The organism is Mesorhizobium sp. M0048 (assembly GCF_040323405.1).
GTDB lineage: Bacteria > Pseudomonadota > Alphaproteobacteria > Rhizobiales > Rhizobiaceae > Mesorhizobium.
The window spans coordinates 1-52610 of the sequence record NZ_JAMYUV010000040.1; the positions used below are offsets into that span (position 1 = coordinate 1).

Annotated in this window: 46 protein-coding genes and 4 pseudogenes; 25 read left to right on the top strand and 25 right to left on the bottom strand. The window is 62.5% G+C overall.

Translation table 11 applies throughout. The features are described from left to right. Positions 1–99: 99 nt before the first annotated feature. From NKJ84_RS24955 to NKJ84_RS24980, 6 genes and pseudogenes are all read left to right on the top strand, one after another. Positions 100–846 (top strand): annotated as a pseudogene (locus NKJ84_RS24955) (SDR family oxidoreductase); the annotation flags it as partial. Positions 847–878: 32 nt separating this feature from the next. Next, positions 879–1862, top strand: coding sequence for a substrate-binding domain-containing protein (locus NKJ84_RS24960; RefSeq protein ID WP_352508672.1), 984 nt, complete (start codon positions 879–881; stop codon positions 1860–1862). A gap of 106 nt (positions 1863–1968) precedes the next feature. After that, positions 1969–3489, top strand: a complete 1521-nt coding sequence (locus NKJ84_RS24965; protein WP_352508673.1) for a sugar ABC transporter ATP-binding protein — start codon at positions 1969–1971, stop codon at positions 3487–3489. A 116-nt stretch (positions 3490–3605) separates the two neighbouring features. After that, positions 3606–4487 carry an ABC transporter permease gene (locus NKJ84_RS24970; RefSeq protein WP_352508674.1) on the top strand — a complete coding sequence of 294 codons (882 nt, stop codon included), beginning with the start codon at positions 3606–3608 and terminating at the stop codon, positions 4485–4487. Between the two features lie 2 nt (positions 4488–4489). Further along, positions 4490–5290 carry a FadR/GntR family transcriptional regulator gene (locus NKJ84_RS24975; protein ID WP_352508675.1) on the top strand — a complete coding sequence of 267 codons (801 nt, stop codon included), beginning with the start codon at positions 4490–4492 and terminating at the stop codon, positions 5288–5290. Between the two features lie 5 nt (positions 5291–5295). After that, positions 5296–6171, top strand: coding sequence for an aldose 1-epimerase (locus NKJ84_RS24980; protein ID WP_352508676.1), 876 nt, complete (start codon positions 5296–5298; stop codon positions 6169–6171). 44 nt (positions 6172–6215) lie between these two features. Here the strand turns inward: NKJ84_RS24980 and NKJ84_RS24985 are convergent, their stop codons facing one another. From NKJ84_RS24985 to NKJ84_RS25010, 6 genes are all read right to left on the bottom strand, one after another. Further along, positions 6216–6719 (bottom strand): sarcosine oxidase subunit gamma family protein, encoded by a 504-nt coding sequence (locus NKJ84_RS24985; protein ID WP_352508677.1) that lies wholly within the window; start codon positions 6717–6719, stop codon positions 6216–6218. Beyond that, complete coding sequence (locus NKJ84_RS24990; RefSeq protein ID WP_352508678.1) at positions 6712–9666, bottom strand: sarcosine oxidase subunit alpha family protein; 2955 nt, start codon at positions 9664–9666, stop codon at positions 6712–6714. Before NKJ84_RS24990 ends, NKJ84_RS24985 begins: the two co-directional genes overlap by 8 nt. Further along, entirely contained in the window at positions 9663–9959 is a 297-nt protein-coding gene (locus NKJ84_RS24995) for a sarcosine oxidase subunit delta (RefSeq protein ID WP_502900920.1), read from the bottom strand. Before NKJ84_RS24995 ends, NKJ84_RS24990 begins: the two co-directional genes overlap by 4 nt. 13 nt (positions 9960–9972) lie before the next feature. Next, entirely contained in the window at positions 9973–11229 is a 1257-nt protein-coding gene (locus NKJ84_RS25000) for a sarcosine oxidase subunit beta family protein (protein WP_352508679.1), read from the bottom strand. A 10-nt stretch (positions 11230–11239) separates the two neighbouring features. Further along, on the bottom strand, positions 11240–12388 hold the full coding sequence (locus tag NKJ84_RS25005; RefSeq protein ID WP_352508680.1) for a M24 family metallopeptidase: 1149 nt from the start codon (positions 12386–12388) through the stop codon (positions 11240–11242). A gap of 75 nt (positions 12389–12463) precedes the next feature. Beyond that, positions 12464–13660, bottom strand: a complete 1197-nt coding sequence (locus tag NKJ84_RS25010; RefSeq protein ID WP_502899794.1) for a M24 family metallopeptidase — start codon at positions 13658–13660, stop codon at positions 12464–12466. 235 nt (positions 13661–13895) lie between these two features. On the opposite strand from NKJ84_RS25010, the gene ehuB reads away from it, so the two are divergent. The 5 genes from ehuB to NKJ84_RS25035 are packed head-to-tail and all read left to right on the top strand — an operon-like array spanning position 13896 to position 17706. Further along, complete coding sequence (gene ehuB / locus NKJ84_RS25015; RefSeq protein WP_352476741.1) at positions 13896–14765, top strand: ectoine/hydroxyectoine ABC transporter substrate-binding protein EhuB; 870 nt, start codon at positions 13896–13898, stop codon at positions 14763–14765. 55 nt (positions 14766–14820) lie between these two features. Further along, the gene (gene ehuC / locus NKJ84_RS25020) at positions 14821–15549 is read left to right on the top strand and encodes an ectoine/hydroxyectoine ABC transporter permease subunit EhuC (RefSeq protein ID WP_352476742.1); all 729 of its coding nucleotides are present in this window, start codon (positions 14821–14823) and stop codon (positions 15547–15549) included. Continuing rightward, entirely contained in the window at positions 15546–16205 is a 660-nt protein-coding gene (gene ehuD, locus NKJ84_RS25025) for an ectoine/hydroxyectoine ABC transporter permease subunit EhuD (protein ID WP_352508682.1), read from the top strand. The genes ehuC and ehuD overlap by 4 nt, the downstream gene beginning before the upstream one ends. After that, a complete protein-coding gene (gene ehuA, locus NKJ84_RS25030) occupies positions 16202–16981 on the top strand; it encodes an ectoine/hydroxyectoine ABC transporter ATP-binding protein EhuA (protein WP_302895675.1) in 780 nt (259 codons plus the stop codon). Before ehuD ends, ehuA begins: the two co-directional genes overlap by 4 nt. Then, positions 16978–17706 (top strand): GntR family transcriptional regulator, encoded by a 729-nt coding sequence (locus NKJ84_RS25035; RefSeq protein ID WP_352508683.1) that lies wholly within the window; start codon positions 16978–16980, stop codon positions 17704–17706. Before ehuA ends, NKJ84_RS25035 begins: the two co-directional genes overlap by 4 nt. Positions 17707–17813: 107 nt before the next feature. Here NKJ84_RS25035 and NKJ84_RS25040 read toward each other — a convergent pair whose 3' ends face one another. Then, positions 17814–18584, bottom strand: coding sequence for a helix-turn-helix domain-containing protein (locus NKJ84_RS25040; protein ID WP_352508684.1), 771 nt, complete (start codon positions 18582–18584; stop codon positions 17814–17816). Positions 18585–18856: 272 nt separating this feature from the next. Between NKJ84_RS25040 and NKJ84_RS25045 the strand changes: the two genes are divergently transcribed. Further along, entirely contained in the window at positions 18857–19219 is a 363-nt protein-coding gene (locus NKJ84_RS25045) for a VOC family protein (RefSeq protein WP_352508685.1), read from the top strand. A 414-nt stretch (positions 19220–19633) separates the two neighbouring features. On the opposite strand, the gene NKJ84_RS25050 is transcribed toward NKJ84_RS25045, so the two are convergent. Next, the gene (locus NKJ84_RS25050; protein WP_352476747.1) at positions 19634–19876 is read right to left on the bottom strand and encodes a DUF1127 domain-containing protein; all 243 of its coding nucleotides are present in this window, start codon (positions 19874–19876) and stop codon (positions 19634–19636) included. A 155-nt stretch (positions 19877–20031) separates the two neighbouring features. Here NKJ84_RS25050 and NKJ84_RS25055 point away from each other — a divergent pair, with 155 nt between their 5' ends. After that, positions 20032–21540 (top strand): winged helix-turn-helix domain-containing tetratricopeptide repeat protein, encoded by a 1509-nt coding sequence (locus NKJ84_RS25055; RefSeq protein WP_352508704.1) that lies wholly within the window; start codon positions 20032–20034, stop codon positions 21538–21540. 31 nt (positions 21541–21571) lie between these two features. Here the strand turns inward: NKJ84_RS25055 and NKJ84_RS25060 are convergent, their stop codons facing one another. After that, positions 21572–21964, bottom strand: a complete 393-nt coding sequence (locus NKJ84_RS25060; protein WP_352508686.1) for a GFA family protein — start codon at positions 21962–21964, stop codon at positions 21572–21574. Between the two features lie 165 nt (positions 21965–22129). After that, positions 22130–22978 carry a beta-keto acid cleavage family enzyme gene (locus tag NKJ84_RS25065; RefSeq protein ID WP_352508687.1) on the bottom strand — a complete coding sequence of 283 codons (849 nt, stop codon included), beginning with the start codon at positions 22976–22978 and terminating at the stop codon, positions 22130–22132. A gap of 96 nt (positions 22979–23074) precedes the next feature. Here NKJ84_RS25065 and NKJ84_RS25070 point away from each other — a divergent pair, with 96 nt between their 5' ends. The 11 genes and pseudogenes from NKJ84_RS25070 (at position 23075) to NKJ84_RS25120 (ending at position 35114) form a co-directional block, all read left to right on the top strand. Continuing rightward, a complete protein-coding gene (locus NKJ84_RS25070) occupies positions 23075–23980 on the top strand; it encodes a MurR/RpiR family transcriptional regulator (protein ID WP_352508688.1) in 906 nt (301 codons plus the stop codon). Further along, a complete protein-coding gene (locus NKJ84_RS25075; protein ID WP_352508689.1) occupies positions 23977–25308 on the top strand; it encodes an aspartate aminotransferase family protein in 1332 nt (443 codons plus the stop codon). The genes NKJ84_RS25070 and NKJ84_RS25075 overlap by 4 nt, the downstream gene beginning before the upstream one ends. Before the next feature lie 93 nt (positions 25309–25401). Continuing rightward, a pseudogene (locus NKJ84_RS25080) lies at positions 25402–26354 on the top strand (TAXI family TRAP transporter solute-binding subunit). Between the two features lie 56 nt (positions 26355–26410). After that, positions 26411–29011 carry a TRAP transporter permease gene (locus tag NKJ84_RS25085; protein WP_352508690.1) on the top strand — a complete coding sequence of 867 codons (2601 nt, stop codon included), beginning with the start codon at positions 26411–26413 and terminating at the stop codon, positions 29009–29011. Positions 29012–29098: 87 nt separating this feature from the next. Then, positions 29099–29521, top strand: a complete 423-nt coding sequence (locus NKJ84_RS25090; RefSeq protein ID WP_352508691.1) for a DMT family transporter — start codon at positions 29099–29101, stop codon at positions 29519–29521. Continuing rightward, entirely contained in the window at positions 29440–30003 is a 564-nt protein-coding gene (locus tag NKJ84_RS25095; protein WP_352508692.1) for a DMT family transporter, read from the top strand. Before NKJ84_RS25090 ends, NKJ84_RS25095 begins: the two co-directional genes overlap by 82 nt. 193 nt (positions 30004–30196) lie before the next feature. Continuing rightward, a complete protein-coding gene (locus NKJ84_RS25100; RefSeq protein WP_254818542.1) occupies positions 30197–30916 on the top strand; it encodes a FadR/GntR family transcriptional regulator in 720 nt (239 codons plus the stop codon). A gap of 51 nt (positions 30917–30967) precedes the next feature. Continuing rightward, a complete protein-coding gene (locus NKJ84_RS25105) occupies positions 30968–31942 on the top strand; it encodes a sialic acid TRAP transporter substrate-binding protein SiaP (RefSeq protein ID WP_502904042.1) in 975 nt (324 codons plus the stop codon). A gap of 143 nt (positions 31943–32085) precedes the next feature. Then, complete coding sequence (locus NKJ84_RS25110) at positions 32086–32658, top strand: TRAP transporter small permease (RefSeq protein WP_352508693.1); 573 nt, start codon at positions 32086–32088, stop codon at positions 32656–32658. A gap of 3 nt (positions 32659–32661) precedes the next feature. After that, positions 32662–34068, top strand: coding sequence for a TRAP transporter large permease (locus NKJ84_RS25115; protein ID WP_254818544.1), 1407 nt, complete (start codon positions 32662–32664; stop codon positions 34066–34068). Further along, positions 34065–35114 carry an L-idonate 5-dehydrogenase gene (locus tag NKJ84_RS25120; RefSeq protein ID WP_352508694.1) on the top strand — a complete coding sequence of 350 codons (1050 nt, stop codon included), beginning with the start codon at positions 34065–34067 and terminating at the stop codon, positions 35112–35114. Before NKJ84_RS25115 ends, NKJ84_RS25120 begins: the two co-directional genes overlap by 4 nt. Before the next feature lie 128 nt (positions 35115–35242). Here NKJ84_RS25120 and NKJ84_RS25125 read toward each other — a convergent pair whose 3' ends face one another. The 9 genes from NKJ84_RS25125 to NKJ84_RS25165 form a co-directional block, all read right to left on the bottom strand. Continuing rightward, entirely contained in the window at positions 35243–36985 is a 1743-nt protein-coding gene (locus NKJ84_RS25125; RefSeq protein ID WP_352508695.1) for a relaxase/mobilization nuclease domain-containing protein, read from the bottom strand. 244 nt (positions 36986–37229) lie between these two features. Further along, positions 37230–38018, bottom strand: a complete 789-nt coding sequence (locus NKJ84_RS25130) for a lytic transglycosylase domain-containing protein (protein ID WP_352508696.1) — start codon at positions 38016–38018, stop codon at positions 37230–37232. Between the two features lie 262 nt (positions 38019–38280). Next, the gene (locus NKJ84_RS25135) at positions 38281–38607 is read right to left on the bottom strand and encodes a DUF736 domain-containing protein (protein ID WP_352476759.1); all 327 of its coding nucleotides are present in this window, start codon (positions 38605–38607) and stop codon (positions 38281–38283) included. Between the two features lie 45 nt (positions 38608–38652). Continuing rightward, positions 38653–39213 carry a S26 family signal peptidase gene (locus tag NKJ84_RS25140; protein ID WP_352508697.1) on the bottom strand — a complete coding sequence of 187 codons (561 nt, stop codon included), beginning with the start codon at positions 39211–39213 and terminating at the stop codon, positions 38653–38655. Then, positions 39210–39641: a replication initiator protein A gene (locus NKJ84_RS25145; RefSeq protein WP_352508698.1), complete on the bottom strand. Its 432-nt coding sequence runs from the start codon at positions 39639–39641 to the stop codon at positions 39210–39212. The genes NKJ84_RS25140 and NKJ84_RS25145 overlap by 4 nt, the downstream gene beginning before the upstream one ends. A gap of 16 nt (positions 39642–39657) precedes the next feature. Then, entirely contained in the window at positions 39658–39948 is a 291-nt protein-coding gene (locus tag NKJ84_RS25150; RefSeq protein ID WP_023717048.1) for a helix-turn-helix transcriptional regulator, read from the bottom strand. A gap of 114 nt (positions 39949–40062) precedes the next feature. Beyond that, positions 40063–40587: a DUF2285 domain-containing protein gene (locus NKJ84_RS25155; RefSeq protein WP_352508699.1), complete on the bottom strand. Its 525-nt coding sequence runs from the start codon at positions 40585–40587 to the stop codon at positions 40063–40065. 46 nt (positions 40588–40633) lie between these two features. Further along, on the bottom strand, positions 40634–40819 hold the full coding sequence (locus NKJ84_RS25160) for a transcriptional regulator domain-containing protein (RefSeq protein WP_352508706.1): 186 nt from the start codon (positions 40817–40819) through the stop codon (positions 40634–40636). A gap of 167 nt (positions 40820–40986) precedes the next feature. After that, positions 40987–41265 carry a DNA -binding domain-containing protein gene (locus NKJ84_RS25165; protein WP_023717050.1) on the bottom strand — a complete coding sequence of 93 codons (279 nt, stop codon included), beginning with the start codon at positions 41263–41265 and terminating at the stop codon, positions 40987–40989. Positions 41266–41390: 125 nt separating this feature from the next. On the opposite strand from NKJ84_RS25165, the gene NKJ84_RS25170 reads away from it, so the two are divergent. After that, positions 41391–41606 (top strand): helix-turn-helix domain-containing protein, encoded by a 216-nt coding sequence (locus tag NKJ84_RS25170; RefSeq protein WP_023674290.1) that lies wholly within the window; start codon positions 41391–41393, stop codon positions 41604–41606. Positions 41607–41800: 194 nt separating this feature from the next. On the opposite strand, the gene NKJ84_RS25175 is transcribed toward NKJ84_RS25170, so the two are convergent. The 6 genes and pseudogenes from NKJ84_RS25175 to NKJ84_RS25200 form a co-directional block, all read right to left on the bottom strand. Continuing rightward, positions 41801–42130, bottom strand: a complete 330-nt coding sequence (locus NKJ84_RS25175) for a DUF736 domain-containing protein (RefSeq protein ID WP_023717052.1) — start codon at positions 42128–42130, stop codon at positions 41801–41803. Positions 42131–42915: 785 nt separating this feature from the next. Further along, positions 42916–43850: pseudogene (locus NKJ84_RS25180) on the bottom strand (DUF2493 domain-containing protein). Between the two features lie 312 nt (positions 43851–44162). Further along, on the bottom strand, positions 44163–45209 hold the full coding sequence (locus NKJ84_RS25185; RefSeq protein WP_352508700.1) for a DUF7146 domain-containing protein: 1047 nt from the start codon (positions 45207–45209) through the stop codon (positions 44163–44165). Further along, positions 45209–49570, bottom strand: coding sequence for a strawberry notch-like NTP hydrolase domain-containing protein (locus NKJ84_RS25190; RefSeq protein WP_352508701.1), 4362 nt, complete (start codon positions 49568–49570; stop codon positions 45209–45211). Before NKJ84_RS25190 ends, NKJ84_RS25185 begins: the two co-directional genes overlap by 1 nt. Before the next feature lie 363 nt (positions 49571–49933). Further along, the gene (locus NKJ84_RS25195; protein ID WP_352508702.1) at positions 49934–52054 is read right to left on the bottom strand and encodes a ParB/RepB/Spo0J family partition protein; all 2121 of its coding nucleotides are present in this window, start codon (positions 52052–52054) and stop codon (positions 49934–49936) included. 237 nt (positions 52055–52291) lie between these two features. Beyond that, a pseudogene (locus NKJ84_RS25200) lies at positions 52292–52504 on the bottom strand (zincin-like metallopeptidase domain-containing protein); the annotation flags it as partial. Positions 52505–52610 lie beyond the last annotated feature (106 nt).

Here is a 52610-nt window from a genome sequence, read left to right on the forward strand (position 1 = left end):
CGTCATGTGTCCGCCGCTCCGCTAAACACGGGGGCTGCGCGGCGGACACGCCGACGTCAACGCAATGCCACGCCATTTTGCAGAACTTGACGCACACAACTCGTCACGGGAGCGGGCCAGGGCATTGGTGCCGCCACCGCCCGCGCCTTTGCGATGCATGGGGCAAAGACCGTTATTGCCGAACTGAATGCGGCAAGCGGGAAAGCGATCGCCGACGAACTGCTGGCACAAGGCGCGGACGCTCTGTTCGTCGAGACTGACGTCACCGACGCATCCGCAGTCTCGGACATGGTCGCGCGGACGATCACGGCCTATGGCGGCGTCGACATTCTGGTCAACAATGCCGGTGCCAACGTCTTCTACGAACCATTGATGATGCCGGATGGGGAATGGGAGCGCTGCCTTAAGCTCGACCTCCAGGCCGCGTGGTTCTGCGCCAAGGCGGTTTTGCCGACGATGCTGGCGAAGGGCTCGGGGTCCATCGTCAACATAGCGAGCTGTCACGCCTTCCAGATCATTCCCCATACGTTCCCGTACCCGGTCGCCAAGCATGCACTTTTGGGCCTGACCCGTTCGCTGGCCATCGAATACGCCGCACGCGGTATCCGCGTGAACGCGATCGCCCCCGGCTATATCGAGACGCCGATCGCGGAAGCCTACTGGAACACATTCCCGAACCCCGCCGAGGAGAAGCGGCGAGCCTACGACCTCCATCCGCCCAAGCGTATTGGCCGGCCGGACGAGGTTGCAATGACGGCGGTTTTCCTCGCTTCGGACGAAGCGCCGTTCATAAATGCCGAGACGATCACCATCGATGGTGGGCGCTCGGTTCTCTACCACGACTAGCAACCACCAAAGAGCTCTCAGGGAGGATCTTCATGAAAACCACAACAAAGGCTTTGGCGACATTTGCGGTACTGGCTGCCGGACTGATGGGTGGCGCAGCAAGCGCAGACGAAATCAAGATCGGCTACATCAACAAGATGGGTGACCATCCATGGTTTGTCGCCGAGGTTGGCGGCGCCAGGAAAGCGGCTGAGGCGGCAGGGGCCGCATTCGTGTCGCAGGACGTTCAGTTCGACGCCAATTTGACGATCACGACCTTCGATACGATGGTCGGCGATGGTGTGAAAGGCATCGCCATCGTCGTCCCCGACAAGGCGCTGGGACCGGTCATCGCGGAGAAAGCAAAGGCCGCAAAAATTCCCTTGGTGGCGGTCGACGACGATATCTACTACCAGGATGGCACCCAGGTCCCCTATGTCGGCATGAATGCCTACAACATCGGTGCGCGGGTGGGCGAAGAGCTCGCCAAGCTCTACAAGGCCGACGGCTGGGCGGGCAAAGAGGTGCGCATCGCCTCGATCGAGGACCGCAAGGCCGACACCTGCATGCAGCGCAACAAGGGCGCGGAGGAAGCGTTCCTGAAGGCGGTGCCCGATTTCAAGCCCGGGAATATCGTGCGCGTCCCCTACGACAACACGATGGTCAACGCCATCGACGTGATGACCACCACATTGACGGCCAATCCCAGCGTCACGAACTGGATATTCTACTCATGCAACGATGATGGCGTGCTGGGTGGTGCGCGAGCACTGGAGAATGCCGGCTATACCGCAGACCAGGGCATGGGGATAGGCATCGACGGGAGCCGCGCCTGCGACGCCTTCGGATCAGGAAAGCCATCGGCATTCCGTGGCACGATGTGGCTCAACTCGGAAAATCACGGCGCGCTTGCGGTGAAGATTCTCTTGGCCTCGATCAAGGATGGAACGAAGCTGCCGGTTCAATCCTTCACCGACCCGGAATACATCACCGCCGACAATTTTGCGTCGGACTACAAAGCCAAGCTCTGCCACTGAACCGGCTACGCGTCATGCGCCGCAGGGCGCATGACGCTTTTTGGGCCGGCAGTTGTCAGCGCGCACACGCCACCGACACGGGATCGATCCTCGGGAGTGAGCTTTGATGCAATCGGATTTCTTCTCGCTCGATAGGATATCGAAACGCTTCGGCGTCGTGCAGGCGCTTGACAACGTCTCGATTGCCTTTCGGCCGGGAGAGGTGCTCGCCCTGATTGGCGAGAATGGGGCCGGCAAATCGACGATGATGCGAATTCTCGAGGGCGTGTTCGGGCCTGACAGCGGCACTGTGCGGCACGGTTCCACGCCGATCGTTTTCGGCGAACCGCGCGACAGCCATAGAGCGGGAATACGCGTCATCCATCAGGAGCCGGAGATCGTTCCGAACCTGACCGTGGCCGAGAACATTTTCGTTGGGGAACTGCCGCGGCTGGCGGGCGTCCTGCTCGACTGGCACAGGCTGGAGGAGCAGACCGATAAGGTGCTTGCGACCTTCGGCATGCAACAGGATATGCGGCCGCGGCAACTCTGCAGCACGCTCGGTCCGGCGCAGCGTCAGATGATCGAAATCATGCGCGCAATACGTGCCGGCGGCCAGTTGATCGCATTCGACGAGCCGACCTCGTCACTGACCGACGACGAAGCGCGCCGTCTGTTTTCAGTAATCCGCCGGCTGCGCGAAGAGGGCACTTCGATCGTCTACATCTCTCACCGGCTGAACGAGATCATCGACCTAGCAGACCGCATTGTCGTTTTACGGGACGGCCGGCTGGTCGATGATTCCCCCGCTGCCGGTGCCAGCGAGCAGACCATAGCCAAGCTCATGGTGGGCCGCGACATCGCCGATCTGTTTACGCGCGAGACGTGGCAATCGGGAAAACCGTTGCTGGACGTGGCGGGCCTGACCACCGACCGCGTCACCGATGTGAGCCTCAAGGTCCGCCGCGGTGAGGTGCTCGGCATCGCCGGCCTTATGGGGGCGGGCAGATCCGAACTGGCGAAGGCGATCGTCGGCTATGATCGGCGCCTCGGCGGAACCATAACGATGAATGGCGTGCCCGTTGGCTCTAACAGCCCGCATGCAGCGATCGTGGCGGGCATCGGCTTCGCCCCGGAAGACCGCAAGCACGAAGCCCTGCTGCTGTTCCGCAGCATTCTTGACAACGCTTCGCTTTGCGTGCCCGACAGGACATCGACCTTCGGCTTCTTCAACCGGCGCAAGGCGCTGGAGATTGTCTCACCGCTCGCAGCAAAGATGTCGATCAAGGCGCCTAACCTCGACGAACAGGTTTCGAAACTGTCGGGCGGCAATCAACAGAAGGTCGTTCTCGCGCGCTGGCTTGCGCGGCAGCCGATGCTTCTCCTCCTCGACGAACCGACCCGCGGCATCGACATCGGCGCCAAGGCGGAAATCTATCGCCTGGTCGATGAACTCGCCGCCAGCGGCATCGGCATAATCCTGATTTCCTCGGAAATGCCGGAACTGATCGGGCTCGCCGACAGGGTGCTCGTCATGGCTGGAGGCCGGATCACCGCCGAACTTTCCCGCCCCGACATCGACGAGGCCACGATCCTGAAACACGCAATGCCGCAATCTGTGCCATCGCTCGGAGGACAAATTCAGTGAATAGCCTTGAACTCAGGACAGCAACAGCACAAACCGACAAAAGGCGCGCGTCCTTACGCATCGCGGAGCGCATCGGCATTCACAACATAAGCCTTCTGGTTGCTCTCGCCATCCTCGTGCTCATCTTCGGCATCCTGAGAGGCGATGTGTTCTTCTCCAGCCGAAACCTGCTGAACATCGGCCTCGGCATCACCATCCTGGGCGTTCTGGCGATGAGCCAGACGGTGGTCATTGTCGCGGGCGGACTTGATATCGCCGTTGGCGCAATTGTTGGTCTGACCACAGTATCGACCGCAATGGCCATCCAGTCGACGGGCTCGCCTGCGGTGGGCATTGTTGCCGGCCTGGTCCTGGGCGGTCTTGCCGGTCTTGTGAACGGCATCATCATCACCTATGGGCGGGTCAACGCAGTCATCGCGACTCTCGGTACGATGGCGATCTTCCGCGGCGTCGCATTCATCATGTCCGATGGGCAATCGATCGCGATCTTCAGCGACACGTTCCGCTTCATCGGGATCGGGCGAATCCTCGGCCTGCCTCTGCTGATCTGGATTCTTTTGCTGACCGCGATCGTGTTCCATCTCTTCCTTGCCCGCTCGATCGTTGGCCGTAACATCTATGCCTTGGGCGGCAATCCCGTTGTCGCGCGCTTCTCCGGCATCAACATCAACCGCTACCGCGTCGGCATCTACATCATGAGTGGCGTGGCGGCCGGATTGGCCGGGATTCTGTTGGCTGCCCGTACCGGCTCGGGGCAGCCCGTATCCGGTTCCCAAGGTCTGGAACTCGAGGCCATCACAGCGGCCGTGCTGGGTGGCTGCGCTTTGCAGGGCGGGAAGGGTACGATCATCGGCGCGCTGCTGGGCGTCGCCATCATTGGCGTCCTCAACAACGGGATGATACTGACGTCCGTGCCAACCTTCTATCAGTTGCTTGCCAAGGGCTCGCTGCTGATACTTGCTGTGGTAATTGCCGAGTACCACTTGAACAGGACATGACGATGGACGCGGCGATCGCTTCGACTGGCCAGGGCAAGCAGGACATTCCTGCCGCAGATGGCACCACGTCATCGCTCAAGGATCGCATCGCACGCGATCTAGGACAGCGCATCCTCGCCGGTTCCTACGCGCAGCATTCCGTGCTGCCAACGGAAGCCGAACTTTGCGTCATCTACGGGGCGAGCCGCACTGCACTTCGCGATGCTCTTCTGACGCTTTCGGCGAAAGGATTGATCGAGGCACGCAAGCGGGCCGGGACGCGTGTGCGCGCGTCGAGCGAATGGAACAGGCTGGATGCACAGGTTCTGGAATGGATGCGCGATATCGAGCCCGATCTCGATTTCGTCCGCGGATTGATCGAGGCGCGACTGGTCATTGAACCCGCTGCCGCCCAACTTGCGGCCAAGATGGCGACGTCAGGCGATCTCGCAGTCATCGAAGCCGCCTATGAGGCCATGCGCATTGCTCCACAGGATGACCTTGCTGCGTGTCTCGATGCCGACGTCAGATTTCATACCGCCATCCTTCGTGCCAGCCGCAACCCGGTGTTCGCCAATCTCGGCAATATGCTTGCGGCCGCTCTCAGCTTCTCCTTCCGCTTGACCACATCGGCCACCGCCAATTACCAGCAGACGCTCAGCGCGCATGGCGACGTGCTGGAGGCAATTAGGATGCGCAGGGCCGACGACGCTCACGATCAGATGAAGGCGCTCATCGGGATCGCGTCGAACGACCTTCTTGCAGTGGCTCGCAAAGGCCGCCGTCAACAGCCGATCGCAGCTGCCAAGGCCGATATCCTCTGAAGCGGATGGTCGGGACGATCAAGATCAGAAGCGGAGACCTGTCTGCTGAAATCGCCCCATCGCTTGGGGCAGGTCTTGCGCGACTGGACTATGGGCGCGTGCCGCTCTTCAGGCCATGGCCGGATGGCGGGAGCAGCAAACCGTTCGACCTTGCCTGCAACCTGCTTTTGCCATGGTCAAATCGCATCTCAGGCGGCGGGTTCACATTCGACTCCAAATTCCACGAACTGCCTGCCAATGTTGCAGGCGAGCCATTTCCCATCCACGGCAACGGATTTTCCAGCGAGTGGGACGTCGACAGCGTAGCGCAGGACAACGCGAAACTGTCCCTCATCAGCAACGGGCCCGGCCCATACCGATATCGCGCCGAGGTGAGCTACGCGCTGGCCGGACAGGGGCTCGAGTTGAAGCTTCGCATCGTCAATCAGGCATCGATCAGATTGCCGTTCGGGCTTGGCATCCATCCATGGTTCCCGAGAACGGCACGAACCGCGCTTCATGCGCCGGCCTCGCAGGTTTGTCTCGAACTGCCCAACCATCTCCCCGAACGATTTGTGGATGTCAAAACCCATCCCGATTGGGATTTCGGCGCCCCAGTCGTATTGCCGAGTGGATGGATAAACAATCTGTTTGCCGGTTGGAGCGGCGTCGCCACCATATCGTGGCCGGAGCACAGTTGCAGCCTGCGGATTGAAGCTTCATCGCCCTTGAATTTCTACCTGGTCTATTCGCCATCGGACGAGAGCGACTTCTTCTGTTTTGAACCGGTCAGTCATGCTGTCGATGCTCACAATCGTGGTTCGATCGACAAATGGAATGGACTGTCGGTGCTTGCGTCTGGCGAGGGCCTAGTAGCCCGTTGCAGCTTTGCCGTCAGTTAGGCGGACCTCAGCTGCGCCCTCGAATTGGCGGATCTCGGCCAGGGCTAGCCGTCGGCGATCCAATCCGCGAGGCTGCGGGCAAAACTTCGCGGCACGATAAGTTCGCACGCGGTCTCGCCGGTGCGCAGGAAGAGCACGGACACGTGATGGAAGGATGTCAGCACGGCGCGGCCCGGAGCGGCGGCCGGCGCGTGCCAGTCGACGGCAATGCAGCCGGACAGAAGACTTGCGATACCAGGGCCGGCCATTTTCAAACGAACACGACCTTCCGCGAGGGGAACGGAACAGCCGAGATCGGGGTCGACGGCAAGCGCAGGCGCTTGCGTGCCTTCGTCGAGAGCCAGCCAGAGGCGGCGAGGTGCAACGCGGATAATTAGAAGCCCCTTGTGGCGAACCGTCTCTCCGACCGAAGCGGGAAGTTTCTTGCCCAGCGGCGCCGAGACGCTCTTTTCGAATTGCGTCAATGTCGCGTCCCAGCCCTCGATCTGGATGAGCGGACAATCTGCCACGGACAGGCTGAAATCCCGAGAAGAGGTCAAGCTAGTCATGCAGCCGTTCTCCTTGTGGATCGACGAATACCGGCGAGACAACGCGGGCGCGAACCGTTTCGGCCTTCATCGGATAAACCGCTACGACCTCGCTTCCTTCTGCCGCGACATCACCGGCAAGCAGGGCCAGCCCGACATAATGGCCGCGTTCGGGGCTGAAAGTGACGGAGGTGACGCGACCGCGCCCATGGCCATGGGGTTTCTCATCCGGCAGGAACAGGATGGCGCCGCCGCGCAGGCGTTTTCCATCCTCAATGCATTCCAGTCCGACCAGGCGCTGTCGGTTGGGGGCCTGGAGGGCAGGGCGCCGTCGCAGGACGTCGCCGACGAAGCCGCTGCGCTTGCCGGCCATGCGGCCGAGGCCGAGATCGTCGAGCGTCGTGCGCCCGTCGATCTCAGGTCCGGCGACATGGCCCTTTTCGACCCGCAGCGCGCCAAGCGCCTCCACGCCGTAGGGCTTCAGCTCGAGCAGTCTGCCGGCTTCGAGCAGACAGCTCCAGAGCTGTTCACCGGCAGTGGCGCCGACATAGATTTCGTAAGCGCGCTCGCCGGAATAACTGAGACGCAAGATGCGGAGCCCACGGCCCTCCCACTCGCTTTCGAGTAGTCCCATGTGCGGAAGTGCCTCATCGGAAACGTCAAGGGCAGGAAAAGCGGCACCGAGGATTGCGCGGCTGTTAGGCCCGGCAACCGACATTGCCGCCCATTCATCGCTGACCGAGGTGACGGCCACACGCAAATCCGGCCAGGCCGTGTCGAGCAGGAATTCGAGACGCGACAGCACATCCGCGGCCTTGGCGGTCGAGGTCGTCATGAAGAACCGGTTTTCCGCCAGCCGCGTCGTGGTGCCGTCGTCGAAGACGATACCGTCGTCGCGCAGCATGATGCCGTAGCGGGCGCGGCCTACCGCCAGTTTGGCAAAGCCGTTGGCGTAGATGCGATCGAGGAAGATTGCCGCATCCGGGCCCCGGACATCGATCTTGCCGAGCGTGGAGATGTCCATCAGCCCCGCGGCCTGGCGCACATTCCGCATTTCGGCGACATACGCGTCGTTCACGTCACGTCCCGACTGCCGGTAGAAATAGGGCCGCATCCAGAGCCCGACCTCGAGCATCTCGGCGCCGTTCGCCATGTGCCAGTCATGCATCGGCGTGCGGCGGATCGGCTTGAAATGATGGCCGATGGCGCGCCCGGCAAGCGCGCCGATGGCAACCGGCGTATAGGGCGGGCGGAAGGTCGTGGTGCCGGTCTCAGGAATCGTTGCGTTGCGCAGCGCTGCCATCGCGGCAAGTGCGGGAAAATTGCTGGTCTTGCCTTGGTCGGTGCCCATACCGAGCGTAGTGTAGCGCTTCAGGTGCTCGACCGATTCATAGCCCTCGCGATGGGCGAGCTCGATATCCCCGGTTGTCACGTCCATCTGGAAATCGACGAAGGCCTTTGCACGTCCAGCGGGCAGGGCTTCGCGAAGGACGCTCGAGCCGGTCTCACCGAGATCGAGTTTCGATGGAGCGGACACTGGTGCCGACTTGCCGCAGGAGGCTGCCGCTTCGATGCCGGCGCGATGGCCGTCCTCGATGGCAGCGACTGTCGCATAGGCTCCTATCATTGCACCGGCGCCGAACTGGCTGGCTGAAAAGATGCCCGGCACGAAGCCGTCAATGTCGTCGCGATACACAGGTTTGACACCGAGGTGTGAGGTGAGATGCACGGTTGGCGACCAGCCGCCGGAGATGCAGACCAAGTCGCAGGCGGCCGAAGATTGTCCCTCCGGACCATTGAGCGTTACGCGCCTGACGGCATGGCCGCCATGCAGGTCGACGATGCGCGTTGCGGCCCGCACCACCACGCCGAGCCGTGCGGCTTCTGCGGCAAGTGCTGCGGGCGGGACGGGGCGCAGATCGGCAATCGTCACCTCCGCGCCGGCTGCGGCATAGTCGAAGGCGGTGCGCCAGGCACCGTCATTGGTGGTAGCGACGACGATTTTCTTGCCCGGCAGGACGGCGAAACGGTTGAGATAGGTCCGGGCGGCCGAGGCAAGCATGACGCCGGGCCGGTCGTTGTTCGAGAACACCATCGGCCGCTCGATGGCGCCGGTGGCGAAAACGATCGAGCGGATGCGCAACATAGTGACCGTTTGCCGTGTCTCGCCATTCGGCTGCGGATTGGTTGGATCGCGCTGTTCGACCAGTCCAAGGACATTGCCGTCATAGCTGCCGAAAGCGGTCGTCCGCTTCATAAGCGTGATGGTTTCGAAGCCCTCCAACTCGGCCTCGGCCTGCCTCAGCCATGCGGCCGCTGCGCTGTCGGACGGTTCCGCCAGAAGCTGGCCGCCAAGCAGGAAATCCTGCTCGATCAGCGCGACCCGCGCGCCGGCCGCGGCGGCCGCCCGCGCCGCCGACAATCCCGCCGGGCCGCCGCCGACGATGGCGACATCGGCGAAGGCATGACGAACCTCGTAGTGGTCGGGATCCACGCCGGTGCCGGCTCTGCCCAGACCGGCAGCCTTGCGGATAAAGTGCTCGTAGAACATCCAGGCGCGGCGCGTCGGGCCCATGAAGGTCTTGTAGTAGAAGCCGGCGGACAGAAACGGTGCCAACAGCCCGTTGACGCTTTGCATGTCGAAGGCAAGCGATGGCCAGCGGTTCTGACTCTCCACGACCATACCGTCGGCGAGTTCCAGTGTGGTCGCCGGCAGGTTCGGCTCGCGCCTCCCGGCGGTCCCGAGCGTAACCAGCGCATTCGGCTCTTCGGGTCCGGCGGAAAAAATGCCGCGCGGGCGATGATATTTGAAGCTGCGCCCGACCAGCGTGACGCCATTGGCGAGCAGCGCGGAGGCAAGTGTGTCGCCGCGATATCCAGCCAGCTTGCGGCCGTCGAAGGTAAACTCGACCGGCTGCTCGCGAATGATGCGGGCACCCACCGACAGCCGTTTGCGGTTTGAACTCATGCCGGTGACTTCCTGAGAGTTGATTTCCTGGCCCGCAATTTTCTAGCGAAGTCGACGGCTGCGATGGCATGGTTGCGGGTGTCGCGTTCGACCACCAGCCATTGGCGGCAACCGGTCACGTGCTGCCAGAATTCACGGTGCGGGCCGGCCGGGTTTGTCCTGATATAGACGTAGCGGTACCAGGCCTCCGGATCGGGATCGTCATGGGCCGGACGCTTGACCGAGGCATCGCCGCCATAGCGGAACTCGTCATGATCGCGCGGGCCGCAGCAGGGGCATTCGATGCGCAGCATTTTGTCCTGCCTCCTATTGCAGCCAGGCGGAAGGGCCGGCGCCGGCCTCATCGAGCGTGTGGCCGGTGCGGAAACGATCGAGCCCGTAGGCCGCGATCAAGGGATGCGGCTTGCCGGTGGCAATCGTGTGGGCGAAGCACCAGCCGGAAGCCGGCGTCGCCTTGAAGCCGCCATAGCACCAGCCGCCGTTGAGATAGAGACCCTCGATCGGCGTCGGGCAGATGATCGGGCTGGCATCGGGGGTCATGTCCATGAGGCCGCCCCAATGGCGAAGCAGACGGACGCGCGAAATGCACGGCATCAATGCGATCGCGGCCTCCGCCACTTCGCGCACGACGCCGAGATTGCCGCGCTGGGCATAGGAATTATAGCCGTCGAGATTGCCGCCGAAGACCAACCCCCCCTTGTCCGACTGGCTGACGTAGAAATGGTCGGCGCCATAGGCGACGACGTGATCTACCAGCGGCTTCAGCGGCTCGGTTACGAAAGCTTGCAGCACATGGCTTTCGATCGGCAATTCAAGCCCAGTCTTGGCGCCGAGCACGGACGTGTGGCCAGCAACCGCGAGGCCGACCTTGCCGGCGCCGATCCGGCCTTTCGTCGTTTCGACGCCGACGATCCTGTCGCCGTCACGGACAAAGCCTGTCACATCGCAGTTCTGGATGATGTCGACGCCATGGCTGTCGGCGGCACGCGCATAGCCCCAGGCGACGGCGTCGTGGCGTGCCGTGCCCGCGCGGCCCTGAAAGATGGCGCCATGGATCGGGAAGCGGGCGGTGTCGGAAAAATCGAGATAGGGCACCAGCCGGCGCACGTCTTCGCGGCCGACGATGTCGGCGTCGATGCCGTTCAGCCGCATGACGTTGGCGCGGTGGCTGAAACCGTCGAGCTGATCGGCCGAATGCGCCGTGACGAGTTGACCGCGCTGGGAGAACATCACGTTGAAATTCAGCGCCTGAGACATGTCCTCCCAAAGCTTCATCGAGAATTCGTAGAACTGGGTGTTGCCGTCGAGCAGGTAGTTGGAGCGGATGACGGTGGTGTTGCGGCCGACATTGCCGCCGCCGACATAACCCTTTTCGAGCACCGCGACGTCACGGATGCCGTGGTTCTCGGCGAGGTAGAAGGCGGTGGCGAGGCCGTGTCCGCCGCCGCCAATAACGATCACGTCATAGGACGATTTTGGCTCCGCGGCCCGCCAGGCTCGCTGCCAGTTCTTCTGGCCTGACAGCGCGTTGCGGAAAACCGAAAATGCCGAGTAGCGCGCCATGTGTGCAGGCCTATCGAATGATCGGGCCGGCCGGCGTGCGGGTAAGCACTTCGGCGCCCGCATCGGTCAACAGCACCGTGTTGGAGACGAAGTCATTGCCGCGACCAGTGCCCATCAGCCACGACAGGATGTGGAAGCTCATCCCGGTTTGGATCTCGAGGTCGGAATCGTGTCGCAAGCCGGTCACCGAATTGCCGCCGGTCCATGACGGCGGCTGGCCGGCGCCGACCAGGTAACCGCAGTGATGGCGGCGATAGTGGGAAAGACCGGCCTCGTCGGCGACGGCCTGCCAGGCGGCGTAGACATCGCGCGCCTTGGCGCCCGGCCGTAGCGCCTCGACGACCGCGTTGAACGCCTTGGCGGTCACCTCCGCCATTGTGGCGTCTTCATCGCTGATGTGGCCTATGCGAACGAGCCGGCCGAGCGGGGCGTGGTAGCGCGAGATGCACCCGGACAGTTCGACAAAGACGGGCTCGCCCTTGCGGTAGATCCCGTCGCCCCAGGTTGTGTGCTCTTCACCCAGGCGCGCGGCCGGGCGGATGAACGGTCCGAAGCCCGGCGCATGACCGCCGGCGCGGATCATTGCCGCAACACATTGGGCGGCGACCTCCTGTTCGGAAGCGCCATCGGAGATCGCCGCGATCGCGGCACCGGCGGCGGCGTCCGTCACTTGTGCCGCCCGCCGCATCAGCGCCTGTTCTTCGGCGCTTTTCACCCGCCGCATTTTGTCGATCAGACCGGAGACATCGCTCCACTTTGCATCGGCTTGCATCTGGAGTGCCACGGCAAGTCCATGGCTAAGGCCGGCTGTCCAGTATTCGAGGCCGATCCGCTTGCCGGATAGGCCGAGCTCTGCCAGCACCCGCGCGGCAAGGTCGGCCGCCGTTTCGCTGTCGGAATGGCCACGGAATTCCGCTGCCTTCACCTGCTTCTCGATTGTCACCTTCTCCATCGAGCGGGTGACCAGAACAGGTTTTTCCCGGAGCGGGACAATCAGCAGGTGAGGGGCAAAATACCCCCAGTGATCAAGCCCGGTGAGATAGAAGACGTTCTCCGGCGAGGCAAACACCGCCGCGTCGAGCTCGCGCTCAACCAGTGCAGTACGGACCTTTGCCAGCCGGCCTGCGATTTCGGCTTCGGAAAAAGGATTGCGGTCCATCGGGCGTCCTCGTGCTTGTTGCCGGCTTGCTGGCGGGCATGGTCTTTTTCGGCAGGCGGTTTCCCGGCCCCCATGTCAGTCGATGACGATGAGTTCGCGCGCCACATCGCAGAGGCGTTCGCCGCCGCGTTCCGTGACGACGAACGATTCCGAGATGGCGATGCCGAAATCGTCGAGCCAGACGCCGGCCATGAAATGGAAGCACATCCCAGGCTGCATCTCGGTAGTATCGCCCGGACGAAGGCTTGCGGTGCGTTCACCCCAATCGGGCGGATATGCGAGCCCGACCGGATAGCCGACGCGGCTGTCTTTCTTCAGCCCGTTCCGTCGCAGGACTGCCTGCCAGGCGGCTTCCACCTGTTCGGCGGTGTTGCCGGGGCGCGCGTTCTCGAGGCCAGCGTCGACGCCCTCGACGATCGCCTTGGCCATGTCGAGCATGGCTTGCGGCGGCTTGCCGAAATGTACCGTCCGGGTCAGCGCCGCATGGTAGCGGCGGCGCACGCCGGCGATCTCCAGAATGGCGAGGCCGCTGTCCGGCAGCGGCGCGTCGGACCACGTCAGGTGCGGCGTGCTAGTGCCCTCGCCAACGGGCATCAGCGGACAGATCGCGGCATAGTCGCCGCCTGATCCGGGCACGCCCATGATCTGCGCGTGATAGATTTCCGCAATGGCGTGGTTCTGAGGCACACCGGGCCGCATTTTCTCGATGGCACGGTTCATGGCATGCGTGCAGATCGCACCCGCCTCGCGGATCAGCACCAGCTCGGCTTCGGATTTGATCAGCCGCGCCCAGTTGACGAGATCGTGGTTGTTGGCGAAGTGCGCGTCGGGCAGTCCCTCGACAAGGTGGGCGTGGCAGCGCGCAGTGTAATAATGCGCGTCCATCTCGACGCCGATACTGGCCTTTTCCCAGCCGCGCGACCGGATCAGTCGGGCGAGTTCGTCATAGGGGTGTTCGACGGGCTGCTGCACCAGCCGCTCCGAGAACGGCACGATGTTTGTCTCCGGCAGGCCGGTTGTCAGGCGCGCGCTCTTGGCATCCTGCGCCCTGCCGAACCAGATCGGCCGATCCTCCTCCAGATGGACGAGGACGCACTGCGGAACATAGAACGACCATCCATCATAGCCGGTCAGCCAGCACATGTTGGCTGGATCCTGACAGACGATGAGATCGAAGCCGGCTTTTTGCATGCGTGTCTTCACGCCGGCGAGACGCTGCCCATACTCCGCTTGCGTGAATGTCCCGAACCCGTTCGCGGTCGCCACCGAAATCCTGCCTTCCAGGTACGCCGCTTGCCCTTTGATCAACATGGGCAAATAGGCCAAATTGTGCACAACTCGACGTCAATTTGTTGGCTAACTACGAATTACCGCCGAATTTTCATGGTTTCTATATCTCAGCTTGCGAAATGTCTAGGGCAGTTGTATACGTCTTATCAAGCAGGCGTCGACCTCGAAGAAGGCCGCGCCCTGGGAACCATCCACAGTTGTCCAATGGGAGAAAAGCATGCTCAATTCATCAATATCGCGCCGCATGGTCGTGAAAGCGGCTGCCTGCATCGCGCTCGCCGCGACGTCATTGACGTCGCTATCCGCTCACGCGGAAACCACCCTCGAACGGGCCAAGAAGGACGGCTACATCCGCGTCGGTTTCGCCAACGAGGCGCCGTTCGGTTACGCCACGCCTGACGGCAAGCTGACCGGCGAGGCGCCGGAAGTCGCCAAGGCGGTGCTCGCCAAGATGGGCATACCGCAGGTCGACGGTGTTTTGACCGAATTCGGCTCGCTCATTCCAGGTCTCAAGGCCGGCCGCTTCGACATCATCGCCGCCGGCATGTTCATCACTCCGAAGCGCTGCGCCGAGATCAACTACTCCGAGCCGTCCTACGGCATCGGCGAGGCTATGCTGGTGGCAAAAGGCAATCCGAAAGGCATCAAGGATTTTTCCAGCATCAAGGATAATCCGGATCTCAAGCTTGCCGTGATGGCCGGCGCCGTCGAAGGCGGCTTCGCCAAGGAAGCGGGCGTTGCCAGTGGGCAGATTGTCTCCTTGCCCGACCAGTCCAGCCTGGTCGCGGCCGTCCAGTCGGGCCGCGCCGACGCTGCTGCGCTGACCGCTCTTTCGATCGCCGATATGGCCAAGAAAGCCGACGGCGTCGAATCGACCAAGCCCTTCGGCGAGGTTGCCGGCAAATCGGTGAAAGGTCATGGCGGCTTCGGCTTCCGCAAGGAAGACACCGACCTGCAGCAGGCGTTCAACGCCGAGCTGAAGAAGTTCATCGGTTCGCCGGAGCATATTGCGCTGGTCGAGCCGCTCGGCTTCGGCAAGGACTACCTCCCCAACAAGACCACCGCGGAGCTTTGCGCGGGCAAGTAGGTTCCCAACTGCTGGCGGCGCGAAAGCGCCGCCCTTTTTTCTCCGGGGGAATCGCATGGGTATCCGTACGCTCGTTGCCATGCTGGTCATCGCGCTCGTCGTGATCGGCGCCTTGGCAACACAGGAAAGCTATCGAGTGTTCATGCCGGGGCTGCTGCAAGGCGCGGTCCTGACAATCGAGATCGCCGTCCTCGGCAGCCTGCTCGCAATCGTCATGGGCGTGCTTGCAGCACTTGCACGGATGTATGGCCCGACGCCGCTCAGATGGCTGGCCACGGTCTATGTCGAGATCTTCCGCGGAACGTCGGCATTGGTACAATTGTTCTGGCTGTTTTTCGTGCTGCCGCAATTCGGCGTCACGATCAACGCTTTCGTGGTGGCAGTCCTGGCACTCGGCCTGAACGTCGGTGCCTACGGGTCGGAGGTCGTGCGTGGTGCGATCCTTTCGGTCGCTCGCGGCCAGTGGGAGGCATGTACGGCATTGAACATGAGCCGGCCACAGATGTTGCGCCGGATCATCCTGCCGCAGGCCTTTGTGGCGATGATCCCGCCCTGGGGCAACCTGTTCATCGAGCTTCTGAAATCGACAGCGCTTGTGTCGCTGATCACGCTTTCCGACCTCGCCTTCAAGGCGCAGCAAATGAACCAGAATACGTTCAAGACCATTCCGATCTTCACACTTGTCCTTTTGATGTACCTGGCAATGTCGCTGGTTCTGACCATCGGCATGCGGCTTCTCGAAAGGCGGGCATCGATCGGACTGGCGCGAGGGAAGGCAGCATGATTTGGGACTGGGCATTTGCTTTTGAAATCCTGCCGGTGCTCGCCCGCGCGGCCATCGTCTCCATCGAGGCGACGCTGGTCGGCTTTGCACTTGCCGCCTCGCTTGGCCTGGTGCTGGCCGTCGTCCGTATCGCCGTGCCGTGGACCGGCTGGACAATTTCGGTGCTGGTCGAACTGATCCGTTCGACCCCGCTGCTTATCCAGATATTCTTTCTCTATTTCGTCTTTCCGAAATTCGGTGTCGTGCTCGACGCCTTCACCGCCGGGGTGCTGGCCATCGGCATCCACTATGCCGCCTATTGCTCCGAGGTCTATCGCGCCGGTTTCGACAACATCCCTCGCGGCCAGTGGGAAGCCTCGATCGCACTTAATCTTTCGGCCTGGACAACGTTCCGCGACATCATCATTCCGCAGGCGATTCCGCCGATCGTTCCGGCGCTCGGCAACTATCTGGTTGCCTTGTTCAAGGAGACGCCATTGCTGTCCGCAATCGCCGTGCTGGAGCTGATGCAGACGGCCAAGATCATTGGCTCCGAAACCTTCCGCTACACCGAGCCGATGACGCTGGTCGGTCTGTTCTTCCTTGCCATGAGCCTGGTTTCTGCTGCGCTCATTCGCTCCCTCGAAGGCCTGCTCAACCGGAGGACCATGCGATGACGGAACAACCGATGGTTCGCTTCGACAATGTATCGAAACGCTACGGCACGTTAACCGTTCTCGACGGGCTTAATCTGGAAATAGCACGCGGCGAAAAGGTCTCCATCATCGGCCCGTCCGGCTCCGGCAAGACGACGGTGCTGCGCATGCTGATGACGCTGGAGACGATCAATGACGGTGTCATCTGGGTTGAAGGCGAGCCGCTGACCCATATGGAGAGGAACGGCAAACTTGTTCCCGCCGATCTCGCCCACATCCGCAAGATCCGCGCCAAGATCGGCATGGTGTTCCAGTCGTTCAACCTGTTCCCGCACATGACGGCGATGCAGAACTGCATCGAGGCACCGATAACCGTGCTAGGCATGAAGCGGGCCGATGCGGAGGCGCGTGCCGCCGAACTGCTCGACATGGTCGGCTTATCGGATAAGAAGGACCACTATCCCTCGCAGCTCTCGGGTGGTCAGCAGCAGCGTGTCGCCATCGCACGCGCTTGCGCCATGCGGCCCAAGATCATGCTGTTCGACGAGGTGACCTCGGCCCTGGACCCCGAACTCGTTGGCGAAGTGCTTGAAGTCATCCGAAAACTTGGTAGGGAGCATGACCTCACCATGCTGATGGTCACCCACCAGATGGGATTTGCCAAGGAATTCTCCGATCGCGTCTGCTTTTTCCACGCGGGCAAGATCTGCGAGCAAGGGCCGCCAGGCGAGTTGTTCGGCACCCCCAAGAACGAGCGGACACGGCAGTTCCTGCACGCTGTCCTGGAGGCTGGATGACGCTTGAGACAGATGCCACGCCCACAGCCGTGACCGCCGCGCCGCCACGTCCGCTCTCGGCCCGGGAGCGATTTGAACGCATTTACCGGATACTGCGCGACCGCATCTGCCTGCTCGATTATGCGCCGGGAAGCCATCTGTCCGAGGAAGAACTTGCCCAGGAATTCCAGATCAGCCGCACGCCGGTCCGGCGTGTCCTGGCGCGTCTCGAATCCGAGGGTCTGGTTCAATCCGTCCACGGCGTCGGCACGATCGTCACCGATGTCGATATCGAGGAATTGCAGCAGGTCTATCATTTGCGCCTGGAGCTGGCGCTCCTCGTCGGCAAGCTTTCGCCGATCCCGCGCACGGCGGACGATCTCGACCGGATACGGGCGCTCATCGCGCGTTGCGATGCCGATATACTCAATCCCGACCAGCGCGCTTTCCTGTGCCTCAACATGGATTTTTTCTACGAGCTCACGGCGATGACCGGCAACCAGCCGCTGCGCGAGATCAGCGAGCGCCTGTATTTTCAGGTCGCGCGCGTCGTCCTGAAGATGATGCCGCAATTGGGCCTTGTCGAGGAGTTCACCGCGTTCCGCCGCGAAATGGAAGAGGTCCTTGCCGCCGCCGAGATCGGTGACTGGGAGTCCATAGGGCACATAAGGCGGGCGCATATCTCAATGAGCTTTCGCCGCATGATGCGTCATGCAGGCGAGGCCAATCTGGATGGAGCAACATAGGCAGCCCCTCGGGGTTGTGCTGGCCGCCAAGGTCGGCGACAGCGATAGTCAAAACCGAATGTGCGGTTTCATAGCAGTCTCCTCTGGTCGAAGAACGCGCCGAGAATTCACTGGCAGTGCAGCAGATGATGAATCTGTCGCGGGGTGTTTCCCGTCAGGCGGCGGCTCTCGCGGACAAGATGCGCCTGGTCGGAATAGCCCGCTTCGGCCGCCAGCATGGCGGTGGAGCTGCTGGAGCGGCTCGAAAGCCGCAGAAAGCGCTGGTAGCGGAGGATACGGTCAAGCGTCTTGGGGCCATAGCCGAAGCTCGTGTCGAAGCGCCGGCGCAACGTCCTTTCGCTCATCTCGAGCGCGCGCATCAACCAAGGGACGAGCGGCGCGTCGGGTGGCGGCCCGCGCTCGATCAAACGATATGCCGCCTGCATGGGAACGTCGGTCGCGGGCGCGGGCACCTCCTCGGCGACGACCTGTTGGAGAGAGCAGGCCAGATCCTCGAGACTGTCGCCGGGGCGCACGCGGCTGGCGAGGCGGCGGGCTCGCGCCCCCCACAAATCGTCGAGCGACAGCCTCTTGCCGACCAGCTCGATTTGCGGCACGCCGAGCCATGCCGCCGCCGCGGCAGGATGGAAGCGCAAGCCGATCACGACCTCGTCCGCCGCTAGAACCTCGGTCTGCGGTTCCTTGTGAGGGCCGGCAATTCGGAAGCTGCCTCCGATCCATTGCAAATCGATCGTCGTGTCGGGCATGATGACGATTGGCGGTGAGCCCGCCGGGTCCATTCGATGCACCCACACCGAAGCAAAGCTCCCGCGAAGCCGCGCCGACGCTGGACGTTGCTGAAATGAACCCGTTGCCTGCGCTGGGACGGGATCGCTCATCTCGCTCCCCTTCGGATTAGCGGCGGTGAACCTACGGCGCAGCGGCTGCGCCCGGCCGTCGCTCGAGACAACGTCTTCCAATCGAGAACGGTTGCAAGAATCGGTTGTTTTCTTCCGGCCGGAACGAAGAGGGCAGGTGGAGGGCGATGCCACGTGCATCGCCATCGGCAGCGCCGTGTGCGGCTCATACGTCAATGGCCGTTCTGTTCAATAAGGCAAGCGAGATGCGTGCTTATCTTTCGGCGTCGTACATCACATGAGAGGTATGCGTCATGAGCAACAAAAACGACCAACGGATCGACTACGTCGAATTCAACGTGAAAGACATTCAGCGGTCACGCGACTTCTACGGAAAGGCGTTCGGCTGGACCTTCACCGACTACGGCCCGCAATATTGCGAGTTCAACGACGGGCGCTTGTCAGGTGGCTTTGCTGCTGGCCCAGCGAGGTCCGGAGGAGGCCCGCTCGTCATTCTCTATGCCGATGACCTGCCGGGAACGGTCAAGCGTGTCGAGGAAGCGGGAGGCAAGATCGTCAGGCCGATTTATGGGTTCCCCGATGGCCGGCGCTTTCATTTCGCGGACCCGGACGGTTACGAGCTAGCGGTTTACACCGAAGATGGCAGCAATGAATGATCGCGTTCCTCCCACCTCGGGTTGGTTTTGCTCGGCGGCGTCTTGATTTGGGAGGGCGCCGAGCATGTCCTCAGATTCCGGGCGATTGCAGCGTCCCTGGCCGGGCGGGGCTTCCTGCTCCCAAGCCTCTTCTCGCGGCCGGATCGTTTGCCTCGCAACGGCCTTGGTGGACCCTTTCCCGCCGCGGCCTTGGCCGTATTCACCATTACGGCGTCGTTCATGGCGCTCAACTTCTGGCCTACAGCGGCGATGAACGCGAAGCGCTTCGTACCGGCTTCACCAATGTTGCCGTCTTGGGCGGGTTGATTGTCGCCGCGACCACTAGCCTGTGATCATCATTTCGGGGCGGCGGCTTCGTCCTCATCTGCAATCAGCCGCTGGTCGTTGGTGATCCGGTGTTGTTGCAGCATCCGCCTATCGCTGCCAGAAGGGCAGCTTGGCGATCTCTTCCTCGGCCTGTCGCCTCGTCAGACCGATATCGTCGATCAGATGGGGATTGGTCTGCGCCAATCGCTTGAGATCCCAGCGAAAGCGTGTCGGCTCGCGCCAGGCCGCGATAATGCTTCGCAGCGTCGCCAGGCTGTAGCGCCGAGGCGATGCTTCCGCCGGCCGCGTTGCCTCAAGCGGGGCCGAGGCAAAGGTGGGAATATCGTTCATGGCAACCTCCATATGGTTTGAGGGGGCCCATACGATTTTGGGAGTGTGGGGCCCTCGACCTGAAAGAGGCTGAATTCTGCAGGATACGAACCGCGCCGTAATTAAGCTCTCCCAAATAGTTCTCAAAACTTGCAAACGGGCTATAGATGCGCCGTATGCAGGGATCGCGCTTTGCCTTTGGTCCGTTCGTGCTTGATCCGGGTGCGGGAACGCTTATTCGGAACGATGTCCCCGTTGCCGTTAGCTACCGCGGGCTAAAGCTGCTTGCGGCGCTCGTCGGACGGTCCGGCGAAATCCTTGAAAAGGCTGAGTTGATGGACGCGGCGTGGCCGGGTACAGCCGTCGAGGAAGGCAACCTAACCGTCCAGATCGCGCTGCTGCGGAAGCTGCTTGGCCCGGCCGCCGACGGCGGTGAATGGATCGCCACGGTTCCGCGCGTCGGCTACCGCTTCACGGGAGCCGTCGAACAGCTCGGCGTCGCGAAGCGAAAACCTTTGCCGCTGCCCGACAAACCATCGATAGCCGTGCTGCCCTTCGTCAATGTCAGCAACGATCCCGAGCAGGAATCCTTCGCGGATGGGTTGACCGAAGACCTGATCACCGACTTATCCAGGATCTCCGGCCTGTTCGTCATCGCACGCAACTCGGCCTTTGCCTACAAAGGAAAGGCGATGGACGTGCGCGGGATCGCTGAGGACTTTGGCGTGCGCTACCTGCTGGAGGGTAGCGCAAGGCGCGCCGCAGGGCACGTGCGCATCAACGCACAACTGGTCGACGCGGTGAGTGGCGATCATGTATGGGCGGAACGCTTCGATCGCAGCCTGGAAGATATTTTTGCCGTTCAGGACGAGGTTACCGGCAAGATCGTCGAGGCGTTACTCGGCCGGCTGCGTGCACCGCCGCCGCGCAATCGGCCCCAAAATCTCGAGGCCTACGATCTCTGCGTGCGAGCGCGCAAGCTGATGGATGATTCGCCGCAGACGGCGCAGGAAGCGCATCTGATGCTCACCCGCGCGGTTTCGCTCGATCCGGAATATGCCGAGGCCTATCGCTGGCTTGCCATGAACCACTGGATGGGATGGGTGCATTCCGGCGGACCAACCGAAACATCCCGTAGCGCTGCTTTGGAACTCGCGCGCAAAGCCGTGGCGATCGACCCCAACGATGCCGGCTGCCGCTGGGTTTTGGCTTACCTGCTTGCCTACGAGCGCAGCTTCGCCGAGGCGGATGCGGAATTCGCCAAGGCGATCGAGCTTGACCCGAACGAGGCCGATGCCTGGGCGGCATTGTCCGACATCGCGGTCCTGGCCGGACGGGTCGAGGAGGGTCTTGAGCACATTCGCAAGGCGTTCCGGCTGAATCCGTTTCCGGCAAGTTGGTATTATCTCGCGCTCGGCCAAGCGCAATATGCAGCCGGCGAATACGAATCCGCTATCAAGACACTGCGCAGGGACGAGACCTATCGTACAAGCTCTCGCCGTTTCCTGGCGGCAAGCCTTGCCCAACTCGGCCGGCTCGACGAGGCGCGCGCAGAGGTCGAACTGTTTCTCGTCGGCAACCCGCATTTCACAACCCGCCACTGGGCGGCGACGGAGCCATTCCGCGACGCTGCGACGCTTGAGCATTTCGTTGACGGCTTCCGTAAGGCCGGCCTTCCGGAGTGACGCGCGGGCGCCGTCGCACGGTTCGTGCGACCTATTCCTCAAAGCGACCCGTGGCGTCACGATCGCGCTCGTATCGTCTCGTGAGCGGAAACGGCGGCAACCAGGACTCGCGACGGATGATCCAGCTTTCGTAAGTTGGCATCAGTTGGTCAGGCGCGTCCAGGGATCCGAGGTTCACTTCGACTTCGTCGGCGGTGCGGGCGAAAACGGTCGAGCCGCAGCGGGGACAGAAAAACCGCCCGGCATAGTCGCGTGTTTCGCCGTCGATCGTCACCGCATCTTCGGGAAATATCGCGGAAGCGTGAAAAAGGGCTCCATGATGCTTGCGGCAGTCGAGACAGTGACAAAGGCCGACCCGGTATGGGCGTCCCGAAGCGACAATTCGGACGTTCCCGCACAGGCACCCGCCGGTGAATCGGTCCATGCTGCGTCTCCTCCAAAATCAAGCGGCCGGAATGGTTACAACGACCGGCACTGTTGTTGCAATCGCCGCCGCGGGCGGGGACATGTCGTTCTTCCGTGGCGATGACATTGCAGCCGCCTCTCTATGCCTTATGCGAGCTTGCCGCCGAAAACAGGCTTTGGTTTGTCATATGGAACGAAACGGCGCGTTCCATTGAGCCGCCAACTCGGCGGCCGAGGCGAGCCTGACTCCGCAGTCGGCGAGTATGCGTGCGACCGTCGCTACCGCCTCGGCGTTGGACGAGGCTATGCTGCCGTTCGGAAGGAAAAGGTTGTTTTCGAAGCCGACCCGGACATGGCCCCCAAGCAATGCGGCGGCGGTCGCGCACGCCGCTTCGTTGCGGCCGAAGGCGCAGACGCCCCAATGGTCGAAGCGCGGCATGTTCGCCGCGAGGAATGGCAAGAGATCGGCAGGAACGGACGTCTGTCCCGGCGTGTAGCGGCCCAGCACGTAGAGAACCGGTATGCTTGCCCAGGGGATCAGTCCGCGCTGCTGCATGTCCGAAAGCCTGACGGCCTCCTCGGGCGAATAGAGGATGATCTGTGGCGCAACCCCCTCGGTGTGCAGCCAGGCCATGAAGCGCACGAAGGCGAGTTCCGATCCGGCATCAGGAACGATTTCGCGAAGCGCCAGGGAGACAGCTTGCGGCTTCACATCTTGTACGACGGCCATCTGTTGGGCCGGCGAATAGATACCGAGTGCTTCGGAGGTGATCTGGATTACCAAGCGGTCGCCGGCAGCACCGCGGATGGCGGCGATCGCCTGGCGGTAGGCGTCGGCGTCGAGCAGATGATTGCCGCTTCGGTCGCGGACATGAACGTGGATCATAGCCGCACCGGCATCGGCGCATTCCGCGGCCGTCCTCGCAAGTTCGGCTGGTGTCAGCGGAATCGCCGGATGGTCGGCCTTGCTGCGACGTCCCCCGTTCGGGGCGACGGCTATGGCGATGCGGTCGACACCATGGGCCGGCTTCATGGGAACGTTCTGTAAGCGACAAGATTCATATGAATCAATCTTTGATCACACTGAAACAGACGTTGCAATCGCTGGTCTGGCGAGCTAGCAATATCCATGGACCAGGAAGAGCTTGCTGGACAGATCGTCACTGCCTTCGACGGCATGTCGGCGCAGCTTCGGTCCGCTGCGCGCTATGTCCTTGATAAGCCGTATGATGTCGCGCTGTTGTCCATGCGCGAGCAGGCCCGGCACGCAGGAGTGCAGCCGGCGACGATGACGCGGCTGGCCCAGCATCTCGGCCTTGATGGCTACGAGGCGGTACGCGATATCTACGCCGCCGCGATCCGGGACGGCGAAATCGGTTTCGCCGGCAAGGCGGGCCTTCAGGTCGCCAGCCAAAAGCTCAAGGGCGACCACGCGCTGGCGGCCGATATTCTGGATTCGATTTCCAGCCAGCTTGCCCATCTCGCCGAACGCAGGTCGATCGACCGTCTGGTCGAGACGGCCAGGGCGCTGAGTGCGGCAAGGCGCGTCTATTGCCTCGGCCTGCGCTCGAGCCACGCAGTGGCCTGGCATCTGCATTACATCCTGTCGCTGATCGGCGAGAAATCGGTGCTGCTGCACGGCATCGGCGGAACCGATGGCGACGCTCTGGCCCATGCGACCAGGGACGACGTGCTGATCGCCGCCAGCGTCCTGCCCTACACGCGCTTCACCATCGAGCTTGTCGAGTACGCTGCCGGCCGCGGCGTACCGGTCATTGCGATCACCGACAGCGGGGTAGCGCCCTTGGCGCTGCTTGCCGATCACCTGGTCGTCGTGCCGACCGGCAGCCCGTCCTTTTTCCACACCATGACGCCAGCTTTCATCGTTGCTGAGGTCCTGGGTGCTCTTGTCGCAGGGCAGGCAGGCGAGGGCGCTGTTGAGTCGCTGCGACGTTTCGATGAGCAGGGCGCCGCCCTCAAGACCCATCTGAACCAGCGTCCGCCGAAGAAAATGCCCATGAGGGACCGTCGATGACACACATTCTTCATCGAACCATCCACTCGACGCTGCCGGTCGCCGCTCGCGGCCAAGGCATCGAACTGTTCGATGCCGAGGGCAAGTCCTATATCGACGCGTCGGGCGGCGCTGCCGTGTCCTGTCTCGGCCACGGTCATCCCGACGTGATCGCCGCGCTGCACGCCCAGCTTGACCGCATCGCCTACGCACACACCAGCTTCTTCACCACCGAGGTGGCGGAGCGCTTGGCGGATCGGCTGGTCGAGGACGCGCCGAAAGGGTTGGACCACGTCTATCTGGTCAGCGGCGGCTCGGAGGCGGTCGAGGCCGCGCTCAAGATGGCCAGGCAGTATTTCGTCGAGAAAGGGGAGCCGCAACGGCGCCATCTCATCGCACGCCGGCAGAGCTATCACGGCAATACGCTCGGCGCTCTCGCCACCGGCGGCAACGAATGGCGGCGCGCCCAGTTCGGGCCGTTGCTGATCGAGACCCACCATATCGACCCCTGTTACGCCTATCGCTATCAAAAGCATGGCGAAAGCGACGAAGCCTATGCGGCGCGCGCCGCCCAGCAGCTCGAAGACAAGATCCTTGAACTCGGCCCGGACGAGGTCATCGCCTTTGTCGCCGAGCCGGTGGTGGGTGCCACGCTCGGCGCCGTGCCGTCGGTCCCCGATTATTTCAAGCACATTCGCGCGATCTGCGACCGCTACGGCGTGCTGCTCATTCTCGACGAAGTGATGTGCGGCATGGGCCGTACCGGCACGCTGCATGCGTGCGAGCAGGACGGCATCGCTCCCGACCTGCTGACCATCGCCAAGGGGCTCGGCGGTGGCTACCAGCCGATCGGCGCGGTGCTGCTTGGCCGGCATATCTTCGACGCCTTTGCCCAGGGCTCGGGCTTCTTCCAGCATGGACATACCTATATGGGGCATCCAATGGCGGCGGCGGCCGGCCTTGCCGTGCAGGAGGTCATCCGGCGCGACCGCCTGCTCGACAACGTCAGCGCAATGGGCGCGCAGCTCGACGAACGCCTGCACCAGCGCTTTGATAACCACCATCACGTCGGCGACATTCGCGGACGAGGTCTGTTCAGGGGAATCGAGCTGGTGGTCGATCGCGCCAGCAAGGAACCGTTCGACCAGAGATTTGAACTCAACGCTCGCATCAAGCGCGAAGCAATGGCCCGCGGCCTGATGATTTATCCGATGGCCGGGACGATTGACGGTGTGCGGGGCGTTCATGTGCTTGTGGCGCCGCCTTTCATCATTTCCAGACAGGATATCGATCGGATCGTCGAACGGCTCGGTGAGGCGATCGACGCTGCGATCGCTTCAGCGGCCTGACCCGCACGACGCGGACCGCCTCAATCAGTTCCAACGCGTCATCGGCGATGGGCCGGGACACCCACCAGAGAGGTAGCAACCATGTACAGTTCGATGAGAATCCTGATCGGCGCGGCGGCTTGCATGCTGCTGGCGCTGCCGTCCGTCGGAGCCGAGCAGCGCTTCGTCACGGTCGGCACCGGCGGGGTCACCGGCGTCTACTATGCCGTCGGCGGCGCCATTTGCCGGCTGATGAACAAGGACCGGCAGAAAACCGGCATCCGATGCTCGACGGAGTCGACCGGCGGTTCGGTCTTCAACGTCAACTCCATCCAGACCGGCGATCTCGATTTCGGCTTGACCCAATCGGACGTCCAGTACCAGGCCTATGAGGGGACCGGAAATTTCGAAGGCAAGCCGTTCAAGGATCTGCGGGCCGTCTTCTCCGTCCATCCCGAGCCGTTTACCGTGCTGGCGCGGCCCGATGCCGGCGTCACCAAATTCGAGGACTTCAAAGGCAAACGCTTCAACGTCGGCAATCCCGGGTCAGGCACCCGCTCGTCGATGGAGGAGTTGCTGAAGCAGATGGGCTGGACGCTCGGCGATTTCTCGCTTGCCGCGGAGCTGAAGGCGGACGAGCAGGGCAGCGCGCTGTGCGACAACAAGATCGACGGTTTCTTCTACGGCGTTGGTCATCCTTCCGCCGCGATCCAGGATCCGACCACGGCCTGCGGCGCCAAGCTCATCCCGCTGACCGGTCCGGCAGTGGACGCGCTGTTGGCAGCTCATCCGTACTATTCGGTCGCCACCATCAAGGGTGGCATGTACGCCAACAACCCGGACGACGTGAAGACATTCGGCTCCGCGCCACCGTGGTGACGAATGCCAGCACGCCCGATGAGGTGGTCTACGAGCTGGTGAAGTCGGTCTTCGAAAATTTCGACGACTTCAAGAAACTGCATCCGGCTTTCGCCAATCTCGATCCCAAGGAGATGATCAAGACCGGTCTGTCGGCGCCAATGCATCCGGGCGCGGAGCGCTATTACAAGGAGAAGGGCTGGCTCTGAGGCTTTCAATGCGAGGCGCCAAGGGCGCCTCGCATCGCAAATAAATGTGGGGAACGATGACAGATCAAAGCCAGCGGGCGGCAGCGCCTGACCAACCCGTTATCGACATCGACAAGCTCAGCGAGATCGTCGCGGAAGCCGACACCGGTGGGCGCAAGCCGACCGGCCGCACCGCGAAGCTGATCCTCGGCGTATCGCTTGCATGGTCGCTGTTCCAGCTTTGGTATGCCTCGCCCCTTCCGTTCATGCTCAATTTCGGCGTTGTCAGCGACGGCATCGCCCGCTCCATCCATCTGGCCTTCGCCCTGTTTCTGGCGATGCTGACGTTTCCCGCCTTCAAGACCTCATCGCGCAGCCGCGTGCCGCTACCCGACTGGGTGCTAGGCATCGCCGGGGCGGCGTCCGCCCTCTATCTGCTGGTCTTTTACAGCGATATCGCCCACCGGCCGGGGCTTCCCACTACCGCTGACCTGGTCATATCTATCGCCGGCGTCCTCATCCTGCTCGAGGCCGCCCGTCGCGCCGTCGGGCCTGCCATCACTGTCATCGCGGCGATCATGCTGATCTATATTTTCGCCGGGCCTCACCTTCCTGGCCTGCTCGGCCACAAGGGCGCGACGTTATCGCGCGCAGCCTCGCAGATGTGGCTGACGTCCGAGGGGGTGTTCGGTGTCGCCCTCGGTGTGTCCACCAATGTCGTCTTCATGTTCGTTTTGTTCGGAACATTGCTGGAGCGCGCCGGCGCCGGCGGCTTTTTCATCCAGCTTGCCTTCTCGCTGCTCGGCAAATACCGCGGCGGTCCGGCTAAGGCCGGTGTCGTGGCTTCCGGCCTGACCGGCATGATTTCCGGCTCTTCGATCGCCAATGTCGTGACCACCGGAACCTTCACTATCCCGCTGATGCGGCGGGTCGGATATTCTGCGGTGAAGGCGGGCGCCATCGAATGCGCGGCCGGCGTCAATGGTCAGCTGATGCCTCCTGTGATGGGCGCCGCCGCGTTCCTGATCGCGGAATACATCGGCATCTCCTATGCCGAGGTAGTCAAGCACGCCTTCTATCCGGCGCTGCTGACCTATGGATCGTTGTTCTACATCGTCGATATCGAGGCGATGAAGACAGGGATGAAGGGCCTGCCGTCACGCCGCACGCACTCCGCATTTCAGGGTGCGCTGCGCGGGCTGATGGGCATATGCGGCTTCATCGTCCTCGCAGGGCTTGTCTATTACGGCATTGGCTGGACGAAGACCGTTTTCGGCGCGGCCGCGACCTGGATGATCACTACCGCGCTGATCGCCGTTTACATCGGCCTTGTCGCCTACCGGGCGCGCTATCCCGACCTGCCGCTCGAGGATCTGGAGGGCGAGATCGTCAGGATTCCGCACTTCGGCGAGACGGCGCGCACCGGATTGCATTTTCTGCTGCCGGTGATCCTGCTGATCTGGTGCCTGATGGTGGAGGAGCTGTCGCCGGGCCTCTCGGCATTCTGGGGCGTTGTCGCCCTGATGGCGCTGATCGTCACGCAACGGCCGCTCACCGCCTTTTTCCGCAAGGACCGAGCGCTGGCACGGCATTGGCTTCACGGTTTCGACGATCTGGTCGGTGGCCTGTCCGCCGCTGCGCGCAACATGACGACGGTCGGCATTGCCACTGCGACGGCCGGCATCATCGTCGGCACGGTTCTGCTCACCGGCATCGGGCTGGTGATGACCGAGCTCGTCGAATTCATCTCGGGCGGCAGCTTCATCGTCATGCTTTTGTTCACCGCGGTGATCTGCATCATTCTCGGCATGGGCATGCCGACCACCGCGAGCTATGTCGTCGTCGCCACCTTGATGGCGCCGGTCATCGTCGATTTGGCGGCGCAGAACGATCTTGCCGTGCCGCTGGTCGCCGTCCACATGTTCGTTTTCTATTTCGGGCTGATGGCGGACGTGACGCCGCCGGTGGGGCTGGCGGCTTATGCTGCTGCGGCAATTTCAGGCGCCGATCCGGTGAAGACCGGGATTCAGGGTTTCAAGTACGAGATCCGTACCGGCCTCTTGCCGTTCATCTTCATCTTCAACACCGGACTGCTGATGATCGATCTCGAAGGGCCATTCGACTTCGTTGCGATGGTCGTGACATCGACGCTGGCCATGGTCTCGTTTGTAGCAGCGACGCAGAATTGGATGCTCGTGCGCAACCGCTGGTACGAGACGATTGCGTTGCTTCTGGCCTGTTTCATCTTGTTCAGACCGGGATTGTTGCTCGATCAGGTGAGCGAACCTGATCGGGCAGTGCCTGCCTCCGAACTCAGCCGTATCGTCGACAAGACAGCCGAAGGCGGAGCGGTTCCCCTGCGCCTGACGACACTGAAGCTCAACGGCGATGAGATATCGAAGCTGGTTCGGCTACAACTCGGGCCCGCAAATTCATCGGCCGAACGCCTGAAGGCTGTGGGGCTGGACGTCAGCGCGCTCGGCGACAGCGTGACGGTCGGCGTCGTGCGACTGGGCAGCCAGGCGGCCAAATTCGGCCTGCAGCCCGGCGACGAAATCAACCAGGTGCTAGTGCCCGCGGAGCGGCCGTCGCGTTACTGGTTCGCGATTCCAGCCCTGCTGTTGCTCGGTCTCGTCTTCTGGGTTCAGAAGCGGCGAAGGCGGACAGTCGGCCCATAAGCGTCTTGTGAGCAGAAGAGGCTCGCCAGCATGTCAGTAACAAGAGAACCAAACGGCGCCGCGGAACCGGCTAATGCGGAAATGCGCATGACGACGCGCGACCGCCCCTTCGAACCCGTCGACTACGGGCTTTACGCGCTGACGGTCATTGCGTGGAGCGCATCGTGGTTCGCGATCGAACTTCAGGTCGGCAGCGGCATGTCGAACGAGGTCAATCTGGTCTGGCGCTTCGCCATCGCCACGCTGCTGATGTTTGCCTGGGCGGCTTTTTCCGGTCGGCGGCTCGGCTTTCCGATCACCGATCATTTGCGCTTTGCTGTGCTTGGCATCCTCATCTTCTCGTCGAACTTCCTGTTTTCTATTATGGCGCCGGCTATCTCGTCAGCGGCTTGCTCTCGGTCGTCTTCTCGCTCGCCTCGGTCATCAACATGCTGCTCGGTGCCTTGGTCATCGGCGAGCGCCCGGCGCCGCGCATTCTCGCCGGCGGCGTCATCGGCTTCGCCGGCATAGCGCTGATGTTCTTCCCCGAAATCGCTGCCAACGGGCTTTCCGGCGGCACGTTGGTGGGCCTTCTTCTGTGCCTCTGCGGCACCCTGAGCTTCTGCACCGGCAATCTCGTCTCCGTCGCAAACCAGCGCCGCGGACTGCCGCTCGTTTCAACGAGCGCCTGGGGCATGCTTTATGGCACTTGCTGGTCGGCGTTCCTGGCCTTCCTGCTAGGTGAGCGGTTCGTGTTCGCGACGACCGCCTCTTATATCGGCTCGCTGGTCTTCCTCGCCGTCATATCGACGGTCGTGGCTTTCGCCGCCTACCTGACGCTGCTCGGACGCATTGGCGGCGCCCGCGCCGGCTATGCGACCGTCATATTTCCCGTCTTTGCGCTTTTGATCTCCACGGCGCTGGAAGGCTATGCCTGGACTGCGTACGCGATCATCGGGCTCGTCCTCGTCGCCGCCGGAAACGTCCTGGTCATTCGAGGAGGACGACGCTGACGCATGCAATGCGTCGCAATGCGCCGCCTTCCGCTGCGCGGGCCCCGCCACATACGTGCACCGGCTAGATGGGGCAGGGCGCCTTCTTCGTCTGTCTGTTTATCCAGCTTGACTCTCTTGGTCGTCAGTTTAGGCTGCGGTCAATGGGTCAGACCAATGTACCAGGGCGGCCGGGGAGGGGAATTAGACGCGCATGCCGATCCAGGCTGTTGAACCTCGCCGGCTATACCGACAGGTCGCCGATCAGCTCAGGCAGTTGATCGATGCCGGCGAGTTTTCCGTCGGCGACCGTCTGCCGACCGAGCGGGATCTGGCCGACCAGCTCGGAATTTCCCGCCCGACGGTCCGTGAAGCGCTGATAGCGTTGGAGGTCGAAGGCCGCATACGCATCCGCGTCGGCTCGGGTATCTACGTCACCGATCCGCCGAGCGCCGCCGCCTCCGAACCCGAAGTCGAGGAAGGCCCGTTCGAGCTGTTGCGCGCGCGCGAATTCGTCGAAGGCGCGATCGCCGCCGAAGCGGCCCTCCATGTCCGGCCTGCAGATATCGAACGACTCGACGACGTGCTGCGCCGGATGGAGGCCATGCGTCACCCCAACAAGATGACCATTGCGCTCGACCGGGAATTCCATACCGCGGTCGCCGGCATTCTCGAGAACGCGGTGCTGGTGCGCTTCATCGGCGAGCTTTTCGACCAGCGCATGAACCCGTACTTCGAACGCCTGTCGATCTATTTCGAGACCAGCGATTCCTGGCAGGTCGCGGCAAGGGAACATCGTGCCGTGCGCGATGCAATTGCCGCGCGCGACCCCGAGCGGGCCAAGGCCGCCATGCAGCAGCATCTGCGCCAGTCGCAAATCAGATTCTCACGCAATTTCGATGAGAGAGCCGCAGCCAAGGAGGTTGCGGAATAGCAGTTGGCCTGGGGGAGATCCGGCCGTCAAATTCAACCAGGGAGGAATTAGATGCTGAGAAAATACGCAGTTCTGCTCGGTGCGATCGCCGCAATTGCCTTACCCATGGCGTCGGCCTCGGCGGAAACGGTCCTGAAATGGGCACATGTCTACGAGACGACGGAGCCCTTCCACACCGAATCCGTGTGGGCTGCCGACGAAATCAAGAAGCGCACCCAGGGCCGCTACGCCATCGACGTCTATCCGGCCTCGCAGCTTGGCAAGGAAGCCGACATCAACCAGGGCCTGATGCTCGGCACCGTCGATATCATCATTTCCGGATCGAGCTTCGCGGCGCGCGAATATCCACCGATCGGCGTCACCTATTTCCCGTACACTTTCCGCGATGCCGACCATCTGCTGAAATACACCAAAAGTGACGTCTACAAGGCCCTGACCAAGGGCTATGAGGACAAGACCGGCAATCACATCGTCGCCACCACTTATTACGGGACGCGGCAGACCACCTCGAACCGGCCGATCGCCAAGTGCTCCGACATGCAGGGCTTGAAGATGCGCGTCCCCGACGTGCCGGCCTATCTGGCCATGCCGCGTGCCTGCGGGGCCAACACGGCGCCGATTGCCTTCGCCGAGGTCTATCTGGCTCTGCAGAACGGCACGGTCGAGGCCCAGGAGAATCCGCTGACCACCATCGAGGCGAAGAAATTCTACGAGGTGCAGAAGAATATCGTGCTAACTGGCCATATCGTCGATCATCTCAACACCATCATATCGGCGTCGCGCTGGGCCTCGCTGTCCGACGAGGACAAGAAGATCTTCACCGAGGTGATGCAGGAGGCTGCCGCCCGCGCCACTGCAAAGATCGTCGCCCGCGAAAAGGAACTGGCGCAGGTATTCAAGGACCGCGGCATCACCGTAACGGATGTCGACCGTGCCGACTTCGAGAAGAATGTGTTGGAGAAGGTCACCTTCGAGGAGTTCGGGTACAACAAGGCCGATTGGGAAGCGATCCGCGCTATCAAGTAGAGCATCGGAAACTGGATGCTCAATCAAGAGGATAGAGCGGCAATCGGATTCGCCGCTTTAACCTGCCCATCCGTCGGGCTTCAAATTGCGCCGGACGGGCCTTCCAATCCTTGACGATCCACCAGCTTCGGGAGTGCGCGCCAATGGCCGAGGAACACCACACCGAGATCACCGTCGAAGAGATTGCGCATGCCTTCGAGGAAGTGCCGATACGCGTCGACCTGTCGGACCACGGTATCGAGGACTGGGTCACGCTTGCCGTGTTCTGGGGCATGGTCGTCTGTGTCTTCCTGCAGTTCTTCACCCGTTATGCCCTGAACAACAGCTTTGCGTGGACCGAGGAGATCGCCATCAACGCGCTCGTCGTCGTTGTCTTTCTCGGCGCCGCCATGTGCGTGCGCCTTTCGCGCCATATCCACGTCGACGTGCTTTACCACTATCTGCCGGAGCGTGTCGGCCGCTGGCTGGCGCTCGCCGTCGATATTATCCGCATTGCATTCTTCGCCTACGGATCCTGGCTGATGTGGCGCTACGTCACGATCGTGGCGCATGAGCGCATGGTCACCGTCAACCTGCCGCGGCGCTGGTTCTTCTACGCCGTACTGGCCGGCTTCGTGCTGATGCTTCTGCGCTCGATCCAGGTCTTTATCGGCAATTACCGGCGCGGCTATTCGGTGCTCGAGCGTCCTGGTGCGTTCGAGACGGCGGGGGTCTGAGCGATGCTGCTTCTGGTCGGGGGCTTTCTTGTCCTGATGCTCATCGGCGTGCCGGTTGCTGTTTCGATGGCGGCCGCCTCGATCCTTTACCTCGTCATCTACGGCGTGGCGCCCGACATCATCGCAGCCCAGCGCATGATCGCCGGGGTGGAGAGCTTTCCGCTGCTCGCCGTGCCTTTCTTCATCCTGGCCGGCAACCTCATGAACATCGCCGGCGTCACCGGGCGTATCTATTCCTTCGCCCTTGCCCTGGTCGGCTGGATGAAGGGCGGCCTGGCGCAGGTCAACATCATCGGATCGGTGATCTTTTCCGGCATGTCGGGTACCGCGCTCGCCGACGCCGCCGGTATCGGCACCATCGAGATCAAGGCGATGAAGGACCACGGCTATCCGATCGACGCTGCGGTTGGCGTCACCGCCGCTTCCGCCACGCTCGGGCCGATCTTTCCGCCCTCGCTGCCCTTCGTCATCTACGGCATGATGGCCAATGTCTCGATCGGCGCGCTGTTCATGGCCGGCATCCTGCCCGGCGTGGTCATGACCATGCTGATGATGATTACGGTTGCCATCTTTGCCTACAATCGCGGCTGGGGCTCCGACACGCCTTTCGAGCTTCGGCGGCTCGCCGAAGCGGCGGGCGAGGTGCTGGTGGTGGCTGCCTTTCCGATTGGCTGTTACGTGCTTGTGCAGCTTGGCCTGTCGATCAACGTCGCGGTCGGCATCGCGCTGCTGCTGCTGATCGCCGCGGACTGGTATTTCGATTTCTCCGCGGTCATGGCGCTGATGACGCCGGTCATCCTGATCGGCGGCATGACGATGGGCTGGTTCACGCCGACCGAGGCGGCAATGGCGGCTGTGATCTGGTCGCTTTTCCTCGGGCTGGTGCGCTACCGCACGATGACGCTGCGTTTGCTTGCAAAGGCCAGCTTTGACACGATCGAGACGACCGCCTCTGTACTGTTCATCGTTACCGCCGCATCGATCTTCGCCTGGCTGCTTACCGTCAGCCAGGCGGCACAGCTGTTTTCGAACTTCATTTTCGCCCTCACCGAAAACAAGTGGGTCTTCCTGATCCTGGTCAACATCCTGATGCTGGTGGTCGGCTGCTTCCTCGATACGATCGCCGCGATCACGATTCTGGTGCCGATCCTGCTGCCGGTCGCCGCCGTCTACGGCATCAACCCGGTGCATTTCGGGCTGATTATGACGCTCAATCTGATGATCGGGCTTTTGCACCCGCCGCTCGGCATGGTGCTGTTTGTGCTGTCACGCGTTGCCAAGCTCTCGGTCGAGCGCACCACCATGGCGATCCTGCCGTGGCTGGTGCCGCTTATCGTGGCGCTGCTTCTGATCACCTTCATACCCGCCATCACGCTTTGGCTGCCGACCGAGATGGGCTTGATCCGGTGAGTGGCCAGGTGATTGCCGCGACGCTGTTCGGCCCGCAGGACCTGCGCGTCGTGGAGCATCCGCTCGAACCGCTGGCACCAGGCATGGTGCGTGTGCGCTTCGGGGCCGGGGGCATCTGCGGCTCCGACCTGCATTATTTCCGCCATGCCCGCACCGGCGACTTCGTTGTGACCTCGCCGTTTGTCCTCGGCCATGAAATCTCCGGCGAAATCGTCGAGATCAACGGCGCGGCACCCGGCCTGGGCGTCGGCGACCACGTCGCGGTCAATCCGTCACGCTGGTGCGGGCATTGCCCGCGATGCCTGGAAGGCCGCGCCAATCTCTGCGAAAACATCTACTTCATGGGCTCGGCATCGAAGACGCCGCATATGCAGGGCGGCTTCGCCAGTCTGTTCGACGTCACGCCCGCGCAATGTTTCAAGGTTCCATCTGATGTGGCCTACCAGGCGGCCGCACTTGCCGAACCGCTGGCGGTCAGCCTGCACGCCGTCGCGCGGGCCGGCGACATCAGGGGCCGCAACGTCGTCCTGTTCGGTGCCGGTCCCATTGGCCTCTTGACCATGCTCGCGGCCAGGCTTGCCGGCTGCGCTGAACTGACCGTCGTCGATATCGCCGCCGCGCCGCTCGCCTTCGCCCGCAGGTTGGGCGCCGACAGGACGATCGACCTTGCCAGCGGGGACGCCGAGATCCAGTCGCTCGCGGCCGGCGGTTCGCTTGATGTGGCGTTCGAGATTTCAGGCACTGCCGCAGGCCTTGCCGCGGCAATCGCCAGCGTCCGGCGCGGCGGCACGGTGGTCCAGGTCGGCAATCTTCCCGGTGGCCAGATCCCGCTGCCCGCCAATGCGGTGATGGCCAAGGAGATCGACCTCAAAGGCACCTTCCGTTTCGGCAGCGAGTTCGGTCGCGCAGTCGACCTCATTGTGTCGCGGGAGGTGGACGTCCTGAAGCTGGTGACGGCGGAGCGCACGCTTTCCTCCGCCCCCGATGCCTTCCGACTTGGCGCCGACCGCGCTCAGAGTGTCAAGGTCGTGCTGACCGCGGACTGATTGAGGATTCGCAACGTCCCTGTTTTTTACGAGCCCATTTGGCGCTTCACCGTGCAGGTACAAACAGAGGATGTGCGACGGACCGTGCCGGCTTCCCAGCATCAGGATAGAGCATACGCGTGTAACCATCATAAGCCGATGCCGCGCTTCTTTCCCAGGCTCCAATCCACGCCCCCCGTATCTGAGCACACGACCCCGGTAACTTGATTACCCAATCGCTTTTCGAGCGACGGCGACCAGGGCACCAGCTTGAATTCGAGTCCATTATCGATCATCGCGAGCCGGCCTGAAGCCAGCAAGAAACGCCGCCGGTAAATCCCAGCCACATGATTGCCGTTGGCACCTTTCGTGAATGACAGGCCCGTCTCGGCGGCGATGCGGGCACCAAGCGATTCCACCTCATGATCGTGTAGTGTATCGATCAGATTGCGGGCAAGAATGACGCGCTGTCCCTCGCGCCTGGCCAGATCGCGGCTGACAAGGTGATCTACCCGATCTTGCAGTGCCTGTCTTACGTCCTTGCCAAAGCCGCCGTCACCGACTTCGGCGGGCTCGCGTGCAACGAGTTGGCGATCGAGCCAAGTCGCGCCGGAAGCATGGACCTGCTGTTCGATTGAGAGGTCGGAGCGGACGGCGAGCGTGACCCGGCCACCGCCATTTGCACTCGCATCGCGACACAACTCCACGACCGAGCCCGGGTCGGAATCTCCTGCCGCATCAGGATCATGGAAGCGAATGTGGTGCGTGCGTCCATCGATGCCATCGACGATGGCATAGGCCGCGCCGCGCCGTTCGTCATCAAGGCCGCGTTCGAGCAGTCGGCCGATCACGGGCGCATCAATTTTTTCGGCGGCCAGCACGTAGTCGGCTGTCCCCTTTTCTAGCCCATGCACGGTGAGACTGCGGTGCATGCGCTTGATGATGTCGCCGCGTTCACCGAGGGCGCGCAAAGTGGCCTCGGCCTCTTCGACCACCATCCATTGGCCGGGACGGATCTCGTTCGCGAGACCCAGGCGTTCCAGTTGCCGCAGCCGGCCGACTTTGAGCCCCAGGAACTGGTCGGGATGGCGATCAGGGTGTGGCGCGAGATCAATGATACCATGACGGTCGGCGTCACGAACAAGCTGGCGATCGAGCTGCGTCCAGCGCTCAGTGTCGACTTGGTGCTCGATGGCCTGGCGGATGTCGAGGTCGGTGCGGAGCCCAAGCGTCTGGGTGAGAATGTCGCTCGCCCGATCGCGCATGCCCTGGCGGATGTAGTCGCGCGAGATGACAAGACTCTCGCCATCGTCGGCAACGCCGCGAACGAGGATGTGAACGTGCGGATGTTTGGTGTTCCAGTGATCGACGGCTACCCAGTCAAGCCTCGTGCCGAGGTCGCGCTCGATGTCGACCATCAGGTCACGAGTGAAGTTCTTGAGCTCGCCGAGCTCCATTGCGTCGTCCGGTGAAACGATGAAACGGAAGTGATGCCGATCGTCCTTGCAGCGATCGCAGAAGGCGTCATGATCTGCCTCTTTAGTGTCAGGGCCGAACATCCTCGCCTTCTCACCATCCCGTGTAACACCTTCGCGGCGAAGATATTTGAGATGGGTGGCGAGTGGCGCAGACCCTCTGAACTGCCGCACCACACGGGTCTTGACGACGGCGACACGTGAGCGGTCACAGATGAGGCGACTGGCGCGGATGCTCGCTGACCTGCCGCGGCCAAACGTTGAAGCTCGCGGGGAGGTGATCCGACCCTCGCGTGTAAGGTGACCGCCGGCGCGCTGTGTGGCCGCAAGAGCCTGGAAGATGAAGGGTCGTGCGCGCTGGCCGGCGCGGGAGCGGATACGACCGGGGCGGACGCGAAAGCTATCGTCACGCTTCATGCTAGGCGGCCACGAGGTGCGGTTTCCATTGAAAGACTGAAAAAATGGGAATAGCGCACATCGCTGATTGTGGCAGCACATCGCGAAATCCGCCGAAAATTGTAAGGAAAACAATCGGCCCAACCGAGCCGCACCTCGCGGCCCTTTATCCTGCCACTCTCTCTGTCCTCATCTGCGGACAACCCTTCCGCCGCAATTTCCGCGACGGAACAGGCCGGAATGGAATTGAGGAGGAACGTGGCGATCATCGCGATATGGCTAAAGAGGGTTGAGCGAATAGGCCGGAAACAGCGTGGTTCGATTGGAAATCGGTTTCACCCGGCCGTGGCTCGATCGCGGTCAGGTCCGCAACAGGATGGCCCATTGGCGACCGCATCGCGGACGAATGAATCGCCGCAAAGATCGTCTCGGCATAACCATTGCCATCCGATGCAGCGGCGTTCCGAATGTCATGGGGATGCGCAAAGATCGTTGCACGGAGTGAGCTGGCTCTGCCCCTTCTTTGCCGCGCGCGCCGCGGACTGAGAACTGCACCATCGAGCAGCGGCGCGAGTTTCCTGACGTAGTCGACCGTCTCGCGTGGCAGCGGCCGGCCGGTTGAGAGATGTTCCGTGTACCGACCAGGACCGGCATTGTAAGCGGCAAGAAAGCCGCTGCGCCCGAAGCTGTCGAGCATTTCGCGAAGATATGCTGCCCCTGCAAGAATGTTGTCACGCGGTTGATAGGGATCGTCACCCAAACGGTATTTGATGCGCAGTTCTTCCCACGTCGCCGGCATGATCTGCATCAAGCCCCTTGCGCCCTTGCTTGAAAGCGCACGAACATCGCCGACGCTCTCAACATGCATGACGCCGCGCAGCAACCGCTCTGGAATCGCGAAGCGTTTTGACGCTTCCCGGATATGCCGCGACCACGGGCCAGCCGACAAGATCGTCGACTCGGAGTGCGCCGGCCGTTCACCAGCAGAGGAAGCCGCTGCACCAGTTTCGGGTGCCACGAAGCCGAGCATGACACATGCGGCAAACGTCGTCATGCCTCTGTGGGCTGCATCCCGCAGACCGCAGAACCGATGCGCCGCCGGCCTGCGACGGTGTTCGCTTCCGTTAAGGGCAGGGGCTCGCCGATCGAACCGGCTTTGCCAAAACTGTGATGAAATCTGTGTCCGGAGCCACAAGCAAGTATCCGGCCCCCTCTGGGCTGCCTCGCGGGCGATCGGGTCGAAGGGTTTGACCGGCACGCAATGGATCAAAAGGGTTGGCGAGAAAGATTCGTCGAAGGGCTCCAGAAGCATCTGTTCAGCCTCGCCCGTCGCGCTTCGAGGATCGGTTCCAGTGCAGGCTCCAGACGCTGTTCTCTGCATCGGACCGGAACAGCTTGGCGCGGATCGGCTGCGTAAAGGACGGGTCGTCAATTGAGACGGAAAGGTAATCCCCAGCCTTGTCTCCGGCGCGGTCCCAAGCCGCACCGACCGCCATCCCTTCGCAATAGATCAGATAGTCGGGCGCGTTTTCGGTTTTTGATTTCTCGGCAGGCAGAATGGCAATCTTCGCCTCGATTGTTAGCGTGGAGAGATTGCCGAAGAAGCCGTCATCATTGCGCGTGAAGGTTCCGATCTGGGTCATTGCAGTGCTCCTTTCATGAGTGTTAGTGCGCGTTCAGCCGAGCCGTCACGGCTCGCTAGAAAGGGGATCGTTGGTGACATCCAGCACCGGAGTGGTGGGCTCCGTGGTCCAGACGGGAACCGCGCGGCCAACGATTGATGAGAGCGGGAGCGGGCCGAAATAGCGGCTGTCAAAACTGTCGGCTGCACCCGGGTTCATAAGGAAGACGTCGGCCTCGGCAATGTCGCGGCAGCCCTGCCAGATGGGCAGGGGTCGGCCGCGACTGTCACGCTCGCGCGCATGTCCATACGTTTTGCCGTTGACGATGATCGTTGTGCCTTGGCGACAGACGGTTGCGCCCCCGAGTGCCAAAATACGCTTCAGGAGCGGCACATTTTTCGGCAGATACCCGCGTCTTGCCATGAAGGCCGCCAATGGCTCGGGCGGCATGATGACGGCGATATTGGCAATACCGATTTTGTCGGCCGGCTGGACGCGATAGAGCCCGACGGGGATGCTCGCCGATGCGTTCCAGATGGACAGCGGCGGATGGCTAATCCATGCCGGCGCCGCGGCGAGCACTACGCCGCCAACCATCGTGGCGATGATCTTTGTGCGCTTGCTCATGACTCGATCCCGGGGCGCAGCAGGCAAGTTTTACGACGCTGGGCCGTGTATGGACTCGGCTGCTCGCGTGCGGCTATCCGGCTGTGGACATGCCGCCGTTTACGCAGCGACATGAAGGTCAGGGCTTGCTGCTGTTTCGCCGCTACCAGGCGGCGCGGTTGCAATCTCCTGGCTTGCGCGTGGATGGTTTGCGACGCAGCCCAGACCAGGATGGCAGCGTTCCAAATCGTTGCCATGCCGTGCACACTTGCCGCCTCAACGCAGGTCGATTCTTCGCCCGCATGAGAGTGGATCGGTGTCAGGCGGCCGGATTTCACCATCAAGACGAGCTGCCAGGCCACAACGTCCCGCGTGCCGGGTGGAGGGAAGCCGGATGAGGGGACATGAGGCAGCGCAAATTGCTGCTGAACGGTCTCGCGATACTGCATTTCGGTGCGCCACAGATCAGGAGCTGCGGTCGCGCCTGCCGACATAGGCGGGCGCGCGGGCTGCATGGGGTTTTGCCGGCGGAACATAGGTCGCGTTGGCATCGCTGGTGGAGGTGCGTGCGCCCAGATCTATCCAAGCGTGCAGGTCGTTGATGTCGTAGAGAACGCGCCCGCCGACCTTTCGGTATTTTGGGCCGGTGCCGTAGGTCCGGTGCTTTTCGAGTGTGCGGGCGCAGAGCCCGACGATGGGTGCTGCCTCCTTCGTGCGCAAATACTTTTGGGGCGCGTCCGCGGGACCCTTCGACATCGCTCGATCTCCATTCGGTTCTGCTGTCGTCCTGGCCTGCCGGGACGCGCGAAGTGGACCATGGTCGAAATGAGGAAAGGCGAGGGAGGGCAAAGATTGGGGGGTGCGTTTTTGCTACCCCGAAGAAGGACTTCGGCGGCCGGACTTTTCGCTGCGGTTGTGGGGGTAGAAGAGAAGATCGCGATAGCCGCCGGCGACTAAAAAAGCTGCACGGCGTAAGATAGCTCGGACCTTGTGGCGGAGATGATGATCACGCCAATCTCGCGGCACAATCGGCTCTTGCGAGAACAGCACCTCCGCGAGCTGACGATAGGTTGCACCCGTGCGGTGACCATCATGTGCGCGTAAATTGAGGATATGCCTGGTCTTGGTCTGTTGCGGCAGTGCGCCGTAGGATGGACCGGCTGCCCGGCCGTTCAGTGCGCGCCAGAACCGGCGCGCTGCATCGAGCCGCGTCTCGAATGCAGCGTCGAGTGGCAGAAGGATAGCGTTGAATTCACCGGCGCGGTCGTCAGCGACGAGATGACTTTTCCCAATTAAGGTAGACCAAATAATGTGAAGGCCTTCGTTCTGCGGCCAAACGCTGGCTCCGCCAAGGCTGGAAGGTTGAACTGTCTGGTGGGATGCAGGTACCCGCATGACCCGGAGCACGCGCGGCGAGGCCTGTTCCGTCCAGATGATATTGTCAGCTTTCGGAAGTCCGGCAGCGGCAGTTTTGAAATCGCGCGCCCCAACGGGCGGCGAGATCGGGCTGACCGGCAGGTTCTCCAGAACCAGCGGATTGCGATGCAAGCTGGGTGCACTCTGCCACGAATTCGTCATTCCGGATCAGATACTCGGCAGCGAACTCCGTAGCCTGGTAGCTGCACATATGTTCATACGCCGCCGGATCGGTCCAATCGCCTTGCACTGTTCCTGTCCTCTCCGCGTACCCGGATGTGAGGCGTCGGCGTCAACATTCAGGGGGATAAGGAAGTTGGATAGTTGGAGAGTCGGCAAAACATTATGCCGATTCAGCAAAGTGGAGCGCCGGTCGCCTCAGTGCGGAGCGCCGCCGGCGAGAAGATATCGGTAGCCGCTGGTTGTCATCCATCGGGCGCGGGCAAGATGGGTCTCCCAGGACCGGAATGCTCGTTCCGGCTCCTGCTCCGGGTCTATATGCAAGACGATCCTGGCCACCTCTTGCCAATCGGCATCTTCCGCTGCCGCGTCAAGCAGGCGAATGTAGGTGAGCAGACGCTCCTCGTCATAGCCGGTCAGGACCGGGGCATCCGGCGCAATGTCGGCGACATCAGGATCGAGCAGCGGTTTAAGCATGTATTTGACCGTTCATATTTCGATCGCGATCTCGAAGGAGCCGTCCTTTAGATCGAGCACCAATCATAGCGAATAGGAACGATCATTCCTAGAACGATAGTTCCCTTTCTGATCCCTAATCCGTCATGAATCTCAAGGAGATCATGGCGGCCAACATGCGTCGTCTGCGCCATGACCAGAACGTGACGCAGGAGGAACTGGCCGCCCGCTCTGGACTGAGCATGCGTTACGTGGGATCGATCGAGCGCGCTCGGGTCTCGGCCAGCATCAGTGTTCTTGGGAGGATCGCCACTGCGCTGAATGTCGACCCATGCGAGTTGATCAGAAAATCGGCACCGTGAGTTGACGCGGGAAGCACCGCGAATTTTCGATGATCGGCGAGGCAACATGCAGGAATGAAGTCTCCAGTCGCGAACACGATCGGTAGTCGCCCCACAGTCCGACGGAGCTCGTTGCGCAGCGACTGCGCTCAACTTGTCGGGTGAAAGGAGATCGGCCCCGCCCTGTTCGTCCGGGCGGAGCCTTGGTCGGGGCCTTACTCGGCGTTGCGGCGCCCGTTGGGGCGGGACCAGATGAGGCTGAAGCCTTCGCCTTCCTCATCGTTGAAGAGGTTGGCGTAGATCGGAGCAGTGAAGCTCGGATCGTCCAGCTTCATGCCGAGATAGTCGCGGCCGTCGTTGGAGCGCTTGGACCATGCGGCGCCGATCTCGACCTGCCCGACGAAGACACGGTGGCTGGGGGCGCTGTCGCCAGAGCGGTTGGTCTCGGGCACGACCCGGACGTTCTTGGTCTGGAGCGAGAGGGTCACGATTTCGCCGGTGAACTCATTGTTGCCGGCCCTCTTGAAGGTTCCGATTATCGCCATGAGTTTTCTCCTTGAACTCTGTTTCGAGCCCGCACCGTTGCGGCCTCGATGGCGATCGGCGGGCCGGAGGCGATCGACGCCGCATCGCTTGCGACCGCAGCGCCAGCGGAGGATGGCAGCCAGGCGACTTTGTTGTTTGGCGAGGAATGACGGCGCAGCCGGCAGGGGAAGAAAGTCGATCGGCGCCATTGCGGCTTAGGCGATCGAGGCGCAGCCGACCTTCGGCCAGATCAGCCCATTAAAGAGGCCGTTTGGAGCGGCCCACCAGACAGAGACATCAACGGAGAACCTGGCGATACCGTCGCTGGCGAAATCCCGGCTACGACGATCAGCGGCGTCGATGCTCCTCTGTACAGGCATTGCGAGTCGCAAGCTGTTGTCAGCACCGCGCTTAAGACACGGTTCAAGTCACGGCTGACGTGCATCACCGGATATCTGCTATCTCTGGAACGAGACGGCACGCCGTGGTGGATTCGAACTGTGCGTCGCGCGATGCCGTGTCAGCGACAACGCTAACAATGCGACGGCCGCTCAAGAACAAGCATCCTGCCCACGCCGGTTGTTCGGTGAGTTCGCCCAGATCCGGCCCCTGTTCGGTTGAAGAGGCGTCGTTATTCGCAGCTGTGATGCCAGCTGCGACGCAGCTGAAACGTTGACGGCAAGCGTGACGGCGTCGCGCGCCTTTGCCAGGGCGCGGACTTGAGTATCGCATAAGACGGGCGGCGCCGAGCTGCCCGACCGCGGCCGTATCGTACAATCGAAAAAAGGGTAGGGGCGGGCAGCGCTTACGCGCCGCCTCCCTTGGGGCGGAAGTCGAGGACTGGGATGCCGAGCTTTTTTGCCTTGTCAGCAAGATTGTCCTGAATTCCGGTCCCGGGAAAGACGATGACGCCTATCGGCAGCAACTCCAGCTTGCGTCATTGCGCTTGAACGGGGCGGCTTTGGCATGCTTTGTCCAATCAGGGGCAAAGCCGATTTGGGGTACCTTGCGATGGTCTGCCCAGCAGGAGGCGATCTTTTCGCCACCCTTCGGCGATTTCCCGTGCATCAAGACCATGTCGGGATGCCGGGCGTGGACCTGGTCGAGCTTGGCCCAGATCAGCTGGTGGTCATTGAAGTCGAACCCAGCGGTGAAGGCGATTTTCGGGCCAGGTGGCAGAAGGACTTCCTGCGAGGCGCGTTTCTTGGCGCTGAGAAAGTCGCGGCTGTCGATCAGCGCAGAGGTCAGGTTGCGGTGGTTGACCATCGATCCGCTGCGCGGTCGCCAACTGGATCCGGTGTGGCGCTCGTAGTGCTCCGCGGCCTGATCACGCATCAGTTCGAAGGCGCTTTGGCGTTCGATCAGCGTCTGCCCTTCGGCCGTCAGGCGTTCCAGCTCGACGGATTTCACTTCGCTGCCGTCCTGCTCACACTGGCTGCGGCGTTGCGCCTGCTCGTTGTGGTCGAGCTCGCGCTCGATCCGATCTGCGGCGCGGTGAAAGATGTTGACGGTCGACCATAGAAGATCGTCGAGATCGGGCTCGAGGCGAGTGTCTTGCAGTGCCACGATGAGGGCGTCGAAGATGTCGGCGATCGCGCCGGCGACGCAGTGGCCCTCTGGAAGCGGTCGAGGATCAGGCTCATCTGCGAAGGGCCGGTAGCCATAGAGCTGGAGTTCGGTGAGGACTTGGTCGATGGGTGAAGACGAGTGCTGTGGTTCGTAGTCGTTATGCTCGCTCATTGGATGCTCCGCCGGTTGGACCGCGACCCTCGCGGCCTTCATGGCGACGGAAGCCGGCGGACGGGACGGACCTGCACCCCCAGCGAAGCGAAGGGCCGGAGTGTCAGCGGAGGAGGGGGAGGGCCGGCTATTTTGCTTCGCGATGGAAAGCGCTCCCTTGGGAGCGCGCCGGAAAATAGTCGGCCGAAGACATTGCGGGTCTGGCTCGTTTGCTGGCCGATCGCCCTCTCGAAGGCCCGCAGGCGCGGTTCTCTCCGACTTCGGGGGCATCCGAGCGATGCAAGCGACAGCGGACAGGTTGTTCGTTCCAAATTATCCCGCCACTGCCATGAAACGGGCGATGTCCTGCGGCGCGAACTGGACACGCGCGCGTGCTCGAAGATCATCCACGCCAAGCGTACAGAGATCTTCGTTGAAGTCTCCAAGTGTCGGCGAGAGCACAATCGCCTCAATCCCGGCAGCATTCGCTCTTTTGATCAAGGTGTCACGTGCGCCGTCGCCGGCGGGATCGGCATCGCGCACGATGTAGAGCCGTCTCAGCGTGAGGGGGAACAGCATGGCAGCGAGATGGGCTGCCGAGAGTGCCGCTGCCATAGCCATATCGGGCAGGATGCACCGAAGCGACAAGACGGTCTCGATGCCTTCGCCGCCCGCCATGACGTCGCCCGGCAGGCCAAAGCGAACCGCGTGACCGAGAAGATCGCCCATCGCGCGCTTCGGCGTACCGACCGGTGCCTTGCCCCTGCCGGAAGGATCAAGCCAGGTGCGATGTGCGCCAGTCAAATGGCCGTCGAGATCGGTGACGGAAGCGATCATCGCCGGCCAGGTCTCGGTCGGCACGTGTTCGTCGGGCCGGTAGTAGCAGTGCGGGTGAAAACGCAGGCTTTCGGTCCCGTGCAAAGCGGTAATACTGCGGTTGCGCAGATACGCCTCTACGACTGTACCCGCAATCGGCTGCGACATCGCAAACAGCCGACGCGCTGCTTCAGATGATCCGGATGGCGTGTCTACCGATTTCGGTCGGGGAGAAGTCTGCTCTGGTTCGGGATGCGGCAAGCCGAGAAACGTCATTGCTTCATTCGCGACGTCCTTGAAGTTGCTGAAGCCGCGGCTTTCGCGGATGACGTCTAGAAGGTCGCCATGCTCGCCAGTCGCCGCATCGGCCCACTTGCCGGCGGCTCCTTTTCCGTTCGCTGACCCGACGAGACGCACGAACATTGAGCGGCCCGGCGTGTTTTGCACATCGCCGACAAGCCAGTAGCGGCCCTCACGATGCCCGTTCGAAAGATAATAGCGACAAACCGCCTCAGCCTGCTGGCCGAGGCGGTGCGCCAGTTCTGACGCACCGTGGCGGGCCATCACGCGTCCTCCCGCGTGTCGATGCGCTGGACTGGATAACCCTTCAGCAACTTGCCCAGAATTGCGGGTCCAGATGAGTCGGCGGGCACGAACATGCGCAGCTTCCAGGAGATGATCTCTCGGAAGAGGCCGTATGCCGAAAGACGGTCACGCATTGTGTCGTTGAAGCCCGTCAGCTCGATTCGGCTGACGCCCATGATGCGGCTGCGCCGAAGCTGCAGACCATCGGCGAGGTCGAGGATCGTTCGACCGCCCAGTAGCGCAACGAAAGCATCACTGGCTGTGATCGAAGGCGAGCTTGTTGCAAGTGCGCCCGCGATCCATGCTGGCGGGACCTGACGACCGATGATGCGCTCGCCATCGTCAGTCTGGAGCCGGTACACACGTGAGAATTCCCTGGGCAGACGCTTCCAGATCGGCAGCAGCATGCCGACAACGACATGGATAGTGCTGTCCGTGAATTCGGGCACGTCAGCCGTCTCGACACTCCAGGCGTCAGCGAATGCAGCCTGCTCAGCCTCAACCCAGTGGCTCTCCGCCATCATCTTCAATGAGGCCTGATAGTGCTCCATCGGCCGGATCAGCCGGACGCGCCATTCGATCTCGCCGTTGTCCAGCATCAGCGCGGGCGCTGGCACCTGTACGGCGGCGCGGCCGGATCGGTTGTTGACCAGGAGCTTCGCGCGGGGATCGTGAAGCTGGGCAAGGGCATCGGCAAGTGAAACGGGTCGATTGCGCTTGCGCTGGGCGATGGTCAGCAGTCGCGTTTCCGCACCGGTGGCGGCATGGACATGGATGACGCGTCGCTCGGTGACGACGAAGCTCTCCGCACGCAGTGTTTCCAAGCCGATGTCGTAGGCGCCGGAGGCGATGGCGCCCTCGATTTTCGCATTTAGCAATTGCTCGAAGGCCGTAAACAGGACGGTTTGAAGCGCGATGGTGAGCGCCAGCAGCCGATTGAGGAAGGTCGTGATCGGCGGCAGCTCGTCCTTGATGCCGGTGGAATCCGTCAGCGTGAGGCCGGTCGCCTCCTCGAACATCTGGAGTGAGCAGCCGTCCACCTTGCCGCGAACCAGCAGCAGGTAGAGCTGCCGCAGCGCGTCGCGGGCATAGTGCGACTCCAGATTGTCCTCAGGGCGAAATAGGCCCTGTCCGCCGGTCTGGCGCTGGCCGCGCGTAATGGCGCCCAATGTGTCGAGGCGCCGGGCTATCGTCGAGAGAAAGCGCTTCTCAGCCTTCACATCGGTTGCAACCGGCCGGAACAGCGGCGGCTGCGCCTGGTTCGTGCGGTTGGTGCGTCCCAAGCCCTGGATGGCGGCATCGGCCCTCCAGCCCGGCTCGAGCAGATAGTGAACTCGAAGGCGGCGGTTCTTCGCAGTGAGATCAGCGTGATAGCTGCGGCCAGTGCCACCGGCGTCGGAAAACACCAATATGCGCTTGCAGTCATCCATGAATGCCTGTGCCTCGGCGAGATTGGCCGATCCGGCGCGGTTTTCGACGATAAGGCGATCGATGCCTCGAGTGCTGGTCTTGCGCACGATGCGGCGCGACCGGCCTGTCACTTCCGCTACGAGGTCGGTACCGAAGCGCTGTACGATCTGATCGAGAGCCCCCGGGACGGGGGCCAGTGAAGCGAGTTGCTCGATGAGGCGATCGCGGCGGGCGACCGCTTCGCGGCTCTCCACGGGCTGGCCGTCGCGATAGACCGGACGTGACGACAAATTGCCTTCGCTGTCGGTGAACGGCTCATAGAGTTGCACCGGGAACGAATGCTGCAGATACGAGAGGACATATTCGCGCGGCGTGATGTCGACGCGAACGTCGTTCCATTCCTCGGTTGGAATTTCAGCGAGGCGCCGTTCCATCAGTGCCTCGCCGGTCGAGACGATCTGGATGACGGCGGCATGGCCTTGATGGAGATCGCGCTCGATCGAGCGTATCAGGGTCGGCGTCTTCATGCCGGTGAGCAAATGGCCGAAGAAGCGCTGTTTCGTGCTCTCGAAAGCCGAACGTGCAGCCGACTTTGCCTGACGGTTCAGTGTGCCGGTCTCGCCTGTGATGTTGGCGGCCCGCATCGCGGCGTCGAGATTATTATGAATGACACTAAACGCTCCGGCATAGGCGTCGTAAATGCGGGTCTGCTCGGGGGTAAGCTGGTGCTCGACCAGCTCGTATTCGACACCGTCGTAAGAGAGCGATCGGGCCGTATAGAGACCGAGTGCGCGAAGGTCTCGGGCCAGCACTTCCATGGCGGCAACGCCGCCAGCCTCGATAGTCTCGACAAATTCGGCCCTGGTCGCGAAGGGCAAATCGTCGCCACCCCACAGGCCCAAACGCTGCGCGTAGGCGAGGTTGTGGACGGTGGTTGCGCCCGTCGCCGAGACATAGACGACGCGGGCGTTCGGCAGGGCGTTTTGGAGGCGGAGCCCGGCGCGTCCCTGCTGTGAGGCGGCGACGTCGCCGCGTTCTCCCTTGCCGCCTGCGGCGTTCTGCATGGCGTGGCTCTCGTCGAAAATGATCACTCCGTCGAAGTCGGTGCCCAACCATTCGACGATCTGCCGCGCGCGCGAGACCTTCTCACCGCGTTCGTCGGAGCGCAGCGTGGCGTAGGTCGTGAATAGGACCCCTTGATCGAGGCGGATGGCCTTGCCCTGGGGGAACCGCGACAGCGGCGTGACCAGCAGGCGCTCCATGCCGAGAGCAGACCAGTCGCGCTGGGCGTCTTCGATCAGCTTGTCGGATTTGGAGATCCACACCGCCTTGCGGCGGCCCTGCATCCAACTATCCAGGATGATGCCTGCCGACTGGCGGCCCTTGCCGGCGCCCGTCCCGTCGCCGAGCATGAAGCCCCGGCGGAATCGCACGGAGTGCGCGGCATCGTCGCGCGCGGCAGAGACAAGGTCGAAGGTGTCGTCCACCGTCCAGGAACCGGCGAGGAACTCCGAATGGGCCTCGCCGGCATAGATGACTGTTTCTAGCTGCGCGTCGGACAAGAGGCCGTCGCTGACAACCTTGGCAGGAAGAATCGGCCGGTAGCTCGGCTTCGGCGGGGCAACGGATGCCATCGCCGCCGATTGGACCAGCTTGGTCGGATGCGGATGGGCGCCCGGAATGCGGATCGCCTGCAACCCGTATTCCTCATAGATGCCATCGGTGATGCGCCTACTTTCGGCAGGCGTCCAGTCCAATGTCTCGTAAGCAAGCGCGGTGCCTTCCGGCTCGGCAAGGCTGCGCACCGGAGAGGAAGCGGCGGATCTGGCGAGATCACCGCGCACCGTGCGCGCTGTGGGCCCCAGTGCCTTGACGGCGGGCGCAAAAGCCGAAGCGCTGACCGGCAGCCGTGCGGGAACGTGCTCGCCAATCCTGGCGATCAGTGTGGCGACATCGGGCGCCGTGCCGGCTGATGCTGGAAAGATGCCTGGATTGTCGGCCGGCAGTTTGTCGATGACGGTCAGCCGGGTCTCGACGGTGGTGCCATGCCTGGCGTAGACGGCGCCGTCGATCGCGGCGGTGAACACGACGCGAGCGCGCTCCTGGAGCCTGACGAAGGACTCGCGCCTGATAGGCAGCTCTGGGGAAAAATTTGCGCCAGTGATTGCGACAAGCCGCCCGCCCTCGGCGAGCCGGGCCAGCGCAGAGACGACGTGACGATAGGCAGCGTCGGACACGCGGCCGCTGACGTTAGCAAGCACCGAGAACGGCGGGTTCATCAGCACGACGCTTGGTGCAATGCCGGGATCGAGATAATCATCGATCTGCGCTGCGTTGAAGCGAGTGACGGGGATGGCCGGAAAGAGCAATGAGAGAAGTCCGGCGCGGGCCTCGGCCAGTTCGTTGAGCAGCAGTGTGCCGCCGCTGATCTCGGCCAGAATAGCAAGTAACCCGGTGCCGGCGGAGGGCTCCAGCACGCGATCGGCAGGGGTGATTGCCGCAGCAGTCACGGCCGCCAGACCGAGCGGAATGGGGGTGCTGAACTGCTGAAGCGCTTCGGTCTCTTCGGAGCGGCGCGTGTGAGTTGGGAACAGGCCGGCGATCTTGCCCAGCATCGGCAGTGCGGCGGCCGGAGTACCGGCTTTGCGGAGAAGCGACTTTCCGTATTTGCGCAGGAACAGCACCGTCGCGACTTCGCAAGCGTCATAGGCTGATTTCCAGTCCCATGCGCCGGACGCATCGGAGGCACTGAAGGCAGCTTCCATGGCGGAGCGAAGGCTCGAGGCGTCGACGCGCTGACCGCGTTCGAGATGGGGCAGAAGAAACTGCGCTGCGCTGTGGATGGCGGCAGCTGGTTCGACAGCCAGGGAGGATGAGACAAGGGGAAGCGGCACTGCCGGAGCGGCAGTCTTCGAAGAAACATCAAACATGGAGAAAACCTCGAGGAGAGCGGAACGGGAATGAACCGGGCGGCCCTCTCTCTCGACCAATCCGGCTCAAATCCGCCCTGGCCGGCCTCTCCCCTCTGGACTGCGGTCCTGCCGATAACGATCCTTCTTCGATCCAGGCGCTGCGCCGCTACCCGCCGTCAGCCCAACGACGACAGCGGCAACGCGGTTGGCAGCCCGGGGGCGATATCTTGGCACGCAGTGGGGACGGCGGGGCAGCAGCCGCCGAGCGAGAAGGACGCGGCAGAAGCGGGCAATTGGCTTTGCCCGTGTGTGAGAAAGTGAGCGTCCGGCAGGGGTAGGAAAGGGCGCCGCGCGGGCCGAAGCCGCTCCCCGCGCGGCGAGCTAATCAGCGGCCCTGTGCGGGTCGCTATCTTCAATCTGCGCATCGTCGTCTGAGAGGAATTCGGGCAGCTCTTCCCCATAGCCGTCGGTGCCGGCGCCGTTATCAGCGCCAGCGCTGCCGTCGAGGTCGACCAGGCGCAGCGGCTCGGGCAGCCAGCCACTATCGGTCAGCAAGCGCTCGGCTTCCTTCGCCATATCTCCCTTTTTCAGATGCTCGATCAGCTGCGCGGCCTGTTCGCCCTTCGCCTCTCGCACCGCCTCGAGAATGCGGGACTTGGTGATGCGGCCGAGATAGTTTTCGACTGTCGGTGTCCAGCCGGCGTCAACCATATCGAGACCGACCGCGCGTGCCAGTCGATCAGCTTGCGCGATCCGCTGCCGAACGCCGTGTGCCGAGACAGCGCCGCCATAGCGGTCGCCTTTCTCGTGGAGCGCGTTCACGCCGTAGCTGACGCAATGGGCGAGCAACGCCGCGCGGCTGGTCTCATCAAGTGAGGCGATCCAGTCCCAAAGTGCATCGTCCTCGGTCGGCAGGTCCGATTTCCAGGCCTCATGGCGTTCGGCCACCGATTTCGCCGAGGGGCTGTCCTTCAGGTCACCTGCCTGCAGAGGGAAGAAGACGTGACGGATCGAGGCCTCCAGGCAACCGTTCGTGGTGCGGTGCTGGAACGTGTCAGTGACCAGCTTGTGCAAGAGCGCTGTCATGGCGACGTGAGGGTTGCCGGCAACCGCATCGCGCAACGCCAGTGTCCGGTGTGCGGTCAACTCTGTCATCAGTCGGTCCGGCACGGGCTTGACCGCATCGTCCTCGTCTTCCTCGCACTCGACAGCCTGGCCGCCAATGGTGACAACGGCACGGTGCACCGACGAGCTGTCGGCAGCCCCGGGCCCGCCGTCGCTTTTCGATTCATTCGCGCCGTCAAATGACATCAGCGGCACGTCCTCAGGCCGGAGAAAGCCGCGGTCGATCGAGAGTGAGCCGTCAGTGTCGATGCTGACGAACGCGCCGGCGACGGCGATGTCGGCCGGATCGAATCGCCTTGGGCGCTTGTCGAAATTGGCGAGCGCGGTCTCGATTTCACCGAGTCGCTGATCGACGTCTTCGGGCAGCTCGTCAGCACCCTCATATTCGGTTTCAAGCTTGGCATGTTCGGCGTTGAGGGCATCGATGGTAGCCTGCTCCTCGGCAGAGAGATCGAGCGGATCATTCTGCAGCTGATACAGCCCACGCGTTGCGTCGTAGGGGAAGCTGATAGCGACCTCGACCCACTTCCAACCCTCGGCTGCAACTTCCTGGGCAACCGCCTTGAGCTTCTCTGTGACCAGGCGGTCCAGCAGCGCTGCATCCTGCAGCCAGCCGCCGTCATCCGACTGGAACAGGTCGTGCATGACGATACCACCCGCGGCCTCATAGGCGTCGGTCCCCACGAAGACGGCGCGCTTGTCGGAGGCGCGCACCGTCGTTTCGGTCAGCATGCGCCGGATTTGATAGGGCTCTTTCGACCAGGCATCCCTGATTGCCTCCCAGATATGCTCCTGGCGAGCGCGGTCTTCAGAGACCGTGAAAGCCATGAGTTGCTCCAGCGTCATCCCGTCATCGGCATACACATCGAGCAGCACTGGGGAGACAGAAGCCAGCCTAAGCCGTTGCTTAACAACGTTGACCGGCACGAAGAAGGCTGCGGCAATCTCCTCCTCGCTCATGCCTTTTTGGCGCATGTCCTGGAAGGCGCGAAACTGATCGAGCGGGTGCAGCGGCGCTCGCTCAATGTTCTCGGCGAGCGACACCTCCTCGGCAACGATCGCGCTGTGACGGGCGCGCACGACACAGGGCACGAGGGCGGTCTTGGCGAGGCGCTTTTGCTTCACCAGCAGCTCAAGCGCGCGGAAGCGCCGGCCTCCGGCAGGTACCTCAAACATGCCAGTCTCGTTACCGTCGCTGTCGACGACGGGCAAGACGCTGAGGCTCTGGATCAAGCCGCGGCGGGCGATCGAGGCCGCAAGATCCTCGATCGAGATGCCGACCTTGACGCGCCGGACATTGGACTGGGAGAGCACCAGCTTGTTGAAGGGAATGTCGCGCGAGGACGACAGGGTGATCTTCTGAACGGCAGTAGCCATCGGGATGTACTCCGCGACGGGCGGCCGAGAGCCTCTCTCTCGACCTCCAAACCCGTCATGAGAATTCCGTCACTCCTCGCCCTCTGATGTGCTCGGCAGCCACGCGACACTTGTCGCGGAGCAGCAGGTCGGTCCTGGCGCTCTGCAACGACTTCGCCGCAGCGGGGTCCGGCATCGAGGCAGACTTCGGTCATGAACGCATCCGCAGGAAGACGCCGAACTGGAAGCGGGCGGCCATTACGCTGCCTCCCGCCGATCGTCGTCAGCGGCCACTTTGTCCGGCAAGAAACCCAAGAGATAATCCGCAGCCCTGCTTGCCAGAGAGGCGGCGCGAACGATCGCACGGTTATCCTCGCGCAGCACCTCCAGCCACGAGCCGATATAGTCGGCGTGACGCACGGTCGGCGTGATGCCCAGCGAGGCGCAACAGAAAGCCGCACATATCTCGGCGCGTTATCTGAACAGTCAACCTGTCTCAGTGGGCCTTCTTGGCGCTGGACCGGAGAATTCCCCGGATTTTCGATCAGCGGATCGGCATGAGACAGATTCCATGATG

What these genes read in the sequence shown, in the direction of transcription:
- NKJ84_RS25170 (WP_023674290.1), top strand. Translation starts at nt 41,391, where the DNA reads ATGAATCTCAAGGAGATCATGGCGGCCAACATGCGTCGTCTGCGCCAT.
- NKJ84_RS25005 (WP_352508680.1), bottom strand. Translation starts at nt 12,388, where the DNA reads ATGGACCGCAATCCTTTTTCCGAAGCCGAAATCGCAGGCCGGCTGGCA.
- NKJ84_RS25175 (WP_023717052.1), bottom strand. Translation starts at nt 42,130, where the DNA reads ATGGCGATAATCGGAACCTTCAAGAGGGCCGGCAACAATGAGTTCACC.
- NKJ84_RS24985 (WP_352508677.1), bottom strand. Translation starts at nt 6,719, where the DNA reads ATGACTAGCTTGACCTCTTCTCGGGATTTCAGCCTGTCCGTGGCAGAT.
- NKJ84_RS25065 (WP_352508687.1), bottom strand. Translation starts at nt 22,978, where the DNA reads ATGAAGCCGGCCCATGGTGTCGACCGCATCGCCATAGCCGTCGCCCCG.
- ehuC (WP_352476742.1), top strand. Translation starts at nt 14,821, where the DNA reads ATGGGTATCCGTACGCTCGTTGCCATGCTGGTCATCGCGCTCGTCGTG.
- NKJ84_RS24990 (WP_352508678.1), bottom strand. Translation starts at nt 9,666, where the DNA reads ATGAGTTCAAACCGCAAACGGCTGTCGGTGGGTGCCCGCATCATTCGC.
- NKJ84_RS25090 (WP_352508691.1), top strand. Translation starts at nt 29,099, where the DNA reads ATGACGACGCGCGACCGCCCCTTCGAACCCGTCGACTACGGGCTTTAC.
- NKJ84_RS24995 (WP_502900920.1), bottom strand. Translation starts at nt 9,959, where the DNA reads ATGCTGCGCATCGAATGCCCCTGCTGCGGCCCGCGCGATCATGACGAG.
- NKJ84_RS25135 (WP_352476759.1), bottom strand. Translation starts at nt 38,607, where the DNA reads ATGACCCAGATCGGAACCTTCACGCGCAATGATGACGGCTTCTTCGGC.
- NKJ84_RS25000 (WP_352508679.1), bottom strand. Translation starts at nt 11,229, where the DNA reads ATGGCGCGCTACTCGGCATTTTCGGTTTTCCGCAACGCGCTGTCAGGC.
- NKJ84_RS25125 (WP_352508695.1), bottom strand. Translation starts at nt 36,985, where the DNA reads ATGAAGCGTGACGATAGCTTTCGCGTCCGCCCCGGTCGTATCCGCTCC.
- NKJ84_RS25185 (WP_352508700.1), bottom strand. Translation starts at nt 45,209, where the DNA reads ATGGCCCGCCACGGTGCGTCAGAACTGGCGCACCGCCTCGGCCAGCAG.
- NKJ84_RS25045 (WP_352508685.1), top strand. Translation starts at nt 18,857, where the DNA reads ATGAGCAACAAAAACGACCAACGGATCGACTACGTCGAATTCAACGTG.
- NKJ84_RS25145 (WP_352508698.1), bottom strand. Translation starts at nt 39,641, where the DNA reads ATGCAGTATCGCGAGACCGTTCAGCAGCAATTTGCGCTGCCTCATGTC.
- NKJ84_RS25040 (WP_352508684.1), bottom strand. Translation starts at nt 18,584, where the DNA reads ATGAGCGATCCCGTCCCAGCGCAGGCAACGGGTTCATTTCAGCAACGT.
- NKJ84_RS25105 (WP_502904042.1), top strand. Translation starts at nt 30,968, where the DNA reads ATGCTGAGAAAATACGCAGTTCTGCTCGGTGCGATCGCCGCAATTGCC.
- NKJ84_RS25150 (WP_023717048.1), bottom strand. Translation starts at nt 39,948, where the DNA reads ATGTCGAAGGGTCCCGCGGACGCGCCCCAAAAGTATTTGCGCACGAAG.
- NKJ84_RS24980 (WP_352508676.1), top strand. Translation starts at nt 5,296, where the DNA reads ATGGTCGGGACGATCAAGATCAGAAGCGGAGACCTGTCTGCTGAAATC.
- NKJ84_RS25035 (WP_352508683.1), top strand. Translation starts at nt 16,978, where the DNA reads ATGACGCTTGAGACAGATGCCACGCCCACAGCCGTGACCGCCGCGCCG.
- NKJ84_RS25155 (WP_352508699.1), bottom strand. Translation starts at nt 40,587, where the DNA reads ATGCGGGTACCTGCATCCCACCAGACAGTTCAACCTTCCAGCCTTGGC.
- ehuB (WP_352476741.1), top strand. Translation starts at nt 13,896, where the DNA reads ATGCTCAATTCATCAATATCGCGCCGCATGGTCGTGAAAGCGGCTGCC.
- NKJ84_RS25085 (WP_352508690.1), top strand. Translation starts at nt 26,411, where the DNA reads ATGACAGATCAAAGCCAGCGGGCGGCAGCGCCTGACCAACCCGTTATC.
- NKJ84_RS25095 (WP_352508692.1), top strand. Translation starts at nt 29,440, where the DNA reads ATGCTGCTCGGTGCCTTGGTCATCGGCGAGCGCCCGGCGCCGCGCATT.
- NKJ84_RS25060 (WP_352508686.1), bottom strand. Translation starts at nt 21,964, where the DNA reads ATGGACCGATTCACCGGCGGGTGCCTGTGCGGGAACGTCCGAATTGTC.
- NKJ84_RS24960 (WP_352508672.1), top strand. Translation starts at nt 879, where the DNA reads ATGAAAACCACAACAAAGGCTTTGGCGACATTTGCGGTACTGGCTGCC.
- NKJ84_RS25140 (WP_352508697.1), bottom strand. Translation starts at nt 39,213, where the DNA reads ATGAGCAAGCGCACAAAGATCATCGCCACGATGGTTGGCGGCGTAGTG.
- ehuA (WP_302895675.1), top strand. Translation starts at nt 16,202, where the DNA reads ATGACGGAACAACCGATGGTTCGCTTCGACAATGTATCGAAACGCTAC.
- NKJ84_RS25190 (WP_352508701.1), bottom strand. Translation starts at nt 49,570, where the DNA reads ATGTTTGATGTTTCTTCGAAGACTGCCGCTCCGGCAGTGCCGCTTCCC.
- NKJ84_RS24975 (WP_352508675.1), top strand. Translation starts at nt 4,490, where the DNA reads ATGGACGCGGCGATCGCTTCGACTGGCCAGGGCAAGCAGGACATTCCT.
- NKJ84_RS25055 (WP_352508704.1), top strand. Translation starts at nt 20,032, where the DNA reads ATGCAGGGATCGCGCTTTGCCTTTGGTCCGTTCGTGCTTGATCCGGGT.
- NKJ84_RS25130 (WP_352508696.1), bottom strand. Translation starts at nt 38,018, where the DNA reads ATGACGACGTTTGCCGCATGTGTCATGCTCGGCTTCGTGGCACCCGAA.
- NKJ84_RS25165 (WP_023717050.1), bottom strand. Translation starts at nt 41,265, where the DNA reads ATGCTTAAACCGCTGCTCGATCCTGATGTCGCCGACATTGCGCCGGAT.
- NKJ84_RS25195 (WP_352508702.1), bottom strand. Translation starts at nt 52,054, where the DNA reads ATGGCTACTGCCGTTCAGAAGATCACCCTGTCGTCCTCGCGCGACATT.
- NKJ84_RS25100 (WP_254818542.1), top strand. Translation starts at nt 30,197, where the DNA reads ATGCCGATCCAGGCTGTTGAACCTCGCCGGCTATACCGACAGGTCGCC.
- ehuD (WP_352508682.1), top strand. Translation starts at nt 15,546, where the DNA reads ATGATTTGGGACTGGGCATTTGCTTTTGAAATCCTGCCGGTGCTCGCC.
- NKJ84_RS25050 (WP_352476747.1), bottom strand. Translation starts at nt 19,876, where the DNA reads ATGAACGATATTCCCACCTTTGCCTCGGCCCCGCTTGAGGCAACGCGG.
- NKJ84_RS25160 (WP_352508706.1), bottom strand. Translation starts at nt 40,819, where the DNA reads ATGTGCAGCTACCAGGCTACGGAGTTCGCTGCCGAGTATCTGATCCGG.
- NKJ84_RS24965 (WP_352508673.1), top strand. Translation starts at nt 1,969, where the DNA reads ATGCAATCGGATTTCTTCTCGCTCGATAGGATATCGAAACGCTTCGGC.
- NKJ84_RS25070 (WP_352508688.1), top strand. Translation starts at nt 23,075, where the DNA reads ATGGACCAGGAAGAGCTTGCTGGACAGATCGTCACTGCCTTCGACGGC.
- NKJ84_RS25110 (WP_352508693.1), top strand. Translation starts at nt 32,086, where the DNA reads ATGGCCGAGGAACACCACACCGAGATCACCGTCGAAGAGATTGCGCAT.
- NKJ84_RS25115 (WP_254818544.1), top strand. Translation starts at nt 32,662, where the DNA reads ATGCTGCTTCTGGTCGGGGGCTTTCTTGTCCTGATGCTCATCGGCGTG.
- NKJ84_RS25075 (WP_352508689.1), top strand. Translation starts at nt 23,977, where the DNA reads ATGACACACATTCTTCATCGAACCATCCACTCGACGCTGCCGGTCGCC.